Annotated in this window: 56 protein-coding genes and 1 riboswitch (1 of these 57 cut by a window edge); of the genes, 34 read left to right on the top strand and 22 right to left on the bottom strand. The window is 72.2% G+C overall.

Annotation, left to right across the window (positions count from 1 at the left end):
• The 3 genes from CRP55_RS30490 to CRP55_RS30480 all read right to left on the bottom strand — a co-directional run.
• Positions 1 to 435 carry the 5' portion of a Crp/Fnr family transcriptional regulator gene (locus tag CRP55_RS30490; protein ID WP_097324137.1) on the bottom strand. Its footprint begins 261 nt before the window's first position, so only the first 435 of its 696 coding nucleotides appear in the window; the start codon lies at positions 433 to 435; the stop codon falls past the left edge of the window.
• Between the two features lie 15 nt (positions 436 to 450).
• Entirely contained in the window at positions 451 to 936 is a 486-nt protein-coding gene (locus CRP55_RS30485; RefSeq protein WP_143235007.1) for a Pycsar system effector family protein, read from the bottom strand.
• Between the two features lie 71 nt (positions 937 to 1,007).
• Positions 1,008 to 1,694, bottom strand: a complete 687-nt coding sequence (locus CRP55_RS30480; RefSeq protein ID WP_245923487.1) for a Crp/Fnr family transcriptional regulator — start codon at positions 1,692 to 1,694, stop codon at positions 1,008 to 1,010.
• Between the two features lie 135 nt (positions 1,695 to 1,829).
• Here CRP55_RS30480 and CRP55_RS30475 point away from each other — a divergent pair, with 135 nt between their 5' ends.
• Positions 1,830 to 3,824, top strand: coding sequence for an alkaline phosphatase family protein (locus tag CRP55_RS30475; RefSeq protein WP_097324132.1), 1,995 nt, complete (start codon positions 1,830 to 1,832; stop codon positions 3,822 to 3,824).
• Between the two features lie 54 nt (positions 3,825 to 3,878).
• The gene (locus tag CRP55_RS30470) at positions 3,879 to 4,295 is read left to right on the top strand and encodes a DUF6232 family protein (protein ID WP_143235005.1); all 417 of its coding nucleotides are present in this window, start codon (positions 3,879 to 3,881) and stop codon (positions 4,293 to 4,295) included.
• A 6-nt stretch (positions 4,296 to 4,301) separates the two neighbouring features.
• Here CRP55_RS30470 and CRP55_RS30465 read toward each other — a convergent pair whose 3' ends face one another.
• Together CRP55_RS30465 and CRP55_RS30460 are read right to left on the bottom strand one after the other, a co-directional pair.
• The gene (locus CRP55_RS30465) at positions 4,302 to 5,000 is read right to left on the bottom strand and encodes an SDR family NAD(P)-dependent oxidoreductase (protein WP_097324340.1); all 699 of its coding nucleotides are present in this window, start codon (positions 4,998 to 5,000) and stop codon (positions 4,302 to 4,304) included.
• A gap of 70 nt (positions 5,001 to 5,070) precedes the next feature.
• A complete protein-coding gene (locus CRP55_RS30460) occupies positions 5,071 to 5,568 on the bottom strand; it encodes a MarR family winged helix-turn-helix transcriptional regulator (protein WP_097324127.1) in 498 nt (165 codons plus the stop codon).
• A gap of 19 nt (positions 5,569 to 5,587) precedes the next feature.
• Here CRP55_RS30460 and CRP55_RS30455 point away from each other — a divergent pair, with 19 nt between their 5' ends.
• Complete coding sequence (locus tag CRP55_RS30455; protein ID WP_097324124.1) at positions 5,588 to 6,499, top strand: DMT family transporter; 912 nt, start codon at positions 5,588 to 5,590, stop codon at positions 6,497 to 6,499.
• Here CRP55_RS30455 and CRP55_RS30450 read toward each other — a convergent pair.
• The 6 genes from CRP55_RS30450 to metX all read right to left on the bottom strand — a co-directional run bounded on the left by CRP55_RS30450 (position 6,418) and on the right by metX (position 12,083).
• Positions 6,418 to 7,131 carry a GntR family transcriptional regulator gene (locus CRP55_RS30450; RefSeq protein WP_218854737.1) on the bottom strand — a complete coding sequence of 238 codons (714 nt, stop codon included), beginning with the start codon at positions 7,129 to 7,131 and terminating at the stop codon, positions 6,418 to 6,420. The two genes, CRP55_RS30455 and CRP55_RS30450, sit on opposite strands and share 82 nt — an antisense overlap.
• A 62-nt stretch (positions 7,132 to 7,193) precedes the next feature.
• Positions 7,194 to 7,976, bottom strand: a complete 783-nt coding sequence (locus tag CRP55_RS30445) for a cyclase family protein (RefSeq protein WP_097324121.1) — start codon at positions 7,974 to 7,976, stop codon at positions 7,194 to 7,196.
• Positions 7,977 to 8,062: 86 nt separating this feature from the next.
• Positions 8,063 to 9,100: a lysylphosphatidylglycerol synthase transmembrane domain-containing protein gene (locus CRP55_RS30440; RefSeq protein WP_097324118.1), complete on the bottom strand. Its 1,038-nt coding sequence runs from the start codon at positions 9,098 to 9,100 to the stop codon at positions 8,063 to 8,065.
• Positions 9,101 to 9,157: 57 nt separating this feature from the next.
• Positions 9,158 to 9,640, bottom strand: a complete 483-nt coding sequence (locus CRP55_RS30435) for a CoA-binding protein (protein WP_097324115.1) — start codon at positions 9,638 to 9,640, stop codon at positions 9,158 to 9,160.
• The gene (locus CRP55_RS30430) at positions 9,637 to 10,929 is read right to left on the bottom strand and encodes an O-acetylhomoserine aminocarboxypropyltransferase/cysteine synthase family protein (RefSeq protein ID WP_097324112.1); all 1,293 of its coding nucleotides are present in this window, start codon (positions 10,927 to 10,929) and stop codon (positions 9,637 to 9,639) included. The genes CRP55_RS30435 and CRP55_RS30430 overlap by 4 nt, the downstream gene beginning before the upstream one ends.
• Complete coding sequence (gene metX / locus CRP55_RS30425; protein WP_245923486.1) at positions 10,926 to 12,083, bottom strand: homoserine O-acetyltransferase MetX; 1,158 nt, start codon at positions 12,081 to 12,083, stop codon at positions 10,926 to 10,928. The genes CRP55_RS30430 and metX overlap by 4 nt, the downstream gene beginning before the upstream one ends.
• Positions 12,084 to 12,185: 102 nt before the next feature.
• On the opposite strand from metX, the gene CRP55_RS30420 reads away from it, so the two are divergent.
• The 12 genes from CRP55_RS30420 to CRP55_RS30360 all read left to right on the top strand — a co-directional run bounded on the left by CRP55_RS30420 (position 12,186) and on the right by CRP55_RS30360 (position 28,467).
• Complete coding sequence (locus CRP55_RS30420; protein ID WP_097324106.1) at positions 12,186 to 12,734, top strand: OsmC family protein; 549 nt, start codon at positions 12,186 to 12,188, stop codon at positions 12,732 to 12,734.
• Complete coding sequence (locus CRP55_RS30415) at positions 12,703 to 13,962, top strand: NAD(P)-binding domain-containing protein (RefSeq protein ID WP_342751588.1); 1,260 nt, start codon at positions 12,703 to 12,705, stop codon at positions 13,960 to 13,962. The genes CRP55_RS30420 and CRP55_RS30415 overlap by 32 nt, the downstream gene beginning before the upstream one ends.
• A gap of 63 nt (positions 13,963 to 14,025) precedes the next feature.
• A complete protein-coding gene (trxA, locus tag CRP55_RS30410; protein ID WP_097324101.1) occupies positions 14,026 to 14,385 on the top strand; it encodes a thioredoxin in 360 nt (119 codons plus the stop codon).
• 4 nt (positions 14,386 to 14,389) lie between these two features.
• The gene (locus CRP55_RS30405; RefSeq protein ID WP_097324098.1) at positions 14,390 to 15,823 is read left to right on the top strand and encodes an FGGY-family carbohydrate kinase; all 1,434 of its coding nucleotides are present in this window, start codon (positions 14,390 to 14,392) and stop codon (positions 15,821 to 15,823) included.
• Between the two features lie 10 nt (positions 15,824 to 15,833).
• A complete protein-coding gene (locus tag CRP55_RS30400; RefSeq protein WP_097324095.1) occupies positions 15,834 to 17,642 on the top strand; it encodes a hypothetical protein in 1,809 nt (602 codons plus the stop codon).
• Positions 17,643 to 17,679: 37 nt separating this feature from the next.
• Positions 17,680 to 19,527: an MBL fold metallo-hydrolase gene (locus CRP55_RS30395; RefSeq protein WP_097324091.1), complete on the top strand. Its 1,848-nt coding sequence runs from the start codon at positions 17,680 to 17,682 to the stop codon at positions 19,525 to 19,527.
• Complete coding sequence (locus CRP55_RS30390; protein ID WP_097324088.1) at positions 19,517 to 20,536, top strand: LacI family DNA-binding transcriptional regulator; 1,020 nt, start codon at positions 19,517 to 19,519, stop codon at positions 20,534 to 20,536. Before CRP55_RS30395 ends, CRP55_RS30390 begins: the two co-directional genes overlap by 11 nt.
• A gap of 68 nt (positions 20,537 to 20,604) precedes the next feature.
• Positions 20,605 to 22,386: an ROK family protein gene (locus CRP55_RS54035; protein ID WP_218854736.1), complete on the top strand. Its 1,782-nt coding sequence runs from the start codon at positions 20,605 to 20,607 to the stop codon at positions 22,384 to 22,386.
• The gene (locus tag CRP55_RS30375; RefSeq protein WP_218854735.1) at positions 22,383 to 25,022 is read left to right on the top strand and encodes an alpha-mannosidase; all 2,640 of its coding nucleotides are present in this window, start codon (positions 22,383 to 22,385) and stop codon (positions 25,020 to 25,022) included. The genes CRP55_RS54035 and CRP55_RS30375 overlap by 4 nt, the downstream gene beginning before the upstream one ends.
• 229 nt (positions 25,023 to 25,251) lie before the next feature.
• Positions 25,252 to 26,628 (top strand): extracellular solute-binding protein, encoded by a 1,377-nt coding sequence (locus tag CRP55_RS30370; protein WP_097324085.1) that lies wholly within the window; start codon positions 25,252 to 25,254, stop codon positions 26,626 to 26,628.
• 4 nt (positions 26,629 to 26,632) lie between these two features.
• Complete coding sequence (locus tag CRP55_RS30365) at positions 26,633 to 27,547, top strand: carbohydrate ABC transporter permease (protein ID WP_245923485.1); 915 nt, start codon at positions 26,633 to 26,635, stop codon at positions 27,545 to 27,547.
• Complete coding sequence (locus tag CRP55_RS30360) at positions 27,547 to 28,467, top strand: carbohydrate ABC transporter permease (protein WP_097324082.1); 921 nt, start codon at positions 27,547 to 27,549, stop codon at positions 28,465 to 28,467. The genes CRP55_RS30365 and CRP55_RS30360 overlap by 1 nt, the downstream gene beginning before the upstream one ends.
• Here CRP55_RS30360 and CRP55_RS30355 read toward each other — a convergent pair.
• The 4 genes from CRP55_RS30355 to CRP55_RS30340 are packed head-to-tail and all read right to left on the bottom strand — an operon-like array spanning position 28,430 to position 30,714.
• Positions 28,430 to 29,680: an MFS transporter gene (locus CRP55_RS30355; RefSeq protein WP_097324079.1), complete on the bottom strand. Its 1,251-nt coding sequence runs from the start codon at positions 29,678 to 29,680 to the stop codon at positions 28,430 to 28,432. The genes CRP55_RS30360 and CRP55_RS30355 overlap by 38 nt on opposite strands.
• 28 nt (positions 29,681 to 29,708) lie before the next feature.
• Complete coding sequence (locus CRP55_RS30350; protein WP_097324076.1) at positions 29,709 to 30,071, bottom strand: STAS domain-containing protein; 363 nt, start codon at positions 30,069 to 30,071, stop codon at positions 29,709 to 29,711.
• On the bottom strand, positions 30,068 to 30,337 hold the full coding sequence (locus CRP55_RS30345) for a GlsB/YeaQ/YmgE family stress response membrane protein (protein WP_097324072.1): 270 nt from the start codon (positions 30,335 to 30,337) through the stop codon (positions 30,068 to 30,070). Before CRP55_RS30345 ends, CRP55_RS30350 begins: the two co-directional genes overlap by 4 nt.
• Entirely contained in the window at positions 30,334 to 30,714 is a 381-nt protein-coding gene (locus tag CRP55_RS30340; RefSeq protein WP_179855393.1) for an SPW repeat protein, read from the bottom strand. Before CRP55_RS30340 ends, CRP55_RS30345 begins: the two co-directional genes overlap by 4 nt.
• 100 nt (positions 30,715 to 30,814) lie before the next feature.
• On the opposite strand from CRP55_RS30340, the gene CRP55_RS30335 reads away from it, so the two are divergent.
• The 3 genes from CRP55_RS30335 to CRP55_RS30325 are packed head-to-tail and all read left to right on the top strand — an operon-like array spanning position 30,815 to position 33,356.
• The gene (locus CRP55_RS30335) at positions 30,815 to 31,498 is read left to right on the top strand and encodes a response regulator transcription factor (protein WP_097324066.1); all 684 of its coding nucleotides are present in this window, start codon (positions 30,815 to 30,817) and stop codon (positions 31,496 to 31,498) included.
• Entirely contained in the window at positions 31,495 to 32,820 is a 1,326-nt protein-coding gene (locus tag CRP55_RS30330) for a sensor histidine kinase (RefSeq protein ID WP_097324063.1), read from the top strand. Before CRP55_RS30335 ends, CRP55_RS30330 begins: the two co-directional genes overlap by 4 nt.
• Entirely contained in the window at positions 32,817 to 33,356 is a 540-nt protein-coding gene (locus tag CRP55_RS30325) for a GerMN domain-containing protein (protein ID WP_097324060.1), read from the top strand. Before CRP55_RS30330 ends, CRP55_RS30325 begins: the two co-directional genes overlap by 4 nt.
• Positions 33,357 to 33,526: 170 nt before the next feature.
• Here the strand turns inward: CRP55_RS30325 and CRP55_RS30320 are convergent, their stop codons facing one another.
• The 3 genes from CRP55_RS30320 to CRP55_RS30310 all read right to left on the bottom strand — a co-directional run bounded on the left by CRP55_RS30320 (position 33,527) and on the right by CRP55_RS30310 (position 35,574).
• A complete protein-coding gene (locus tag CRP55_RS30320; RefSeq protein ID WP_245923484.1) occupies positions 33,527 to 34,381 on the bottom strand; it encodes an alpha/beta fold hydrolase in 855 nt (284 codons plus the stop codon).
• 93 nt (positions 34,382 to 34,474) lie between these two features.
• A complete protein-coding gene (locus CRP55_RS30315; RefSeq protein ID WP_097324053.1) occupies positions 34,475 to 34,837 on the bottom strand; it encodes a hypothetical protein in 363 nt (120 codons plus the stop codon).
• Between the two features lie 59 nt (positions 34,838 to 34,896).
• A complete protein-coding gene (locus CRP55_RS30310) occupies positions 34,897 to 35,574 on the bottom strand; it encodes an alpha/beta hydrolase-fold protein (RefSeq protein ID WP_342751587.1) in 678 nt (225 codons plus the stop codon).
• Positions 35,575 to 35,900: 326 nt separating this feature from the next.
• Between CRP55_RS30310 and CRP55_RS30305 the strand changes: the two genes are divergently transcribed.
• From CRP55_RS30305 to CRP55_RS30255, 11 genes are all read left to right on the top strand, one after another.
• The gene (locus CRP55_RS30305; RefSeq protein ID WP_245923483.1) at positions 35,901 to 36,638 is read left to right on the top strand and encodes an alpha/beta hydrolase family protein; all 738 of its coding nucleotides are present in this window, start codon (positions 35,901 to 35,903) and stop codon (positions 36,636 to 36,638) included.
• Between the two features lie 159 nt (positions 36,639 to 36,797).
• On the top strand, positions 36,798 to 36,998 hold the full coding sequence (locus CRP55_RS30300) for a hypothetical protein (RefSeq protein WP_245923482.1): 201 nt from the start codon (positions 36,798 to 36,800) through the stop codon (positions 36,996 to 36,998).
• Positions 36,999 to 37,042: 44 nt separating this feature from the next.
• Positions 37,043 to 37,384, top strand: coding sequence for an ArsR/SmtB family transcription factor (locus CRP55_RS30295; protein WP_097324042.1), 342 nt, complete (start codon positions 37,043 to 37,045; stop codon positions 37,382 to 37,384).
• Entirely contained in the window at positions 37,381 to 37,905 is a 525-nt protein-coding gene (locus CRP55_RS30290; protein WP_097324040.1) for an SRPBCC domain-containing protein, read from the top strand. The genes CRP55_RS30295 and CRP55_RS30290 overlap by 4 nt, the downstream gene beginning before the upstream one ends.
• 58 nt (positions 37,906 to 37,963) lie before the next feature.
• Positions 37,964 to 38,476, top strand: coding sequence for a SigE family RNA polymerase sigma factor (locus CRP55_RS30285; protein ID WP_097324036.1), 513 nt, complete (start codon positions 37,964 to 37,966; stop codon positions 38,474 to 38,476).
• A complete protein-coding gene (locus CRP55_RS30280; protein ID WP_097324033.1) occupies positions 38,473 to 39,678 on the top strand; it encodes a hypothetical protein in 1,206 nt (401 codons plus the stop codon). The genes CRP55_RS30285 and CRP55_RS30280 overlap by 4 nt, the downstream gene beginning before the upstream one ends.
• Positions 39,679 to 39,738: 60 nt before the next feature.
• Positions 39,739 to 41,313: a gluconokinase gene (locus CRP55_RS30275; protein ID WP_097324031.1), complete on the top strand. Its 1,575-nt coding sequence runs from the start codon at positions 39,739 to 39,741 to the stop codon at positions 41,311 to 41,313.
• Positions 41,314 to 41,332: 19 nt separating this feature from the next.
• Positions 41,333 to 41,502: riboswitch (cobalamin riboswitch) on the top strand.
• 7 nt (positions 41,503 to 41,509) lie between these two features.
• Complete coding sequence (locus CRP55_RS30270; protein WP_245923481.1) at positions 41,510 to 43,609, top strand: VWA domain-containing protein; 2,100 nt, start codon at positions 41,510 to 41,512, stop codon at positions 43,607 to 43,609.
• Between the two features lie 88 nt (positions 43,610 to 43,697).
• Entirely contained in the window at positions 43,698 to 44,297 is a 600-nt protein-coding gene (cobO, locus tag CRP55_RS30265; RefSeq protein ID WP_097324024.1) for a cob(I)yrinic acid a,c-diamide adenosyltransferase, read from the top strand.
• Positions 44,291 to 45,643, top strand: a complete 1,353-nt coding sequence (locus CRP55_RS30260) for a cobyrinic acid a,c-diamide synthase CobB (protein ID WP_097324021.1) — start codon at positions 44,291 to 44,293, stop codon at positions 45,641 to 45,643. The genes cobO and CRP55_RS30260 overlap by 7 nt, the downstream gene beginning before the upstream one ends.
• Before the next feature lies 1 nt (position 45,644).
• The gene (locus CRP55_RS30255) at positions 45,645 to 46,088 is read left to right on the top strand and encodes a cobalamin biosynthesis protein (protein WP_097324018.1); all 444 of its coding nucleotides are present in this window, start codon (positions 45,645 to 45,647) and stop codon (positions 46,086 to 46,088) included.
• 34 nt (positions 46,089 to 46,122) lie between these two features.
• On the opposite strand, the gene CRP55_RS30250 is transcribed toward CRP55_RS30255, so the two are convergent.
• The 3 genes from CRP55_RS30250 to CRP55_RS30240 are packed head-to-tail and all read right to left on the bottom strand — an operon-like array spanning position 46,123 to position 48,558.
• Positions 46,123 to 46,992, bottom strand: a complete 870-nt coding sequence (locus CRP55_RS30250) for a PhzF family phenazine biosynthesis protein (RefSeq protein ID WP_097324323.1) — start codon at positions 46,990 to 46,992, stop codon at positions 46,123 to 46,125.
• Positions 46,970 to 47,722 (bottom strand): arylamine N-acetyltransferase family protein, encoded by a 753-nt coding sequence (locus CRP55_RS30245; RefSeq protein WP_097324014.1) that lies wholly within the window; start codon positions 47,720 to 47,722, stop codon positions 46,970 to 46,972. Before CRP55_RS30245 ends, CRP55_RS30250 begins: the two co-directional genes overlap by 23 nt.
• Positions 47,723 to 47,739: 17 nt before the next feature.
• Complete coding sequence (locus tag CRP55_RS30240) at positions 47,740 to 48,558, bottom strand: peptidoglycan-binding domain-containing protein (RefSeq protein ID WP_097324010.1); 819 nt, start codon at positions 48,556 to 48,558, stop codon at positions 47,740 to 47,742.
• Positions 48,559 to 48,704: 146 nt separating this feature from the next.
• On the opposite strand from CRP55_RS30240, the gene CRP55_RS30235 reads away from it, so the two are divergent.
• Genes CRP55_RS30235 through CRP55_RS30220 form a run of 4 tightly spaced genes read left to right on the top strand, consistent with a single transcriptional unit; the run spans position 48,705 to position 52,719 of the window.
• Complete coding sequence (locus tag CRP55_RS30235; RefSeq protein WP_097324008.1) at positions 48,705 to 50,225, top strand: hypothetical protein; 1,521 nt, start codon at positions 48,705 to 48,707, stop codon at positions 50,223 to 50,225.
• A gap of 37 nt (positions 50,226 to 50,262) precedes the next feature.
• Positions 50,263 to 51,081 (top strand): alpha/beta hydrolase fold domain-containing protein, encoded by an 819-nt coding sequence (locus CRP55_RS30230; RefSeq protein ID WP_097324005.1) that lies wholly within the window; start codon positions 50,263 to 50,265, stop codon positions 51,079 to 51,081.
• Positions 51,054 to 51,995, top strand: a complete 942-nt coding sequence (locus CRP55_RS30225; protein ID WP_097324003.1) for a sigma-70 family RNA polymerase sigma factor — start codon at positions 51,054 to 51,056, stop codon at positions 51,993 to 51,995. Before CRP55_RS30230 ends, CRP55_RS30225 begins: the two co-directional genes overlap by 28 nt.
• Positions 51,925 to 52,719 (top strand): DUF72 domain-containing protein, encoded by a 795-nt coding sequence (locus CRP55_RS30220; RefSeq protein WP_097324001.1) that lies wholly within the window; start codon positions 51,925 to 51,927, stop codon positions 52,717 to 52,719. Before CRP55_RS30225 ends, CRP55_RS30220 begins: the two co-directional genes overlap by 71 nt.
• 8 nt (positions 52,720 to 52,727) lie before the next feature.
• Here the strand turns inward: CRP55_RS30220 and ctaD are convergent, their stop codons facing one another.
• Entirely contained in the window at positions 52,728 to 54,485 is a 1,758-nt protein-coding gene (gene ctaD, locus CRP55_RS30215; protein ID WP_097323999.1) for an aa3-type cytochrome oxidase subunit I, read from the bottom strand.
• An 82-nt stretch (positions 54,486 to 54,567) separates the two neighbouring features.
• Here ctaD and CRP55_RS30210 point away from each other — a divergent pair, with 82 nt between their 5' ends.
• Positions 54,568 to 54,819 carry a DUF3040 domain-containing protein gene (locus tag CRP55_RS30210; protein ID WP_097323997.1) on the top strand — a complete coding sequence of 84 codons (252 nt, stop codon included), beginning with the start codon at positions 54,568 to 54,570 and terminating at the stop codon, positions 54,817 to 54,819.
• Positions 54,820 to 55,346: the final 527 nt, after the last annotated feature.

Below are 55,346 nucleotides of genomic sequence, written 5' to 3'. Positions count from 1 at the left end.
GGAGCCGATCTCGACCTGACGGTTGTCCGCGGCGCGCAGGCGGTCGATGAGGGTGCGGGTCAGGTGGCGGTAGGCGCTGGGAAACTCGCGCAGGTAGCGGTCGAACGAGGCGGCGGGAAGGCTGTGCGTGACGACCAGGCCGGCCGCGATCACCGAGGCCGAGCGGTGCCGGCCGTCCACATACGCCATCTCGCCCAGCACGTCGCCCGGCACGCGCACCGCGATGCGCTGGGGACGGCGGCGCCGGTCGAGCATGAAGATCTCGACGCGGCCGTGCAGCACCACGAAGACGTCGCGGCCACGGTCCTGCTGGCGCAGCACGTAGCTGCCGTTGAGGAAGTCCTTGCGCTTGCCCAGGCGGAACAGCCCGATGCGCTCCTGGTCGGACAGCCCGGCCAGGAAGGTGCCGTCGTGGTATCTCTGGCGACCTTCCACCCTTCACCTCCACGATCAGAACACGGTGAACAGGACGAGGGCCCCGGCCGAGGCCCCGAACAGGGTGCCGATCCGCACGCACCGGTACTTGAGCACCGCGAGCCGGCTGAGCCGGCACAGCTGGGTGACCAGTGCAGGCATGTTGTCGGCGGCGGTCGCCTCGAGATGGCGGCGGACCGCGCGGGGGTCGCCGATGTGGTCGATGTGCCCGAAGTAGGCCACGAGGCGGGGATCGCCGGCGCCGGCCGTGCGGGGGAGCAGGGCCAAGGCCAGGGCGGCGAACGCGGCGGCCGCACACGTGGCGGCGGCCGCGATGAGCCAGGGCTCGGTCCGGTCGGCGTTCCACCACGCCGGCACGGTGACCGTCGCCGCGCCCAGGGCGGCGACCCACTGCGTCGCTTTGGCATCGGCCCGGCGTACCTCCTCGCGCACCTCGCCGAGCAGGCGCTCGGCGAGACGCACGGCGGGCGCCGGGACGGGGGTGGAGGGGGTTGTCGTCATCATCGCTCCTGAGTCCGGGGATGCGCTGGGTTCAGCGTCCGGCGGCCGGCCTGCACACGCGCCGCCATTCGTTACCTCCCCTCTGCCGACATCGACACAGAACGCGCGAGCGAGGCCAGCAGGTCCGGCCGCCGTACGACGATGCGGCGGCGGTGGGTGGTCACGATCTGCCGTTCGCGCAGCAGCCGCATGGTGCGGGCCGCGACCTCGCGGGAGACGCCGACCGCTGAGGCCAGCTCCTTCTGCGACAGCGGCAGGTCGATCAGCACACCGTCCGCGGCCGGCACCCCGTGCCGGGTGAGCAACTCGTGCAGCATGGCGGCCAGCCGGGCGTCGCCGTTGCTCTGCCCGTGCTGGGCGCGGCGCCGGTCGGACTCCCGCAGATGAGCGCCGAGGTGGCGGATCAGCGCGCGAGCGACCGGCCAGTGGTCGCGCAGGTGGCGTTCGAAGCTCTCGGCCGGCAGGACGACCACGGTCAGCTCGGTCAGGCTGGTGACCGTGGCCATCCGGGGCTCGGCGTCCACCGCGGAGAGTTCGCCGATGACGTCGCCCGGACCGCGCACGGCGAGCAGCGCCTCCCAGCCGTGCCGGCCGGTCATCGTGATCTTGACCCAACCGGTCTCGATGACCAGCACGTGCCGGGACGGGTCGCCGTGGTGGAGCAGCGTCGTGCCGGCGCGGTGCCGCCGCCGGGCGCCGGCGGCCAGCAGGCCCGCACGTTCGTCCGGCGACAGATGTGCGAGAAACGTTCCGGGCACCGTCGGCCCCCTCAGCTCATGGCGGTGTCTCCCCGTGCTCACTTCCTACGTGGGGCCGGGCCGGAATGCATCGGTCGATCAGCTACGCATAGTGTCTGCGCCATGACTTGGAGTGTTCTTTCGTAAGATCGTCGGATGGGTCTGCGCGCGGGTGGGCGGGACGTGCGGGACGCCGTGCTGGGGCTCGTGCCGACGGCGGTGGCGCTGCTGGTGGCGGCGGCGGTGCTCGACGGGCTGGCGTTCTCGTCGTCGTGGCTGGCTCTGCTGATCGCCACGGTGCTCGGCCTCGTGGACGCGGTGGTCCTGCCCGTGCTGCGGGTGCTGGCCGGGCGGGTCGGCGCGGTCATCTCGCTGCTGCTCGGCATCGCGGCCCAGGTCGCGGTGGTGGAGGCGGCGCTGGTGGTGGTGCCCGGCGTGACCGTCTCGGGCTGGGGCACGGCCGCCTGGACGCTGCTGATCGTGTCGGTCGTGCTGGCCGTGACCCGCTGGCTGGCCGGGGTCAACGACAGCTCGTACCTGGTCGCGGACCTGATCCACCGGGGGCGGGTGCGCCGCCGCTCGCCCGCCGGGGGTGGCGGCGAGGGCGTCGTGATCGTGCAGATCGACGGGCTGCCGTTCCCGGTGCTGGAGGTGGGCACGGCGGCCGGGACGCTGCCGACCCTGTCGCGGTGGATCCGTTCCGGCTCGCACGACGCGGCGCGCTGGTGGGCCCGGGTGCCGTCGACCACGCCGGCCGGCCAGGCCGGGCTGCTGCACGGCACCAACGACGGGATCCCGGCGTTCCGCTGGTACGACAAGGAGGCGGGCCGGCTCTTCGTGGCCAACCGGCCGGCCGACGCGGCCGCCGTCGAGGCCCGGCTCTCCGACGGTAGAGGGTTGCTGGCCGAGGGCGGCGTCAGCATCTCGAACATGTTCAGCGGGGACGCGCCGACCGCGCACGTGGTGATGAGCCGGGCCGGCAGCAGCTTCGGGCTCGGGCCGGGCAAGGCCTACGTACGCTTCTTCGCCAGCCCGTTCGTGCTGGTGCGGGCGCTCGTGCGGACCATCGGGGAGATGGTCAAGGAGTTGTACCAGGGCCGGCAGCAGCGCCTGCGCGGCATCGAGCCGAGGGTCTCGAGACACGGGTCGTACGTGGCGTTGCGCGGCCTGACGAACGTGCTGCTCCGCGACCTGAACGTGGCCCTGGTGGCCGAGCACATGATGGCGGCGGCGCCGGTCATCTTCGTGGACTTCGTCGACTACGACGAGATCGCCCACCACGCCGGCGTGCTGCGGCCGGAGTCGCTGGCCGCCCTGGCCGGGCTCGACGGGGTCCTGGCCACGCTGGAACAGGTCGCGGACGCGGCGCCCCGGCCGTACCGCTTCGTGGTGCTCTCCGACCACGGCCAGAGCCAGGGCGCCACGTTCCGGCAGCTCAGCGGGCGGGCCCTGGAGGACGCGGTGCGGGAGCACACCGGCGCCGGCAAGGCGTCCACGCTGGCCGACACCCGGGACGCGGAGGCGTGGGGGCCGCTCAACGCGATGCTCACCGAACTGCTCGGCAAATCGAAGCTCGGTCCCAACCCCGGCCACGGCGCCGCGCCCGACGGCGACCGGCCCGAGCTGGTCGTGGTCGGGTCGGGCAACCTCGGGCTGGTCTGGTTCCCGCGGCGGACGGGCCGGGTGCCGATCGAGGAGCTGGGGCGGCTCTTCCCGGGGCTGATCCCTGGGCTGCTGGGCGAACCCGGAATCGGGTTCCTGGTTGTGGACAGCGCACGTGGGCCCTTGGCGGTCGGACGTGAGGGCGTACACGTGCTGGAAGAGGGTTTGATCGAAGGCACCGATCCCCTCGCGCCGTTCGGGCCCCGGGCCGCGCGGGACCTGGCGCGGGTGGCGGCGATGGACAACGCGCCTGATGTGTACGTCCACTCGACGCTGGACGAGCGCACCCGGGAAGTGCACGCCTTCGAGGAACTGGTGGGCTGTCACGGTGGCCTCGGCGGCTGGCAGAACGAGGCCGTGCTGGTGCATCCGGCCGACTGGCCGCTGGAGCTCGAGCCGGGCGAGACGATGCTCTACGGGGCCGACGCCGTCCACCGGCAACTGGTCCGCTGGCTCGCCGACTGCGGCGCCCGGAAGTCGCTTCGCTGACCGAGCGCTGCGATCAAGGGCGTGGATGCATACGCTTCGGTGGGGGTGGCCGCCGTGACGAGAATCTACTACCGGGGCCCTGATGCCGTCGTCACGAGCGACCACATCGTCTGGCTGACCGAGCCGGTGCGCTCGTTCCCGCGCCGTGAGCTGCGCGAGCTCGGCATCGTCCGCGCGGCCCCGCCGCCGGCGAGCGCCGGCGCCCGCGTGCTGGCGGGAGTCAGCGTGCTGGTCGCCGTCGTCGCGACCGGCGCGGCGGCCTACGCCGACAGCACGACGATGTGGGTCACCGCGGCGATCATCGACGTCGTCGCGGTCATCTGCGTCTGGGGCGCGCTGGGCCGGCGCACGCGCACGTGGGAGATCCACGCGAAGCATCACGGCGCCGAGGTCGTCGTCTACGCCAGCCGCGACGACCGCGTCTTCCACCAGGTGCAGCGGGCGATCCGCCGCTCCATGGAGATGGCCTGAGCGGGGTCAGGGCAGCGGTGTGCCGGTGAGGTCGGCCAGCGCTGCGAGCAGCCTGTCCTGGAAGCCGGGGTCGGCGGCGCTGGGATGGGGGTCGTGCCGCTGCTGGTGGTACCAGTAGCCGCCGGTGGTCAGGGCGGCCGGGTCGTCGCTGGTGGCCAGCCACTCCTGCGTGAGGTGGCCGAGGCGCAGGTCGTCGGGCGCGCCGGGACCGCCCATGCGGGTCGGCACCCAGCCCGGGTCGACGGCGTTGCTGAGGATGCCGGGCCGCAGGCGGGCCATCGCGAGGGCCAGGGTGGTGACGAAGAGCTTGCTGTCGGAGTACGAGCCGTCACGCAGGGCGCGGACGTCGGGGCGGCCGCCGCGATGCATGCCGCTGGTGAGGTAGATCAGACGGCCGGGGCCGTCGATGAGGGCGGTGAGGACGTACGGGGCGACGACGTTGACCGGCATGACCTGCGCGTCCCGGTAGACGCCGGCGTTGTGGATCACCACGTCGGGGCGGCCCAGGGCGTTGACCTGCTCGGCCACGGCCCGGGTCTCGCCGAGGTCGGCCAGGTCGCCGGTGACGCCGGGCAGGTGCTTGACCGCGGTCAGCCGTTCGGCGCTGCGCGCGTGGACGATGACCTCGTGACCCTCGGCGAGCAGGGTCTCGGCGGCGGCGCGGCCCAGGCCGTCGGCCGAGCCGGTGATGAAGACGCGTGCCATGGGATCAAGCTGCCACACCGGCGCCGGCGCGGGCCGGCCGAACGCTCGTCTCGCATGCCGCGCAACGGGGCTAAGGGGTCTCGAGGCGGGCCAGCCAGCGGGTCAGGATGGCCTCCAGGGCGGCGGCGTCGGCGGGGGAGAGCTCGTCGAGCAGGCGGCGCTCGTTGCGCATGTGGTCGGTGAAAGCCTGGTCGATCGAGGTGCGGCCGGCGTCGGTCAGGGCCACCACGCGGCCCCGGCCGTCGGTGGTGCTGGGGCGGCGGGTGACCAGGCCGTCGCGCTCCAGGCGGTCGATGCGCTTGGTCATGGCACCGGTGGTGACCATCGTGTGTGCGGCCAGCTCGCCGGGGGCGCGCTCGAACGGGGCACCGGCGCGGCGCAGGGCGGCCAGCACGTCGAAGTCGCCCTCGCCCAGGCCGTAGCGGCGGTAGACGACCGTGAGCTGGTCGGTGAGGTGGCCGGCGACCCGGTGCAGGCGGCCGATCACGCCCTGCGGGGTGACGTCGAGGTCGGGGCGCTCGCGGGCCCAGGCCTGCTGGATCCGGGCTACGTGGTCGGTAGCTTCCATGGAAGCTATAGTACCTTCCGTGGAAGCTACTTGGCGATGGACGGTCATCACGGCGCTCGCGCCGATCGCGTGGGGGACCACCTACTTCGTGACCCACCGGTATCTGCCGGCCGGCTATCCGCTCTACGGCGCGGTCATCCGGGCGCTGCCGGCGGGACTGTTGCTGCTGCTCGTACGCCGGAAGTTGCCGTCGGGATCGTGGTGGTGGAAGTCGCTCGTGCTGGGCACGCTCAACATGGGTGCGTTCTTCGCGCTGGTCTACCTGGCGGCGCAGACCCTGCCGACCAGCATCGCCTCGACCATCATGGCGACGTCGCCGGTGGTGCTGATGCTCTTCGCGTGGGCGGCGCTGTCGGAGCGGCCGAGGGGTGCGCATCTGGTGGGCGCGGCGGTCGGGGTGCTCGGTGTCTGCCTGATGCTGTTCACCGGGCCGGTCGCGATCGACGCGCGGGGCGTGCTGGCCTCGGTGTCGGCCATGGTCATGTCGTCGTTCGGCTACATCCTGGCCAAGAAGTGGAGCGCCGGCATCGACGTCTTCTCGCTGACCTCGTGGCAGCTGATCGCGGGCGGGACCATGCTCGTGCCGGCCGCGATGCTCCTGGAAGGAGCGCCGCCGGCGCTGGACGGGGCGGCGATGCTGGGCTTCGGGTACATCACGGTGATCGCGACGGCGGTCGCATTCGCGGCCTGGTTCACCGGGTTGCGCCATCTGAGCGCGGGCACGGTCGGGCTGGTCGGCCTGCTCAACCCGGCGACCGGGGTGCTGCTCGGCACCGCGATCGCGAACGAGGCATTGTCCGTACGGCAAATCGGGGGTCTGGTCCTTGTTTTTGCCGGTGTTCTCCTGGGTCAGCCCCTCTGGCGGTCGAGGAAGCCGGCGGCGGTGGAGTCGGGCGCGGTGAGGTCCTCGGCCATCCGGACGATCAACTGACTGACGCGCGTGTCCCGGTCGTGGGCGCTGTGGGTGAGGCTGGCCGTGCGGGCACTCGCGGCGTCGCCGGACCGGATCGCATCGAGGATCGCGGCGTGCTCGGCATAGCTGGGGCCGAACTCGCGGGCGCCGCCCGGAGTCGTCCAAGGAGCGGAAACCTTGACCTGCGCTTCGATCGTACGAAGGAGGGCCGTGATCGTCCGGTTGTGCGCGGCATTGCGTACGGCGTCGTGGAAGTGATTGAAGACGCGCCGGATCTCGGCCGGGTCGTCGGTGGCCTGCGACCGGTCGTGCAGATCCTGCAGGCGGGCGAGGTCGATCGGGGTGGCCCGGGTCGCGGCGGCGTAGGCGGCCGAGGACTCCAAAATGGCGCGGGTCTCGAAGATGTCCAGGATCTCCTGGTCACTGCGCGGGCGGACCTCGAAGCCGCGCTTGCCGGAGAGGAGCAGGCCGTCCTGCTCGAGCAGGGCGAGCGCCTCGCGTACGGGCGTACGCGAGACGTTGAACTCGTCGCTGAGCTGCTGCGGGAGGAGCGGGGAGCCGTCGCGGTAGTGGCCGTGGGTCAGGCGGTCGAGCACGGCGCGGTAGACGGTGTCGCGGGCGTTGGTCATGCGGCGCGCTCCCAGCTGCATGTGGCTGCATACAGCTGGGTAGCGTAGGCGCTTCCGCCGATATCCTCTAGGCTTGGTAGGAATTATCTCATCGCGATCACGCGCGCCTGCCCGCCCGAGCCTTCCTCGTACGGGATCAGGCCCACGAAAACGGTCGCCCCGCTGGGCGGAAGCCGGTCGAGATTGGCCAGGTTCTCGACGCCGTAACGGTCGGCCCCGGTCAGCGCGAGATGCGTCTCGAAGCTCTCCGAGACCCCCGGATCGATGCTGAGCGTGTCCACCCCGAGACTGCGGATCCGGCGGTGCCGCAGCAGCCACTCGCAGGCGTCGAGCCCGAAGCCGGGGAAGTGCAGCGTGCCCTGGGCGTCGGTGCCGCGATAGGCGTTGGGGTCGCCGGCCTTGGCGCCCCACCCCGAATACATGAGGACGGCCGCGCCGTCGGGGATACGGCCATAGCGGCGTTCGTACGCCCTCAGGTCGTCCACGGTCACGACGGTGTCGGCGTCGTGCCGCGCCCGCCGCGCGATGTCGACGACCACCGCCGGCCGGATCAGCTCATCCGGCCGCAGCTCAGGCGCCGTACGTCCACCGGCGGTGAAGTGCACGGGCGCGTCGACATGAGTGCCGATGTGCTCGACGGTGGTCCACTCCTGCATGTAGTAGCCGTCGTCGGCGATGGTCGCGACCGTCCGGAGCGCCGCCTCCTCGCCCGGCGAGAAGGCCGGAAAGGCGGGGCCCAGCGGATAGGTGAGATCGAGCAGTCCGCGTCTCCCGCTCGCCGCGGCCGGCGTGGCCACCGCAACCGAGGCGACGGCGGCCGCCCCACCGAACAAGGCCGCGCGGCGGCTCAACGTTTGCGTACACATGATTCCTGCTCCCTCGGCTCGGCTGGCATCCGTTCTCATCCTGCACAGTCGACCGCCCGCGGGAAGTCACCTTTAACGTGAAGTCGTCACACGGCGATCGGTGCGGCGGTGCGCCGGCGCATGACGAGCCAGGAGATCCAGCCCATGCCGATGATGAAGCCGAAGCTGATGATGCGGTAGAGGACGACCGCCGCGATCGCCGTCGACGTGCCGATGCCGCCGGAGACGAGACCCAGGATCAGCGCGCTGTCGATGATGCCGAGCCCGCCCGGAACGATGGTGACGGTGCCGGCGGCCATGCCGGCGCAGAAGGCGAGCAGGACCTGGGTGGCGTTGATGGGCTCGTCGCTGACCGCCCGCAGGCACAGCCACAGGCAGGCGGCGTCGAGCCCCCAGTTGAGCACGGCCGCGACCGCGGCGACGAGTCCGCGCCCGGGTGACAGCCGCGCGGCGCCGAGCTGGGCGATGAAGCCGCGGACCCCGTCCACCCCCTGCTCGGCCGGCCGGCGCCGGATGCGGTTGACGCCGGCCATCACCGCCCGCACGGCCGGGTCGGCCAGGCCGGGGTTGTCGCTGACCCGGCGGGCGCCGATGACGAGCAGCACGATGACCAGGCCGAGACCGGCGAGGCTGTACCAGTGCGGCGTGCCGTCGGAGGCGAGGGCGCCGACGGCGGTGACCACGGCCAGGGCGGTGGTGGACAGGATGCCGGACAGTGCGATGACCCAGGAGGCCACGGCGGAGGAGGCTCCGAAGCGGCGCATCTGCTGGTAGTTGAAGCTGGTGGAGAAGGCGGGGCCGCCGGGAAGGGTCTCGTTGAGCGAATGGGCGGCGTAGGCCAGGCGCAGGTTGTGCCGGATGGGCACGCGAAGGCCGGCGGAGCGCAGCAGCGTGTGCTGCATGCGGGCGTACGCGCCCATGGCCAAGAGCTCGGCCACGAGCGCGGCCAGAAGCCACCTGGGGTCCGGCGCCTTGAGCTGACTCACCGCCGACGACAACGACGGCCACCCGACGACCAGCTCCACCGCGAACAGCACGACGATCGCCGCCAGCCCCACCCGCCGCAGACGGCGACCTCGCGCCGGCCGGTCGGGGGCGCGCAGGGGCTCGGCGGAGACGGTCACCCCTTCTGTTTCGGCGCGCCGGACCCGGGCCTGACCTTTCGGGCCCTATCAGATCGCCTACTGCAATCCCGTACGGACCGCGGTGATTCTCTTGGTGTTGAAGCCGAGCCAGTTCATGCGGCCCACGTAGCGGGCGTGCTCGACCTTCAAGCAGCGGTCCATGATGACGGTCAGGCCGCCGTCGGTGGCGGTCTGTGCGCCCTCGGGGCTGATGACGCCGAACTGGCACCACAGGGTCTTGGCGCCGATCGCCACCGCGTCGGAGGCGATCGGCGGGACGGCGCTCGGGGCGCGGAAGACGTTCACCACGTCGACCGGCTCGGGGACGTCGCGCAGGCTCGGGTAGCTGGTCTCGCCCAGGATCTCGGGCTCGCGCGGGTTGACCGGGATGACCTTGTAGCCGTGCCGCTTCATGTAATAGCCGACGAAGTAGCTCGCCCGCAGCGGGTTGTTGGACAGGCCGACGATCGCGATCGTCTTGGACGTGTGCAGCACCCGCTGGATGTCTTTCACGTCCTGGTACTGCGCCAGGTCGGTCATTTCTTGAGCCCTTCGAAGGCCTGGGACAGGTCCCAGATCAGGTCGTCGACGGATTCGGTGCCCACCGACAGGCGCACCGTGCCCGGGCCGACGCCGGCCGCGGTCAGCTCGTCGTCGCTGAGCTGGCGGTGTGTGGTGCTGGCGGGGTGGATGATCAGGCTCTTGGCGTCGCCGACGTTGGCCAGGTGGGACCAGAGGGTGACGCCGCGGATCAGGTCCTGGCCGCCGTCGCGGCCGCCGGCCACGTCGAAGGAGAACACCGCTCCGGCGCCCTTGGGCAGGTATTTCTCCACCAGCGGGGCGTACTTGCTGCCGGGCAGGCCCGGGAAGCTGACGTTGGAGGCCAGCGGGTGGTCCTGCAGGAACGCCGCGACCTTCGAGGCGTTCTGCACGTGTCGCTCCATGCGCAGCGACAACGTCTCCAGGCCCTGAAGGAAGAGGAACGCGTTGAACGGCGACAGGGTGCCGCCCAGGTCGCGCAGCGTCTCGGCGCGCAGCTTCATCAGGTAGCCGTACTCGCCGAACGTCTCGTGGAACTGCAGGCCGTGATAGGCCGGCGACGGGTCGGCCACCACCGGGAACCGGCCGTTCGACCAGTTGAACGTGCCGGCCTCGACCACCACGCCGCCGATGCTGGTGCCGTGACCGCCGATGAACTTGGTCGCCGAGTGGATGACGATGTCGGCGCCCCACTCGATCGGGCGGCACAGGTAGGGCGTGGCGAACGTGTTGTCCACGATCAGCGGCAGGTCGTGCTCGTGGGCGATGGTCGCCACCGTCTCCAGGTCGAGCACGTTGCCGCCCGGGTTGCCGATGGTCTCGCCGAAGAACGCCTTGGTGTTGGCCTGCACGGCCTTGCGCCACGCGTCCGGGTCGTCCGGGTCGACCCAGGTCAGCTCCACCTTCATCTTGCGCAGCAGATGCTTGAACTGGTTGACCGTGCCGCCGTAGAGCGCCGACGACGCCACCACGTGGTCGCCCGGCTCGAGCAGGGTGAACAGGGCGCCGGCCTGGGCCGCGATGCCGCTGGAGAACGCCACCGCGCCCGAGCCGCCCTCGAGGTTGGCCACCCGCTCCTCGAAGACGGCCGTGGTCGGGTTCATGATCCGGGAGTACGTGTTGCCGTACTCCTGCAAATTGAAGTAGGCGGCCGCCGACTCCGGATCCTCGAAGACGTAGCTCGACGTCTGGAAGATCGGCACCGCGCGGGCGCCCGTGTTGGGATCGGGCCGCTGCCCGGCGTGCAGCTGCCGGGTCTCGAAACCGAACTCGTGTGCTTCCTCGATCATTCTTCTTTATCTCCGAGTAGGAATCGGCGGACGATGGGGGTCTGCCGGGCTTCCTCCAGCAGGAAGCAGTCGTGGCCGTACGGGGCGTCGATGATGTGCAGTTCCTTCTCGCCGGGCAGCGCGGCGGCGATCTCCTCCGAGGCGGCCGGCGGATAAAGCCAGTCCGACGTGAAGGCGATCAGCAGCGTGCGGGCGCGGACCCCGGCGAGAGCGTCCGCCAGGGATCCCTTGCCCCGCGCGAGGTCGAAATAGGTCAAGGCCCGCGAGAGATAGAGGTAGGTGTTCGCGTCGAACCGCTTCACGAACGACGACGCCTGATGGTCGAGGTAGCTCTCGACCTCGAACTCGGGCTGGTCGATCGTGTAGCGGACGTCGTCGGCGAACTGGAGCCGCCGGGCGAAGCGGTCCTCGAGGGCGGGCGCCGACAGATAGGTCACGTGGCCGACCATGCGGGCCACGCCCATGCCGGCGTCGGGCTTGCGGCCGGTGCCGTAGTAGTGGCCGCCCTGCCAGTCCGGGTCGCGCCGGATCGACTCGCGGGCGATGGCGTTCCAGGCGATGCCCTGCGGGTGCAGCCCGTGCGTGGAGGCGATGACCACGATCGAGTCGACCTGATCGGGGTGGTCCACCGCCCATTGGAGGGCCTGCATGCCGCCCAGCGAGCCGCCGGCGACCGAGGCGAGACGCTCGATGCCGAGCTCGTCGAGGAACGCCCGCTGGCACCGAACCATGTCGGCCACGGTGATGACGGGAAAGTCCGACCCGTACGGCTTACCGGTCTCCGGGTTTACCGACGACGGGCCCGTGCTGCCCCGGCAGCCGCCGAGCAGGTTGGTCGACACCACGAAGTAGTGGTCGGTGTCGAACGCCTTACCGGGCCCGATCATGCCGTCCCACCAGCCCAGGGCCTTGCCCTGGGAGCCGTCGCGGCTCTCCGCGGCGAAGCCGTCGCGGGTGCTCGCGGCCGGCGCCGTTGTCGAATATCCGGCAGCGTGAGCGTCTCCACTCAAGGCGTGACAGACGAGAATGACGTTGTCACGCTCGGGGGACAGGGTGCCGTACGTCTCGTACGCCACCCGGACCTCGCGCAGCTCGCGGCCGCTGTCGAGCGGCAGAGACCCTCCTAGATCAAGGAACTGTGTTTCGACTGTCAAGGGCCTCACCATGCGGGAGATGCTATCTATACGCCGTCTGCGCAGGCCAGTATGTTTGTCGGGAATCCCTATGGGCTTTGTATTGAAAGGGGCATTTAGATCATGACGGTAGTCGACAACGGCGTGAACGTGCAGGCGCTGCTCGAGGCGCGCGAGGCGCTCAAGGGCGCCCCCGAGGCCGCCCAGTTCACCTGGCGCGCCACCTCCAAGTGGGAGAAGGGCGTGCACAGCACCGCCACCGTGCAGAAGTTCTTCGGCCTCGGCCAGGAGCAGACCCACAAGAAGGAGTCGGTCTTCTCGGCCGACCACCCCGAGGTCTTCGCGGCCGAGGACAACGGCATCACCCCGATCGAATACCTGCTCGTCGGCCTGGCCAGCTGCCTCACCGCCGGCGTGGCCTCGGTCGCGCAGAACCGCGGCATCCAGGTCCGCTCGATCGAGTCGACGGTCGAGGGCGCCCACGACATCCGCGGCATCCTCGGCGCCGACAGCGACGTCCGCAACGGCTTCAACGACGTCAAGGTCACCTTCAACATCAACGCCGACGCCTCCAAGGAGGAGATCGAGGCGCTGGTCGCCCAGTCGCAGAAGCGCTCGGCGGTCTACGACGCCTTGACCAATCCCACGAACGTCACGGTCGAGGTCGCCTGAGGCGGGCCGAATCATCGAAAGCGTCACCACGGTCGTCGTCGGCGCCGGTCATGCCGGCCTGGCGGCGAGCCACTTCCTCAGCGGCCGGTCGGTCGATCACGTCGTCCTCGAGCGGGGCGAGGTGGCCAACTCGTGGCGGCGCGAGCGCTGGGACTCGCTGCGGCTGCTCACCCCGAACTGGCTGAGCCGCCTGCCCGGCCTCGACTACGACGGCCCGGACCCGGACGGCTACATGACGTCGGGCGAGGTCGCGTCCCTCGTGTCGCGCTTCGCCCGCGTCATCGACGCGCCCGTGCGGTCCCAGACGTCGGTGCTTTCCGTGCGCCCGGCCGGCGACGGCTACCACGTCGCCACCAGTCAGGGCGACCTTCAGTGCCGGTCCCTGGTCATCGCCAGCGGTGCTTGCAACATCGCCACAACCCCTTCCTTCCGTACGGCGGTGCCGGCGTCCCTGACGCAGCTGACCCCGCTCGACTACCGCGGCCCGTCCGAGCTGCCCGAGGGCGGCGTGCTCGTGGTCGGCGCCTCGGCCACCGGGGTCCAGCTCGCGGCCGAGGTGCAACGGTCGGGCCGCCCGGTCGTCCTTTCGGTGGGCGAGCACGTCCGGCTCCCGCGGCTGCACCGCGACCGCGACGTCCTGTGGTGGATGGACGCCTCCGGCGTGTGGGACCAGCGCTGGGACGAGATCGACGACCTGAACCGGGCCCGCCGGCTGCCCTCACCGCAGCTGATCGGCTCACCTGATCGCAGCACGCTCGACCTGAACACGCTGACCGGGCTGGGCGTCGAGCTGGTCGGCCGCCTGGCCGCCGTCCGCGACGGGGTGGCCCTGTTCTCGGGCGGCCTGCGCAACGTCTGCTCGCTGGCCGACCTGAAGATGAAGCGCCTGCTGGCCGGCTTCGACTCGTGGGCCGGCCTGTCTCCTTCAAAGGATTTCGAGCCGACCGCCGTGCCCGCATCGACGCGCCTCAAGCTCGACCTTCACGGCGGCGAGATCAGCACCATCGTCTGGGCCACCGGTTTTCGCCCCGACTACAGCTGGCTCGACGTCCCGGTCGTCGACGAGAAGGGCCGCCTGCGCCACGAGGGCGGCGTGGCCGGCGCCCCCGGCCTCTACGCCCTGGGCCTGCCCATGCTCCGCCGCCGCCGCTCGTCGTTCATCAACGGCATCGAGGACGACGCCCGGGCCGTCGTCGACCACCTGGCCAAGGAGCTGACCGACCGCTGAAAGTGTGGGAATTTCCTTGGCGGGGCCGTCGTTCCGCCGGTGCGCCACGAAAGGGGACCACACATGAGTACGGTGAACCTGACCAAAGAGAACTTCCAGCAGACGGTGACCACCGACGGCATCGTGCTGGTCGACTGGTGGGCCGACTGGTGCGCTCCCTGCCGCAGCTTCGCGCCGGTCTACGAGAAGGCCAGCACCGAACACCCGGACATCACCTTCGCCAAGGTGGACACCGAGGCCGAGGAGCGCCTGTCGGCCATCGCCGGCATCTCCTCGATCCCGACGCTGATGGTCTTCCGTGACGGGGTGATGGTCTTCTCCGAGCCCGGTGCCCTGCCCGGCGCCGCGCTGGAGAAGGTCATCACGGCGGTCCAGGAGCTCGACATGGACGAGGTCCGGGCCAAGCTCGGCGCCGCTTCATAAGGCCGTGCCATACGCGCTCGGCATCGACATCGGGACCACCAACACCAAGGTGGCGCTCGTCGACGCCGGCGGGCAGGCGCCGAGGGTGCCGGCGGTCGCGTCGGCGCCCACGCCGGAGCCGGGAGAGCTGAAGGGCACGCTGGCCGGGCTGATCGGGCGGGTGCTGGACGGACGCGCCGCTCCGGACGCGGTCGGCATCGCCTCGATGGCCGAGACCGGGGTGCCGCTGGACGCTTCCGGGGAGCCGCTGGGGCCGTGGCTGCGGTGGCACGAGCCGGAAGCGGGCGCGGCGGCGGACGCCCTGGCCCGGCGGCTCGGGCGGGAACAGCTGATCGGGGCCACCGGTGTGCGGCCCAGCGCCAAGGTGCCGCTGGCCAAGCTGGCCTGGTTGCGCGCGCACCGGCCTTCGGAGTGGGAGGCGATGGCGGCGTGGTCGGGCGCGGCCGACCTGGCCTGTCTCCAGCTCACCGGGCGGCTCGCCACTGATCACACCCTCGCCGGGCGCACCATGGCCTACCGCCTGCCGGCGGCGGGGGAGCCGCTCGCCGGGACCTTCGACGCCGATCTGCTCGCCGAGGTCGGCCTGCGTCCCGCGCAACTCCCGGCCGTCGCCGCCCCCGGCGAGATCGCGGGCGTGGTGCGCGACGCCGCGTTCGTGGCCTGCGGGCTGAGGGCGGGAACGCCGGTCGTGGTGGCGGGACACGATCATCAGGTCGGCGCGTACGCGTGCGGGGTGCGCGCGCCGGGCGACGTCGCCGACTCGGTGGGCACGGCCGAGGCCGTCATGACGGTGGCCGGCGCTCACCCGGATCCCGTCGCCGCCGGCCGGGCCGGGATGAGCGCCGTGGTCACCGTCGAGGGCGTCCACCGGGCTCTGCTCGCCGGCTCGGCCAGCGCCGGCGCCGCGATCGCCTGGTGGCGGGAGCACGAGGCGGCGGGCGCGGACCCCTTCGCCGCGGTCCCGGCGCTCGGGAACGAGCCGACCGGTGTCATCGTGCTGCCCTATCTCGCGGGCCGGCAGACTCCCGCCCCCGATCCCGGTGCGCGGCTGCGGGTCGTGGGCCGGCGGCCGGAGCACCGCTCCGCTCTGCTGGCCAAGGCCCTGCTGGAAGGGCTCAGCCTGCACACGCGGTGGATGCTGGCCGAGCAGCTCCGGCTCGCCGCCGAGCCGGTGTCCCCGGCGGTCTTCCTCTTCGGCGGGCCGGTCGCGGCCAACCCTTCCTGGGTACGCGTCAAGGCCCGCACCCTTCCCGGCGGCCTGCGCCTGGTGTCCGAGCCGGAGACGGTCGCCAGCGGAGCGGCGCTCCTCGCCCTGGCCCGCGCCGGCCACCGGAGCCTGCCGGCTGTGCCGTCCGAGCCCGTGCCGGGCGGGGGTGCCGTCTACGACGCCATGTTCGAGCGTTTCGTCGGCGCGGCCGGCGGCCGGTCGGGGAGCTGAGCGCCGGACCATGCGGATCACCGAGGGCGACGGCACCTGGACCGTCACCGCCGCCGAATACGTGCTGCACGTGCGTGTGCCGGAGCTGGTCGCGGTGCTGGCCGACCCGGACGGGCGGATCTGGTCACGGCTGAGCCTGCTCGCCTCGGTGGACCGGGCGGACGCGCCGGACGACTCGTACGGCCGGCCCCGGGTCACCCTGCGCACCGAACCCCTCGACGCCGCCGCGGGGCCTCGCGTGGCCGAGTTCGACGTCGCCATGGCGTCGCCGGCCTGGGAGGCCAAGAGCGTCCTGTTCCGCTGCTTCGAGGACAGGGTCGAGGTGCGGGCCCGGGTCCGCGGCTCCGGCCCGCTCGGCGAGGTCCGGCTGCTCGGCGGGCGGGCGACGCTGCCCGACGGCGCCTGCGGCGTGTTCCGGTCCTCGATCGAGTTCACCACCCTCTTCGTGCCCACGCCGGCCGAGCCGGTGCGGGCCGAGCGCCCCGCGGACAGCGCGGCCTCGCTCGGCATCGTCGGTGACGCCTGCGCCGGGCGGCTGAACGCCGTCTTCTCGCCGCCGCCCCTGTGCCTGGTGTTCCAGCGGCCGGGCGGCGGCGTGCTGAGCGCGGGACTGGCCGGCGACGTGCGGGATCTGCGGTTCCCGGCGCTGCGCTACGACCCGCTCGACGGCGGCTTCCTCCTGGTGGCCGACTACGAAGGGCGGACGAGGGCCGGCGGGGTCTTCGAGACGCCGCGCGTGGTGCTGCGCCGCGCCGCCGGCCCGTGGCAGGCCCTGCAGCGCCACCGGGAGGACGTCGCCCCGGCCCGGGACCCGGGCGAGCGGCCCGCGTGGTGGCGGGAGCCGATCTTCTGCGGCTGGGGTGCCCAGTGCGCCGCCGCGCCGATTCCCGGGCAGCCCACCTCGCACCCCTATCACCTGCGGGATCTGGGCCCGGCGGTGGTGCCGGCCGGCGTGACCACGGCGTTCGAGATGTCGCGGCGGGACCGCTACGACGGATGGCTGGCGCGGCTCGCGCGGCACGGTGTCGTCCCGGGCACGGTCGTGGTCGACGATCGGTGGCAGCTCGCGTACGGCACCGGCGAACCGGATGGGAGCCGCTGGCCCGGCCTGCGCGAGTGGATCGCCGAGCGGCACGCGGCCGGTCAGCGGGTGCTGCTCTGGTGGAAGGCCTGGGATCCGGCCGGCCTGCCGGCGGACGAGTGTGTCACCGACCCGGCCGGCACACCCGTCGCGGCCGATCCGGGCAGTCCGGCCTATCGGGACCGGCTGGCCGGGATCGTCCGGCGGCTGCTGGGGCCGGACGGGCTGGACGCGGACGGCTTCAAGATCGACTTCACCCAGCGGGCGCCGTCCGGCCGGGCCCTGCGCCGGCCGGGCGCGCCGCCCGGCGCGCCGTGGGGGATCGCGCTGCTGCACCTGATGCTCGCGACGATCCACCGCGCGGCCAAGAGCGCCAAGCCGGGCGCGCTGGTGGTCACCCACGCTCCGCATCCGGGGTTCGGCGACGTCAGCGACATGATCAGGCTCAACGACATCCTCGAACGCGACCCGGCCGGGGCGGAGGTGCCCGCCGTCGATCAGCTGGCCTTCCGGCATGCGGTGGTGAGAGCCTGCCTCCCGGACCACTTGATCGACACCGACCAGTGGCCGATCGCCGATCGCGCCCAGTGGCGCGCCTACGTCGAGGCGCAGGCGCGGCTGGGCGTGCCGGCCCTGTACTACGCCGAGCGCCTCGACCGTTCCGGCGAGGCGCTCACCGGTGACGACCTCCGGCTCGTGGCGCGCACCTGGGAGTCGTACCGCGCGAATCCACTGTAGAGACGGCGCCCTTTTGTGGAATCGATACCATATCGGCATGCCCTTCGCCGAGATCGCACCCGGCGTCTTCCGGGTCGCCGACACCTGCAACGTCTACGTGATCGCCGATCCCGGTGGCAGCCGGACCGCCGTGGCGATCGACTTCGGGTCCGGGCGGGCCTTCGAGCACCTGGCCGCCATGGGCGTCGACCGGATCACCGACGTGCTGATGACCCACCACCATCGCGACCAGGCCCAGGGCCTGCGGTGGGCCGCGGCCGAGGGGGTGCGGCTGCACGTGCCGCCGGCCGAGCGCGAACTGTTCGACGACGTCGAGGAGATGTGGCAGGGCCGCACCCTGCGCAACGACTACAACCTCCGGCAGGACAAGTTCTCCCTGCTCGAGAGCGTGCCCGTGCACGACGTGGTGCCCGAGCACCGCCGCCGCGCCTACGCGGGCACGACCGTCGAGGTGCACCCGACGCCGGGACACACGACCGGGTCGGTGACGTACGTGATCGAGCGGGCCGGGCAGCGGATCGCCTTCACCGGCGACCTCATCTACGCGCCCGGCAAGGTGTGGTCGCTGGCCGCGACCCAGTGGTCGTACGTGGAGAACGAGGGCCCGGCCATGACGGTGCTGAGCTGCCTCACCCTCGTACAGCAGGAACTCGATCTGCTCCTGCCGTCGCACGGCGAGCCGATCGGCGAACCGGCCGCGGCGCTGACGCTGCTGGCCGGGCGGATGAACCGCTATGTGGACTCGCGCCGCCCGTACCCCTGGGACCTGACCGACTGGCTGGACAGTCCCTTCCTCGAGCTGACCCGCCACCTGCTGCAGAACCGCACCGGGAGCGCGTGCAGCTACGTGCTGATCTCGGAGACCGGGGCGGCGCTGCTGATCGATTACGGCTACGACATGCAGACCGGTCTGCCGCCCGGCGGCGACCGGGCCTCCCGCCGGCCCTGGCTGGGCTCGCTGCCGGCGCTGCGCCGGCGCTACGGCGTGACGTCGATCGAGGTGGCGCTGCCGACCCATTACCACGACGATCACGTGGCCGGCCTGAACCTGCTGCGCGACGTGGAGGGGACACAGGTGTGGGCGCCCGAGCACGTCGCCGACATCCTCGAGGCGCCGATGGACCAGGATCTTCCCTGTACGTGGTTCGACCCGATCCCGGTCGACCGGCGGCTCCCGCTCGGCGGCACGGTCCGCTGGCGCGAGTACGAGATCACGGTGCACGACCTGCCGGGGCACACGCTCTACCAGGCGGCCTACGAGTTCGTCGTGGACGGCGTGAAGGTGCTGGCCACGGGTGATCAGCAGGTGGGCATGGGCGCCGCCGGTGGACCGCGGGAGGTGCTGAACTACCAGTACCGCAACCGTTTCCGGCTCGGCGACTACCAGGCCTGCGCACGGCTCTACCGGGCGGTCGCGCCCCAGCTGATGATCTTCGGGCACTGGCCGGCGCGCTGGGTCGACGAGGAGTACTTCGCGCTGGTCGCCGGCGAGGCCGCCGAGCAGGACCGGCTGCACCGCGAGCTGCTGCCGCTGGCGGAGCTCGACGCCGGCCCGGACGGGGTGATGGCCAGGATTGCGCCCTATTACACGCGAGCGGAGACTGGTGCCGTCGTGCGCCTGCGCGTGCAGGTGATCAACCCCCTGGACGCCGTGCGGAAGGCCGTGATCAGAATGGTGCTGCCGGTAGGGTGGGTGGCCGTGCCGGACGTGGCGACGATCTCCCTTCCCCCGCTGGGCCGCGAGGAGGCGGTGATCGAGGTGACGACCGGCCCGCCGCGGCGCCGGGCCCGGCTGGCCGCCGACGTCAGCATCGGCCCCCTTCACCTGGGTCAGCACACCGAGGCGATCGTGGACGTGAGGGAGCGAGGGCGACGTGACGGCTGAGGGAGTGGCGCGCCGGGCCACCATCCGGGAGGTGGCCGAGGCGGCCGGTGTCTCCCGGTCGACCGCGTCGCGGGCGCTGACCGGCCACGGCTACGTCGCGCCGCAGGTGCGCGACCGGGTCCGCGCGGTCGCCCACGACCTCGGCTACGTGCCCGACGCGACCGCCCGCCACCTGCGCCGGCAGGCCAGCCAGTCGATCGGTGTGCTGCTGTCCGACCTGAACAACCCGTTCTACGCCGGGCTGGCCGCCGGCATCAGCCAGCAGGCCCGCAAGCGGCGGTACACGATGATGCTGGCCGACGACGGCGGCTCGAGCGGGCTGGAGGCCGAGGCGGCCGAGACGTTCGTGGCGCTGCGGGTCGCCGGCGTCATCGTCACCCCGGTCTCGGCCGAGCTCGGCGCCTATCTGAGCCGGCAGCGGATCCCGGTGGTCGAGGTCGACCGGCAGTTCTCGGCCGGCGCCTGCGACGCCGTGCTGGTCGACAACGGCAGCGCCGCTCAGCGGGTCACCCAGCGGCTGATCGAGATCGGTCATCGGCGCATCGCGCTGGTCATCGACGAGATGCACTGGACGACCGGGCGGGACAGGCTCGCCGGCTACCGGTCCGCCTTCGCCGCGGCCGGGCTGCCGCTGGACGAGTCGCTGGTGGTGACGGCGGGCTGGGACGTCGAGGCGGCGCGGGTCGAGATCCGCGCGCTGCTGACCCGCCCCGATCCGCCGACCGCGGTCTTCGCGGCCAACAACGTGCTGGCCGAGGCGGCGTTCCGCACGGCCGCGGAGCTGGGGCTGGCGGTGCCCGGCCGGCTCAGCCTGGTGTCGTTCGACGACGTTCCGTGGATGAGCATGGTGACGCCCGGGGTGACCGCGGTGCGGCAGGACACGGTGGCGCTGGGCGAGGCCGCGGTGTCCCAGCTCATGGAACGAATTCAGTCACCGCTCGCGCCCGTGCGCACGGTCCTGCTGTCCGCGTCCCTCGTGGAGCGAGGGTCCACCGCCCCGCCGTCCTGACTCTTGACCGGTACCGGCCACTCCTCTTACGCTCGCCGATGTGGGATCGATCCCATAGGGAGGCCCCGTTGAGCGCGCCCGACCCGCTGGCCCCGTTCCCCGGCGACGCCGGCCCGGTGCTGGCCCTCGACATCGGCGGCACGAAACTGGCCGCAGCCGTGATCACCCCCGACGGCGCCGCGTCCGGCCTGGTGACCGCGCCGACCCCGCACACCGGCGACTGGCGGGCGGCCACCGGCCGGCTCTTCGCCCTCGGCCGCGAGGCCCTCCGCCGCGCCGCACCCGAACTCGCTGGGGAAGCGGGCGAGGGGTGGGCCGTCCGGGAACCGGGCGGGCGGAAAACCGCTGGAGATCCGGGCGGGAGCGCGAGTTGGGCCGTCCGAGAACCGGGCGGGCGCAAAACCGCCGGAGATCCGGGCGTGGGCGCGGGGTGGGTCGTCCGGGAACCGGATCCGGGCGTGGGCGCGGGGCGGGCCGTCCGGGGAGCGGGTCTGGGTGGGATCCGGGCCGTGGGCCTCGCGTGTGGTGGGCCGCTGGACGCCGCGTCCGGGACGGTGATGAGCCCGCCGCACCTGCCCGGCTGGACGCGGGTGCCGATCGGGCCGCTGGCGGCCGAGGCGTTCGGTGTGCCGTTCGCCCTGGAGAACGACGCCACCGCGGCCGCCGTGGCCGAATACCGGTTCGGCGCCGGGCGGGGCACGGGCACCATGCTCTACCTGACCGTCTCGACCGGGATCGGCGGGGGCGCGATCGTCGGCGGGCGGCTGCACCGGGGCGCGGCCGGCAACGGCGGCGAGTTCGGGCACATCATCGTCCGCCGCGGCGGGCGGCTCTGCGCCTGCGGGCGCCGGGGCTGCGTGGAGGCGTACGCCTCGGGAAGCGCGATAGCGCAACGCGCCGCCGAGGCCTGCGGGCGGGCGATGACCGCGGCCGACGTGACCGCGGCCGTCGCCGCGGGAGACCCGGCCGCCGCCGCGGTCTGGGCCGAGACGGCCGACCTGCTGGGCGCCGCCGTGGCCGACCTGGTGAACGTCTTCGAACCCGACCTGGTCGTGCTGGGCGGCGGCGTCACCCGCTGCGGCGACATGCTCCTCGGCCCGGTCCGCGAGGTCGTCGCCCGCGAGGCCATGCCGCCGGCCGCCCGCGCCGCCCGCGTCGAGCCGGCCGCCCTCGGCGACCGCGTGGGCGTGATCGGCGCCGGGGTCGTCGCGCTGGCCCTGCCCCTGGAGGATTCCCCGGCCACCGGGACGACCGGATCGGAGCGTGCGATGGCGCACTGGATGGAGAGCCACCTGGACGAGCACGTCGCGGTGGCGTCGGCGCTGGGCGCGCTCACGGCGGAGATCCGGGCGGCCGGCGAGCTGGTCTGCCGTCGCCTGGCCGGCGGCGGGACCGTCTACACCCTCGGCAACGGCGGCAGCGCGGCCGACGCGCAGCACCTGACCGGGGAACTGGTCGGCCACTTCAAGCGTCACCGGCGGCCGCTGCCGGCGGTCACCCTCAGCGCCGACCCGAGCGTGCTGACCTGCGTGGCCAACGACTACGCGTACGCCGACGTCTTCGCACGGCAGATCGAGGCGCTGGCGCGCCCGCAGGACGTCGTCGTCGCCTTCACCACCTCGGGGCGGTCGCCCAACGTGACCTCGGCGCTCGCCGCCGGTCGGGCCCGCGGGGCTCTCACCTTGCTGTTCGCCGGTGGGGACGGGGGCCCGGCGACCGTACACGCGGACCGGGTCCTGCTCGTGCCCTCCAAGAGCAGCCAGCGGATCCAGGAGATGCACACCCTGATGCTGCACATGATCAGCGAGATGGTGGACGCGTGGGCGGCCGGCGAGGAGCCGGCGCCGTGACCGCGCCCATGGCCAACGCGCCGAACGGCGACCAGCCGCCGGGCGCCGGTGCCGGGGACCGTCCCGGCGCGGCCCCCGACCGGACGCTGCACATGGTGGGCAACGCCCATCTCGACCCGGTGTGGCTGTGGCCGTGGCAGGAGGGCTATCAGGAGGCCCGGGCCACGTTCTGGTCGGCCGTGCACCGCATGGACGAATATCCGGACTTCGTCTTCACCTGCAACCAGGTCGTGCTGCTGTCCTGGGTGGAGGAGTCGGACCCCGAGCTGTTCGCCCGCATCCGGGCCCGCGTCGCCGAGGGCCGCTGGCAGTTGACCGGCGGCTGGTGGGTCGAGCCCGACTGCAATCTGCCGGCCGGTGAGTCCTTCGTCCGCCAGGGCCTGTACGGGCAGCGCTACCTGCGCGAGAAGTTCGGTGTCACGGCGACCGTCGGCATGAACGTCGACCCGTTCGGCCACCACGGCATGCTGCCGCAGATCCTTCTCGGGCAGGGCCTGAGCTCGTACGTCTTCATGCGGCCGGGCCCGCACGAGACCAGCCTGACCGGCACGGCGTTCTGGTGGGAGTCGGCCGACGGCTCCCGTGTGCTCGGCTATCGCATCCCGTACGAGTACTGCAGCCCGCCCGGCGAGGTCGGCGCCCAGGTCGACAAGTCCCTGGGCGCGGGCGATCCCCGGCTGGGCGACCTGATGGTCTTCTTCGGTGTCGGCAACCACGGCGGCGGGCCGACCCGGGCCAACATCGAGTCCATCCACCGGTACGACCGGATGGGCTCGTTCGGGCGCATGGTCATCTCCTCGCCGGGCCGCTATCTCGACGAGCTGGCCAAGCGCCTGGGCGACGACGCGCTGCCGGTGTGGCGGGGCGACCTCCAGATGCACGCGCCGGGCTGCTACTCGGCGCACTCCGGCATCAAGATGTGGCAGCGCCGGGCGCAGGCGGCGATCCTGTCCGCCGAGCGGTGGGCCGTCGCCGGGTCGGCGCTGTTCGGGCTCGGCGACCCGCGTGACGACCTGACCCGGGCCTGGCGGCAGATCCTGTTCAACCAGTTCCACGACGTGCTGCCCGGCTCGGCCGTCGAGACGGCGTACGACGACGCCCGCGACCAGCTCGGCGAGGCCGTCGCGATCGCCAAGCGGATCATCGCCCGGACCCACAACGTCATCGCCCGGCAGGTGGACATCCCGCTCGAGGAGGGCACCCAGCCGGTGCTGGTCTTCAACCCGCATCCGTGGGAGGTCACGGCGCACGTCGAGCTGCAGTACGGGGCCCAGCCGGCCGGCGTGCACCTGGACGGCGCCGTGTCGCAGCCGATCCAGCCGGTGGCGACCACCGACGACCTGGCCCGCGGAGCGGTCGTCTTCGAGGCGTCGGTGCCGGCGCTGGGCTACCGGCTCTTCCGGTTGCGGCCGGGCACCGTCGCCACGCCGACCGCCCTGCGGGCCGGCGACACCTTCCTCGAGAACGACCTGCTGCGGGCCCGCTTCGACCCGGCGACGGGCTGGCTGTCGTCGCTGCTGGACAAGCGGACCGGCGCCGACCTGCTGGCCGGGGCGCGTGGGCCGCACACCGCGATCTGCCAGGATCCGACCGACACCTGGGGCCATCACGTCCGGTCGTACCGCTGGCCGGGCGTGGCGATGAGCACCACCCGGATCGTGCTGCGCGAGTCCGGCCCGCTGCGGGCCCGGTTGCGCGTGGAGCGCGCCTGGAACCGGTCGGTGCTGGTGGAGGAGTTCCTGCTGGGCCACGACGCCGACCACCTGGAGGTGCGGGTCACCCTCGACTGGCGCGAGCCGGCCCACCAGCTCAAGTTGTGCTTCCCGACGTCGCTGGCCCGGCCCACGGCCACCTACGAGATCCCGTTCGGGGCCGTGCAGCGGCCGGTCGACGGGGCGGAGAACCCGGCGCAGTCCTGGGTCGACGTCAGCGACGGCCGGGCCGGGCTGGCGGTGGTCAGCAACGCCAAGCACGGCTACGACGTCTCACCCGCGGAACCACCGGGCACGGGGGCGAGCATCGGCATGACGGCGGTGCGCAGCCCGGTCTACTCGTGGCACGATCCGCGCGAGCTCGACCCGGACGGCTTCTACTCCTATCAGGACCAGGGGCTCCAGTCGTTCCGCTATCTGCTCGTCCCGCACGCGGGCGACTGGCGGGAAGCGGGGCTGGCCCGCCGGGCGGCCGAGTTGGGCTCACCGGTGCGGGCCATGCTGGAGACTTTTCACCGGGGCGCTTTGCCCCGCGCGCAGAGCTATCTGTCGGACGGCGGCGGCCCGGTGATGGTGACGGCGGTCAAGGCGTACGAGGACGGGGGCGCCCTGATCGTGCGGGCCGTCGAGACCATCGGGCGGCCGCACCGGGCGACCCTGGAGATCCCCCTGCTGGGCCGCTCGGTCACGGCCGATTTCGGCCCGTACCAGATCCGCACGTTCCGCGTACCGTTCGACGGCGGCGATCCCACCGAGACCGACCTGATCGAGTGGGACCGGCCGGACGCACCGCGGGTCGTCTCCGCGCCCTTCCCGGCCGCTCCCGCCGGGCGCCGGCACGCCGAGCCCGACCACGACGCCTCCGACGCCACCTCCCCGGCCGAGCGGATGGCCCCGGGACAGCGGGGCCGAGTTCAGCTGTGAGCTCCGGCGTTCTCACGCGGCGCGTTTAACCCCCGCCCGGACGGGGATCCGCATGGTGGTTCCCACGTTGCATGTGGAAACGTTGTCACATGCCGGCAAGAGCCGCTGATGCGCTCCAAAATCCGCTCTGAAGTGCAGTGATACACAACGGTAATATTCACGGGTTGTGTGCTGCATCACTCTGGTCTAGCGTCCGAGCTGGGATGGATCCCACATCGGGGAGGCCACTATGGAGAGAAGGCGAGCGGCCATAGTGGCCGCCGGAGTCGCCATCGCGCTCGGGCTGGCCGCGGCCGGTTGCGAGTCGGGCAGCGGTGACGAGGGTGGCGGCTCAGACGCCGTGTCGTTCGACGCGAACGTCTCCGGGGCGCTCAGCGCCTGGGCCTTCGACAACGCCGACGACGTCGGGCAGGCCCGCATCGACTACGCGGCCCAGCAGCTGCAGGGCGTCAGCATCAAGATGGACCAGACCGGCTTCGACGCGCAGAAGTTCACCGCCCGGCTGGCCGGTGGCGACGTGCCCGACGTGGTGCAGATGGACCGGGAGTACGTGCCGACCTACGCCGCTCAGGGGCTGATCCTGCCGCTGGAGAAATGCTTCACGGCCCACAACGTCGACCCCAAGCAGCGCTGGTATCCCAACGTGGTGGGCGACGTGACGTACAAGAGCCAGGTCTGGGCCGTTCCGCAGTTCTACCAGCCGCCGGCGATCATCCTGAACACCACGGTCATGGACGCCGCCGGGGTGAAGCCCGAGGACATCGACACCTCCAAGCCCGACGTGCTGCTCGCCGCCGTCCAGAAGATGTACAAGGCCAGCGGTGGCGTGCCGGCCGTGCTCGGCTTCAACCCGCAGGCCACCGGGCAGACCTATCTGTGGTTCATCAGCCAGGGCGGCAAGCTCGTCGGCGACAGCGGCGCGCCCACGCTCGACGACCCGAGCAACGTCTATCCGCTCGAGCTGCTCAAGAGGATCGTCGACGCGCAGGGCGGCTTCGCCAAGTACAAGAGCTTCACCGACGCGTTCGACACGTTCGGCGACAACAACCAGTTCGTCAAGAACCAGGTCGGCGCCGAGGTGGACGCCCAGTGGTACCCGAACGTGCTCTCGCCGTACAAAGACAAGATCAAGATCGGCGCGGTGCCGTTCAAGGGCAAGGACGGCCAGCCCGTGACAGTGGCCTACGGCGGGTCCTTCGTCATCCCGGCCAAGGCCAAGAACCTCAGCGCCGCCTGCAAATGGGTGCTGGCGCTGACCGACGACGGGTCGTGGGACGCGGCGGCGACGGCCCGCGCGGCCACCATCGCCAAGGAGAAGTCGATAAACACCGGGCTGTTCACCGGCTCGCCCGGCCCCGACAAGGCGATCCGCGACAAGTACGTCAAGCCGAGCGGCAACGCCGGGTTCGACCAGGTGATCAGCACGTACTACGACGTGGTCGCCACCGGCAAGAGCGCGGGCGCCTCACCGGCCGGTCAGCAGCTCAAACAGGAGCTGACCAACGCCATCACCGCCGCGCTGCTCGGCCAGAAGCCGCCGCAGAAGGCGCTGGCCGACGCGCAGACGGCGACCATGAACGCCTATCGCTCGATCGCGGGCAGCTGACCCGGTGGAGGCCCTGAAGGCCCGCAAGTACAACCGCCGGGAGGCGATCGCCGGCTACCTGTTCATCTCGCCCTGGATCGCCGGGTTCCTGATCTTCACGCTGGGCGCGATGATCTACAGCCTGGCCATCTCGTTCAGCCACTTCAACCTGGCCACCAACAAGATGCGGCCGGGTGGGCTGGACAACTACCGGGCCCTGCTCGACGACCCGCGCGTCGCCGGATCGCTGAAGAACACCCTGTTCTTCGCGGTCCTGGCGGTGCCGTTGGAGGTCATGCTCGCGCTGTTCCTGGCGATTCTGCTCAATCGCGTGGGCCGGGGCGCGGGCTTCTTCCGTACGGTCTACTACCTGCCCAAGATGACCCCCGCCGTGGCCACCGCGTCGGTGTTCCTGCTGCTGCTCAACGGCAACACCGGCGCCATCAACTCGGCCCTGCGGTCGATCGGCGTCGAGGGCCCGCAGTGGCTGGTCGACCCGGCCTGGGTGCGGCCGTCGATCGTGCTCATGGCGCTGTGGGGCGTCAGCGGCACCATGGTCATCTTTCTGGCGGCGCTGAAGAACGTGCCCCGCGACCTGTACGAGGTGGCGTCGCTGGACGGCGCGGGCCCGGTCCGGCAGTTCTTCACCATCACCCTGCCGATGATCTCCGGCGCGGTCTTCTTCAACGTCATCATCCTGACGATCGCCGCGTTCCAGGTGTTCGACCAGGCCTACCTGCTGTTCTGGCGCGACCAGACCAACGTCGCCCCCGAGTCGTCGCTGTTCTACGCGGTCTACCTGTTCCAGCAGGCGTTCCGCCAGTTCAACTTCGGCTTCGCGGCGGCCATGGCCTGGCTGCTCTTCGTCATCCTGCTGATCCTCACGGCGATCCAGGTGCGGATCGGCAACCGGTTCGTCTACTACGAGGGGGAGCGCTGATGGCGACGACCGCGCCACCCGCGGCGGTGTCCCAGGCCGGCCCGTCCACCCCGCCGCCGGAGCCGCGGCGGCCACGGCGCCGCTGGCCGGTGGGGCAGATCGTGCTGACGCTGCTGCTGATCGGCTTCGCGCTGCTGTTCCTCTACCCGCTGGTGTGGCTGGTGGCGGCCAGCCTGAAACCGTCCGGGCAGGTCTTCGACAACGCGCTGATCCCGCACACGTGGCGCTTCGACAACTACGTCGAGGTCTGGGACCAGCTCCCGCTCCTGCACTGGATCTTCAACAGCGTGGCGATCGCGTTCCTGGCGGCGGCGCTGGTGTCGGTGTCGAGCTCGGTCGTCGCCTTCGGGTTCGCCTACTTCCGCTTCCCGGGCCGCAGCGTCCTGTTCGGGCTGGTGCTGGCCACCATGATGCTGCCGGCCTCGGTCACGATGATCCCGACGTACCTGATCTGGAAGCAGACCGGGCTGCTCGGCACGTGGGTGCCGCTGTTCGGGGCGAACCTGTTCGGCTCGGCGTTCTACATCTTCCTGCAGCGGCAGTTCTTCCTCGGGCTGCCGCGGGAGCTGTTCGAGGCGGCCCGGATCGACGGGTCGAGCTACTGGCAGATGTTCTGGCGCATCGCTATGCCGCTGTCGATCCCGTCGTTCATCATCGTGTTCCTGTTCGAGTTCCAGGCGGCCTGGAATAACTTCCAGGGCGCGCTGATCTACCTGAACGCCGGCTCGGTCGAGGGCTTCACGGCGCCGCTCGGCGTGGCGTATGCGATGACGAAATACAGCCCGACGGCGGGCGGCCAGGCCGACTATCAGTACGTGATGGTCGCGTCCCTGCTCGTCACCCTGCCCATGCTGCTGTTGTTCAGCTTCGGCCAGCGCTATTTCATCGAGGGCGTGGCCACTCAGGGCCGGAAGGGCTGACCTCCCGGGCCCGGCGCAGCGGCGACAGGATCAGGAAGACCGGCGCGAGGGTGAGGCCGGCCGCGATGACCCACAGGGTGGTGCGGACGCTGGACAGACCGGCCAGCGCGCCGCCGAGCAGGCCGCCCACGGGCAGCAGGCCCATCACGAGGAAGCGCATGGTGGCGTTGACCCGGCCCAGGATCGCCGCCGGCACCACGGCCTGGCGGTAGCTGAGCTGGGTGATCGCGTACACCAGCTGACCGGCCCCGCCCACGCAGATGCCGGCGGCGAAGAAGGCGAGCCGCCAGCCCGGGCCGGTCAACGGGATGAGCAGGTTGAACGGACTGGTGACGGTCACCGACACCCAGATGATCCGCGCCGACCCGAGCCACCTCGCGAGCCGGGTCGCGACCGCCGCGGCCACCAGCGCCGCCGCCGAGCCGATCGAGAAGAGCAGGCCCGCGGTGGCGGCGCTGACCCCCACGGTCTCGACCAGGAAGAAGACGTTCAGCGCGTTCGCGGCCACGAACAGCAGGTTGGACAGGGCGCTCGTGGCCGCGACGGCCCGCAGCACCGGATCGGCCAGCACGAAGCGGATCCCCTCGCGCATCTGACCCACCATCGGCCGCCGCCGCGCCGCATGCGCCGCGGCCGGCTCGGGTGTCCGCACGCGCCAGAGGAGCAGGGCGCTCACCAGGAAGCTCAGCGCGTCGGCGAGCAGCGCGGTGGCGGCGCCGGCCACCTGCACCAGGGCTCCGCCCAGGCTCGGGCCCGCGATCTGGCCCGAGGCCCGGATCGCCTCCACCGTCGAGTTGCCCTGCACGAGGTGGCGGGTGGGGACGATCGAGGGCAGGTAGGTCTGGTAGCCGATCTCGAAGACGACCCTCATCAGGCTCATCACCGCGGAGACCGCCAGCAGCAGGCCGAAGCTCAGCCCGCCGGCCGCGGCCGCGACGGTCACCACGGTCAGCGCCACCGCCCGTACGACGTCGGTGAGGATCAGCACCGGCCGCCGCCGGCGCCGGTCCAGCAGGACGCCGGCGGGCAGGCCGGCGACCAGGAAGGCCCCGTTCTGCACGGCCACCAGCACGCCCAGCTGCCACGGTGTGGCGTCCAGCAGCAGCACCGCCGTCAACGGGAAGGCGAGCGCGCTCACCTCGGCGCCGAGCTGGGTGACGGTCTGCCCGGCGGTGACGAGCCGGAAATCCCGGTCGTGCCACAGCGCAGGCATCCACCGGCGGTTCCCCCGGCGGCCGGGATCAAACGGTGGAGGCCTCGCCGAGGGCCGTGGCGCGGTCGGGGTAGCTGACGAACGCGCGATCGAGCCGCATCGTGTGCAGGACCGTCTGCACGAACGGCGACGGGGCGATCAGGGCGAACGCCGCGTCGTGCTGGCGAGCCTCCTGGCGGGCGCGGACCAGCAGGCCCAGCGCGGCCGAGTCGATGAACTTCACCGCCTGCAGGTCGACCAGCACGCGGGGGTGGGCCGCGGCCGCCGCCATCAGGTCGTCGCGCAGGTGGTCGGCCAGCGTGGCGTCCAGGTCGGTCAGCGGGGTGACGACCGCGGTGTCGCCCAGGGTGCGCACGTAGTAGGAAGGGCCGTGGGCCGGTGGTGTCGTCATCGGGAGTAGCCCCTGTCCGCCGTTCCCGCCACCAGGGCCACGCCGGCGGCGGCGAAGACGACCTGGAGGAAGACCTCCACCGCCGAGACGCCGGACGTGTCGACGCCGGCGAAGCGGGCCACGACCGTGGCGAGGACGGCCGCTCCGACGGCCACGGCGACGGGGACCCAGAACGGGACGCCCCGGGTCGCGGGGACCAGCCAGCGGGCGCCGGCGCCCAGGGCGGCGCCGACGAGCAGGGCGGTCACGAGACTGCTGACGGTCATGACCTCACCTTGGCGCGGGAAGTCGGCGGAACCTTCCCGGTCGTATGACGGACTGATGACAACATGGCGGCCGCGCTGACGCCGGAGAACATCACGACCAGGACGCCGACGATGACGTTGTTCCAGGCCACCCCCGGGTGATGGCCGTAGCCCAGCACGAACGGGGCCGCCACCAGCCAGGCGCCGAGCAGAGTCAGCACCACGGCGAGCGCGGCCGTCCGGCGCGGCCGGAGCAGCCGCAGCAGGCCGAGGACGGCGACGGCCACGCCCGTCACCACGTCGCTCGTCGCCGCGTACGACGAGAGGTCGGGGGCGAACAGGGGCGTCAGCGCGATCCACACCCCGGCCAGAACCGTGAAAACGCTGGTCGCTGTCATGAGATCCACGATGACCGGGGTTTTTGACGGTTCCATGACAAGGTCACGGATCCTTGGGTACGAACGTGCCGCCCCCGCGCCGACCGGGCATCATTCGGTTATGACCTCCGTGCTGCTGATCGAGGACGACGACCGGATCCGGCTGTCGCTGAGCCTGGCCCTGGAGGACGAGGGATACACGGCGCACGCCGTCGCCACCGCCGAGGACGGGCTGGCCGAGCAGCGCCGGGTCGCGGCCGAGACCGTGCTGGTCGACCTGATGCTGCCGGGCATGGACGGGTTCGAGTGCATCCGGCGGCTGCGCCGCGACGACGACGTGCCGATCGTCGTGATCAGCGCCCGGGACGACACCCACGACATCGTGGCCGCGCTCGAGGCGGGCGCCGACGACTATCTGGTCAAGCCGGTGGCGGTCAAGGAGCTGGCCGCGCGGCTGCGGGCGCTGCGCCGGCGGGGGCGGGCGGCCACCACCACGGCGCCGGCCGTGCGGACGCTCGCCTTCGGCGACCTGGAGCTGAAACCCGAGGCCGGAGAGGTACGCCTGCACGGGGCCGAGGTCCGGGTGACGCGCACCGAGTTCCGGCTGCTGTGCGAGCTGGCCGACCATCCGGGCCAGGTGCTGTCCCGCCAGCAGCTGCTCCAGCGCGTCTGGGAGTACGAGGTCGGCGACGAGCGCCTGGTCGACGTGCACGTCGGCCGGCTCCGTCACAAGATCGAGGATGTGCCCGGCGCCCCGCGCCACCTGGTGACCGTGCGCGGGCTCGGCTACAAGCTGCAGCCGTGAGACGGGCCGGTCTGCGCACCCGGGTCAGCGCCGCGTTCGCCGTCGGGGCGCTCGCGCTGTCCGTCTGTGTGACCGTGGTGTCGTACGAGCTGACCCGGAGCACTTTGTTCCGCGAGCGGGAGCGCACCGCCGTGCGGGCCACCTACTTCGACGCCGCGCTGGTCGACGCGAGCCTCAAGGGCGGCGCCACGAACGTGGCCGACGTGCTGGGCTCGCTCGACGCCGGCGGCGACCGCTACGTGATGGTGCAGCGGGCCGGCCGCTGGTATTCGCGGACCGCCGACACCGACGCCCACGCGGCCGTGCCGGCACAGTTGCAGGAGATGGCGGCCGGGGGCGAGGCGGCGGCACAGCGCATCCGCCGCGACGGCGTGCCGGCCCTGGTCATCGCGGTGCCGCTCGACGCCGACACCGTGTTCTACGAGATCGTCGCCCAGCGCGAGCTGGAGCGGACCCTCCAGGTGCTGGCGCTGGTCCTGGCCGCCGTCGCGATCATGATGGCGGCCGGTGGGGCGGCGGTCGGCTGGTACGTCACCCGGCACGCGCTGCGGCCCCTCGGCGCGGTGGCCGACGCGGCCCGGGGCATCGCCGACGGCGACCTGGAGACCCGGCTCGATCCGGAGACCGAGCCCGACCTGGCCGCGCTGGCCGCGTCGTTCAACCACATGGCCGACGAGCTGGACCGGCGGATGCGGCGCGACCGGCGGTTCGCGGCCGACGTCAGCCACGAGCTGCGCTCGCCGTTGCAGACCCTGGCCGCGGCGGTCAGCGTGGTCGACCGGCGCAAGGACGGGCTCGACGAGCGGTCGGCGGCCGCGGTCGGGCTCATCGTGGCCGAGGTCAACCGGTTCCAGGAGCTGGTCGGCGACCTGCTGGAGCTGGCCCGCAGCGACCAGCCGGTGAGCCGGGAGCCGACGGACATCGTGGCCCTGGCCGAGCGGGTCGTGCGGGCGCACGGGCTCGACCCGGCGATCGTCGAGGGCGACGACCCGGGCGAGTGGCGGGTGGACGCGCGGCGGGTGGAGCAGGCGCTGGGCAACCTGATCGAGAACGCGGTGCGGTACGGCGGTGGGCCCACCGCCGTACGAGTGGGGAAGGGTTTTCTGGAAGTGGACGATGCCGGGCCGGGCGTGCCGGAGGAGCTGCGGGCGTCGATCTTCGATCGTTTCGTGCGGGGGCCGGCGGCCGGGGCGCGGGGTGCCGGGGACGGCACCGGGCTGGGACTGGCCATCGTGGCCGAGCACGCGGCGGCGCACGGCGGGTCGGCCTCGGTGGGTGAGCGGCCCGGCGGGGGCGCCCGATTCCGCGTGGAGTTGCCGTGAGACGCGTGCCTATCCTGCTCGTTCTGCTGCTGACAGCCTGCGGGGTGCCGGCGGAGGACTCGCCGCACCCGGTCGAGTTGCCGCGGGCGCCGTTGAACGGCTCGGGGGCGGCGGCGGTGACCCCGGCCGGTGAGGTCGCGCATGTGCTGTGCCTGGTGCGTGACGAGCGGCTCGTGCAGTCGGTGCGGCGGGCGCCGTCCTATCCGGGCGTGCAGCAGCAGATGAACGAGCTGATCACCGGTCCGACGCCGGCCGAGAGCTCGACCGGACTGTCGACGGCGCTGGCCGGGCTGACGGTGACGGCGACGGCCGGGCCGGGCTCGCGGGTCACGGTCGAGGTGTCCCGGGCCGAGGGGCGCAAGGACGACATTTTGGCGTACGGGCAGATGGTGTGCACCCTGACCGCGCGCCCCGACGTCGCCGCGGTGTCGTTCACCCGGGAAGGGCGCAGCCTGGAGGTGCCCCGCGCCGACGGCACGCTCACCGAGGGGCCGCTGAGATCCTCCGACTACGCCGCCCTGGTCGCGCCGGCCTAGGAGCGCCCTGTCGGTCGTGCTGGGCCACGTCACGGCCGGCAGGACCGTTCGCGCCCGGGCGCCCGCATCGGTACGCCCGGGCGCGAACCGGAGTGGGGTTCCGTCCCGCCGACCATGCTTCGCCGCGCAGATGACCGTTGCCGCGCCGCCACATGACAGTTGTGTGACGCTTACGCCGGCTGGGTGCGGCGGCCGGCCTGGTCGATGATCTCGTCGATCACCTGGTTCCACACCGCGGCGGGCGGGAACTCGTGGCCGACGCCCTCGAGCCAGACGAGCCGCGAGCCGGGGATCTCGGCCCGCAGGGCCCGGGCGTGGGCACCGGGCAGGAACTTGTCGAGGGTGCCGTGCAGGATCAGCGTGGGCACGGTGATCTCGCCGAGACGGCTGCGCACGGGCGGGCCGCCGGCGCAGCAGTAGTGGTTGGTCTGCGACGCGGCCATGTCCTGCGTCCGGTCGAAGACCCGCTCGGCCAGCCTGCGCAGCTGGGGCTCCTCGGCCGTGAACGGGCCGCCCAGCCGGCGGGCCGTGGTCACGATGCTCCGGACCGAGGCGCGACGGTCGGACCAGTCGTCCTCTTCGTCCTGGGTCCCGTCGCCGGTGTCGCCCAGGGGCAGGTCGTCGTCGCCGGGGCCGGGGGAGCTCGACATGAGAACCAGCGACAGGACACGGTGGGGGCGCTCGACCGCGAGGCGCTGGGCGATCAGGCCGCCCATCGACAGACCGACGAGATGAGCTCGATGGACGCCGAGAGCGTCGAGCACGCCCAGCGCGTCATGAGCCAGGTCCACATCGGAGTACGGCGGGGCGCCCACCGGGTACGACGTCGAGCGCCCGGTGTCGCGATGGTCGTAGCGGATGACGAACCGGCCCCCGGCCGCGAGGCGGCGGCAGAACTCGTCCTCCCACCAGTCCATCGAACTCGCGGCGCCGGCGATGAGCAGCAGGGCGGGATCGCCCGGCTCGCCGAACGTCTCCACACACAGCTCGATGCCGTCGACCGGCATCATCGTCTCGGTCACCACTCGCCCATTGTCGGGCATCGGACTTCACGGGCAGGTTAATTCCGGTGGTCCTTTTTCGGTGTCCGGGCCTGAACGGCCCGGACACCGTCCTGCTCAGCGGCCGGCGGTCACCGCGGCGGTGCGGGCCTGGGCCCGGACGACCCGCAGGGAGACGCCGGTGAGCGCGATGGCGATCACGAAGAGTGAGAGGTGAAGCCACGGGCTGGCGATCGGCACGAAGCCGATGATCGCCACGGGGATCTGCACGACCGCGATCAGGCCGGCCAGCCACCAGCGGTTTCCGCCGCTCCACAGCAGGGCGGTCCAGATCGGCGCCGACACCACGACCAGCGTCAACGCGTCGAGCAGGGCGTGCAGGTAGGTGTTGTGCACGGCGTTGTGGGCGAAGGCCTGCGCGGGCGAGGCGATCCACAGACCGGCGAGAACGAGGGCGAGTACGGCGGCGGCACGACGCATGGGGGTCCTCCAGCGTGTTGAGACCGTTGCTCTGAGTCATTTACGGTACGGACGGCGCGTCAGCCCCGTAAAGCCCCGGCGACGAAGTCAAAACCTTCGGGTATGCACCGCGACCAATATCCGAAATTGTGCCGGCCCGGTCCCGTGCTCAGCCGCGCGGCACGTTCGGGCAGCTCAGCGGCGAGATCCTCGACGTCGTCGAGAAGGCCGTCCTGCTCGCCGCACCACAATCCGACCGGTGTGCCACGAAGATGACTGACTGACGTGAATACCTCATCTCCTTTTCGCACGGCCGGGGAGAAGGCGGCGACCGCCCTCGCGAAACCGGGATAGGCCTCGGCCAGCAGGAGGGATCCGTAGCCGCCCATCGACCAGCCCCACAGGGCGATGCGGGTCGTGTCGAAGCCGCGCTGGGCGCACCAGCGGGGAAGCTCCTCGTGGACCATGCGCTGCGGGTCGTCGCCCTTGTCGGGGCGCCAGAACAGGCGGTCGCCGGTGGCGCCGGCCAGGACGAACGGGGGTGCGCCGCGCCGTACGGCATCGGTCAGGAAACGGCCCAGGCCGAGACCCGGGAAGTCGGCGGCGGTCTTGGAGCCGCCGTGCAGGATCAGGCAGACGGGCAGGCCGCGGCCGTCGCCGTGGCCGGCGGGCACGGCGGTGTAGAAGTCGACCAGGCGCCCGCGGGCCCGCGAGTCGCGCCGGATCAGCCGCTCGTCACCGACGGGTGCGTGCGGCACCAGCGGCTCCGGATCACCCGATCGGCTGCGGTACCCGGCCAATCCGGCAACTGCGGCGACTGTCGCCCCTATGCCTACGAATGTTCGTCGTCTCATCGCCACCCACAACGGTGATCGCCCTCGTTGCGTCACGTTCATAGGCTCGCCATGTGCGCAGCGTTCCCCCTCCCCGCCAAATCCTTCGGCGCGGACCGCTGCCTTCTCCCTTCGCGCGGCGCCGCCGATCCCGCGCCCTCGTCGAGCGGGCCGTTGCGTCCCCTCCCTCTCCCCACCCCCGCTTTGGGCCGCGGCGTCTTCGGCGGGCGGGCGCGGCGTTGGTCGCGCTGGTGTTGCTGCTGAGCGGGTTCGGGCCGGCCCGGGCCGCCACCGCCTCCGTGCGGGTGATGACGCGGGCGCTCGTGCTGACGCGGGGCGCCGACCGGCCTCTGCCGACGACGGTCTGGTATCCCTCGCCGCTTGCCGGGCGGCATCCGCTGATCCTGTTCAGTCATGGGCTGGGCGGGATGCCGTCCGACTTCGCGTCGCTGATCGCCGGGTGGGCCGAGGCCGGGTACGTGGTGGCCGCGCCCGCTTACCCGCACACGAACCGCCGGGTCCGCGTCGTGCGGGCGGACGTGCGATCGCAGCCGGCGGACGCCCGCTACGTGGCCGACGAGGTGCGGCGCCTCTCTGCCGTGCCCGGCGATGCCTTCTTCGGGCACCTCGACCCGGTGCGGTGGGCCGCCGTCGGCTTCTCGGCCGGCGGCACGACGACGCTCGGCCTCTTCGGCCCGGGGCACGACCCGGGGCTGCGGGCGGGCGTCTCGGTGGCCGGCCGGGAGGCGCCGTCCGGATTCGGTGGCCGCCCCGCTCCGTTGCTCTTCGTGCACGGCTCCCGTGACCGGGTGGTGCCGGTGGCGGCCGCCCGCAACGCTTTCGGTGCCGATCCGTGGCCCAAGCGCTTCGTCACCGTCCGTGGTGCCGGTCACGGGGAGTATCTGCGGCCCGGTAACGACGCGTACGCCCGGATCTCCGGTCTGATTCTGGCCTTCCTGGCTGCTCAGCTGCCCGTGTCGCCGAGTTGAGGCTTTTCGGGGAGAGCCGTACGCTCGGCTGATCAACCCCGACCGAACGGACGGGTGAACACTCCCTGTAATGTTGCCTAGGCTGCGTTGGTGCATTTAACTCACGTCGCAGTGGCCGCAGTAGTGACTCTGAGTGTTGCCGGTGTTTCTTACACAGCGTTGAACCCAGAAGTCCTGAAGCGGAACACGCAAGCCGTGGCCGACCGGGCCACGTGCCGGACCGTGGACGCCGCGATCGTCGCCTATGCCGGCGTCAACGGCGCGAGCCCGGCGTCGATCGCCGAGGTCGCCGACTACGTGAAGGGCGACATCTCCGCCTACCGCATCGTGAAGGGCCAGGCCGCCGGCCCCGGCTGCTGACGTCTCGCTTGTGCATGCCCCGAAGGTTATATAACCTTCGGGGCATGGACGCCTTTGCGGCGATCGCCGAGCCGACCCGGCGGCGGATCGTGGAAGCGCTCCGGTTGCGCGAGTGCACCGTCTCCGACCTCGTCGGCCTGCTCGCCATGAGCCAGCCGGCCGTCTCCAAGCATCTCCGGGTGCTGCGGGAGGCCGGTGTGGTCGCCGTGCGCACCCGGGCCCAGCAGCGCATCTATCGCCTCGACCCCGAGCCCTTTCGCGCGCTCGACGCCTGGCTTGCGCCCTATCGCAGTCTCTGGACTGATCACCTGGCGGCGCTGGAGCGGCACCTGGACACGCTGCCTCCCGGCGTCGCCCACTCCGACGACATCGAGGAGGAGCAATGAGCGAGGAATTCGGCGCCCCGGCGGGAGGGGCGGAGCTCGCCCCAGGCGCGGACGAGCGGTGGACGCTGGTGTTCGTGCGGGAGTTCCGGCAGGCCCCGGTGGTCGTGTGGGGTGCGCTCACCGAGCCGGAGCAGCTTGATCAGTGGGCGCCCTTCGTCCCCGTACGCAACCTCGGGTCTTTGGGTGAAACGACCTTGACCATGGTGGACGGTGCGACGCGGGAGCAGACCCCCGCGGTGGTGACGCGGGCCGAGGCTCCGTCGGTTCTGGAGTATTCGTGGGGCGAGGATCTGCTGCGGTGGGAGCTCGAGGAAACCGCGGGCGGAACGCGGCTGATCCTGCGGCATACTCTGTCGCACCCCGGGACGGAGGCCATGGTGGCGGCCGGGTGGCACCTGTGCGCCGAGGTGCTGCGGCGGCTGCTGGACGGGCGGCCGGTCGGGGTGATCCGCGGCGCCGATGCGATGGATCACGGCTTCGAGGAGCTGCGGGTGGCGTACGCCAAACTATTCGGGATCTAGGTGCAACGCCGGGCCCGCCCCGCTTGTCGTGAATGGTGACGACGGCGGAAGGACGGCGATGGCATCAGGCCCACGCGCGGGCTTCGACGATTTCGTGCGCACCCGATCGACGGGCCTGCTGCGGATCGCCTACCTGCTGACCGGCGACCGGCACGCGGCCGAGGACCTTTTACAAGAGGTTCTCGAGCAGATGTACGTGCGGTGGCGGCGCATCGAAGGCATGCCCGAGGCCTATGCGCGCCGCGCGCTGGTCAACCGGTCGGTCAACCGCTGGCGCCGCCGTGCCCTGCGCGCGGAGATCTCGATCGAGGGTCATCTGGAGGCCCGCGTCGAGCGCGACCACGGCGACGACGTGGTGGTTCGCGAAGCCGTGCTGGTCGCCCTGCGCGACCTGCCGCCCCGGCAGAGGGCCGCCGTGGTTCTGCGCTATCTCGCCGACCTGCCCGTGCACGAGGTGTCGGCGGCGCTGGGCTGCGCGGAGGGGACGGTCCGCAGCAACGCCGCCCGCGGTCTGGACAGGCTCCGCGAGGTGCTCGGTTCGGCTGTTGTTCCGGATGGAGGAGAACGATGAGCGATACCGACATCCGGCAGGCCCTGGCCCGGGCCACCGACCACCTCGAGGCCCCACCCGACCTGCTCGGCCGGGTTCGCAGCGGCGGGCGGCGGCGGGTCGTGCGGCGCCGCACCCTTCTGGCCGGCGGGCTGGCCGCCGGAGCCGCGGGTCTGGCCTTCGCCACCCGGCTGCAGCGGGCCCCCGCGATCACCACGGCCACCCGGGGTGACCTGGCCGGCGACCTCGCGCTGCTCGAACGCGTGCGGAAGGCCTGGCGGGAGATGGCCGGCCCGGGCGAGGCCCGGATCCACTGGGCCGGGTCCACCCCGGCCGGCCCGGTGGCGCTCGTGGCCCAGCGGATCCAGCCCGCCTTCGACGCGCTCGGGTTCGTCGACTCCGACGGGGACGAGCTCCGGACCACCGGCAGCACCTTCCACGTCCCGTACGGCACCGTGCCGCCGGGCGCCATGCTCGCCGGACCCGGCCGCGACGTGCTCGTCGTCGCGACCGCGGGACGCTCGATCGAGTTCTCGCCCGACTACCGCTTCGACGGCCACGGGCAGGTCCGGCGCAGCTTCGCGCCGCTGACGGCCGACGCCGACGGCATGGCGATCCGGCGGTTCGAGGCGGCCGACGGCGTCGTGCGGATCGCCCTGCGCCAGCAGGCCGAGGATCCGTCGGTGCCGCTGGCCAACCTGCACGATGTCGTCGACACCAGCGTGGCCGACAACCAGATCCCCGAGCTCATCGAGCGTGACATGCCCGGCTGGAAGACCACGGGCGAGGGGTGGGAGGTCCTCAACCTGCCTCGCTACGCGGATCCGAGCGGCTACCACGCCTGGACGGGCCCCACCCAGTGGCGCCTGCGCGCCGTCACCCCGGACGGGCGCCGCCTCGTCGTGCAGACCCTGGCCATGGACGGCACCGCCCGGGTCTTCTGGATGCACGGCAAGGCCACCGAGACGCCCACACCCCACTACCTGGGCCTGCTCGAGGAGGGCCTGGCCACCGAGACGCCCGAAGGTCTGAGCATTCTGCACGCCCGCCTGCCGCAGCGCCTCGGCGTGGCGGTGGCCGCGCTCGACTGCGGGATGCGGTACCGGGCCCGCGGTGGCGCCTGGCAGTCGGTGACCGGTCCGGCCGAGCTCCTTCCGGACGCCGCCACCGAGCTCGAGGTCACGCCGTCGCGGGGGCAGCGGGTCGTGATGCCTCTGCCATGAGAGACCGGGCGGTGGGCACTAGGTTGGGAGGCAGTAGGGCGCTCGAGCTGGAGGCTGCGCATGGACGTCGTGATCGGGATCGACACCGGTACCACCGCTACGAAAGGGGTGGCGGCCGGGCCCGACGGGCAGTTGCGCGCGCTGGTCAGCGTTCACTATCCGCTCTCCGTGCCGGGGCCGGGGCGGGCCGAGCTCGACCCGGCCCACCTGCGCGACGCGGCGGTCAAGGCGCTCGTCGACGTGGCCGCCGCCTGCCACGAGCAGGGCGACCGGGTCATCGCGGTCAGCCTCAGCGCCTTCCTGCACGCGCTCGTGCCCATGGACGGCGACGGCGCGCCGCTCGGGCCGCTGGTCACGTGGGCCGACGGCCGGGCCGGCAAGCAGTGCGACGACATCATCGAGGCCGGGCTCGGCAAGAAGCTCCAGGCGCGCACCGGCACGCCCGTGCACCCGATGTCGCCGCTGACCAAGCTGGCCTGGTGGCGCGAGAACGACCCGGAGACGCTGCGCGGCACGCCACGGTGGGGCGGCGTCAAGGAGCTGGTGCTGGCGGCGGTGGCCGACGAGCCGTACCTGCTCGACCTGTCGGTGGCCTCCGGCACGGGGCTGTACGACATCCACGAGCGCCGGTGGGATCCCGAGGCGCTCGAGATCGGCGGGGTCCGGGCCGAGCAGCTGGCCGAGGTGGTGAGCACCACCCAGCGGCTGCGGCTGAGCGCCGAGGTCGCCCGGGCGGCCGGGCTCGACCCGGCGACGCCGCTGATCATCGGCGCCGCCGACGGCCCGCTGGCCAACCTCGGGGTCGGCGCCACCCCGGCCGGGGTCGCGGCGATCTCCCTCGGCACCAGCGGCGCCCTGCGCACCGTGGTCGACCGGCCCACGGCCGACAAGGCGGGGCGGCTGTTCTGCTACGCGCTCACCGACGACCGGTGGGTGATCGGCGGGGCCGTCAACAACGCCGGATCGGTCGTGCGCTGGGCCGGGGAGAGCTTCGCGGCCGGCTTCGAACGGCCCGGCGCCGAGGGCGAGGACGCCGACGAGCGCGACGCCGCCCTGCTCATCGAGGCGCAAGGGGTCGCGCCGGGCAGCGACGGGCTGCTCTGCCTGCCCTACCTGCTGGGGGAGCGGGCGCCGTGGTGGCGGTCCGGTCTGCGCGGCGCCTATCTGGGGCTCCGGCGCGAGCACGGCCGGGCCCACCTGGTGCGGGCCGCGGTCGAGGGGGTCTGCCAGCAGCTCGCGCTGGTGCGCGACTCGTTCACGGCCGAGGGCATCCCGGTCACCGAGGTGCGGGCCACCGGCGGGGCGGTCGCCTCCGACCTGTGGGTGGGGGTGCTGGCGGCGGCCCTCGACCTGCCGGTGTCGGTGGCCGACACCCCGGAGGGCACGGCGCTGGGCGCCTGCCTGCTGGCCCGGCACGCGCTGGGTGAGCTGCCCGACCTCGACCACGCGGCCGCGCTCATCCCGATCGGCGAGCCGACCGTTCCCGACCCGGAGAACGCCGAGCTCTACGCCCGGCTGCGGCCGCTCATCGAGACGTCCGCCCTGGCCGTGCTCGACGTGGTCAAGGAACTCGACAAGCTGGCGCCCCAGCCGATCCCGGACACCGAAAAAGCGGTGAGCGACACCCCGCGTTGACGGCACGGCGAGCCGTAGGAAAGCATGGCTCGCGAGCGGTAGCGGAGGAACCCGGTGGAAATCCGGGACGGTCCCGCCACTGTGACCGGGGAGCGATCCGCCGAGAAGCCACGGCCGGCCAGGCCGGAAGGCGTGCGGGGAGCGCTGATCCGGGAGTCAGGAGACTCCGGCCGCTCGTGTCGCTCATCGTGCGGGCGTGGACACCCGCACAGAAGGGATCCGCGTGACGCCGTACCCGTTCTCGGCCGTTGTCGGCCTGGCCGACCTTCGCCTCGCCCTGCTTCTCACGGCCGTGTCGCCCGCCGTCGGCGGCGTGCTGGTCCGGGGGGAGAAGGGCACCGCCAAGAGCACGATCGTGCGAGCCCTGGCCGCGCTGCTGCCGGACGTGGCAGTCGTGCGCGGCTGCCGGTTCGCCTGCGACCCGGCGGCGCCCGACCCCGCATGCCCCGACGGGCCGCACGCGCCGGACAGTCCCCACTTCCGCCGGCCGGCCACGCTGGTCGAGCTGCCGGTCGGCGCGACGGAAGACCGCGTGGTGGGCACGCTGGACATTCAGCGGGCGCTGGCCGACGGGGTCAAGGCGTACGAGCCGGGGCTGCTCGCCGCGGCCCATCGGGGCGTGCTCTACGTCGACGAGGTCAACCTGCTCCCCGACCACCTGGTCGACCTGCTGCTCGACGCGGCGGCGATGGGCCGGGCGCACGTCGAGCGCGACGGGGTGTCGGTCAAGCACGCGGCCCGGTTCCTGCTGGTCGGCACCATGAACCCGGAGGAGGGCGAGCCCCGCCCGCAGCTCGTCGACCGGTTCGGCCTGGTGGTGACGGTGGCGGCGCCCCGCGACGCGACCGACCGGGCCGAGGTGGTGCGGCGGCGCCTGGCGTACGAGGCGGACCCGGACGGCTTCGCGGCCCGCTTCGAAGGCGACGAGCGGGAGCTGGCCGCGAGGATCGCGGCGGCCCGCGAGCGGCTGCCGCACGTGGCGCTGCCCGACCACGAGCTCGACCGGATCGCCCGGGTCTGCCTGGCCTACGGCGTCGACGGCATGCGCGCGGACATCGTGGTGGCCCGCTGCGCGGTCGCCCTGGCCGCCTGGCACGGCCGCGACGTGGTGACGGCGGACGACGTCCGGGACGCGGCCCGCCTCGCCCTGCCGCACCGCCGCCGCAAGGACCCGCTCGACCCGCCCGGCACCGACGAGGAGAAGCTCGACGAGGCCCTGGCCGAAGCGGAAGCCCAGCAGCAGGAGGCCGACCGCGCCGCTCAGCAGCAGCCCGGCGACGACACCGACCCCGACGACGACCCGCCCCCACCGGGCGGCGGCCCCGGCGACGGAGGGCCGGGCCCCGACGACCGCGGCCCGGCGCCGCAGCAGAACGGCGGTGGCACCGGTCCGGCGCCGCAGCAGGAGCAAGCCCCGAATCCGCCGGGCGACGGCCAGGGACAGACCGCGGCGGCGGCCGCCGCACCCACCGGCGCCGCTTATCGCACCAGGAATCTGAGCATCGCCCGCCGCGGCACCGGCGGGCACACCGGGAAGCGCTCGCCGGCCTACGCCCGGCGCGGCCGCGTCGTCGGCTCCCGGGTGCCCCAGGGCAAGCTCGCCGGCGCTCCCCACCTGCCCGCGACCCTGCGCGCCGCCCTGCACCGGCGCGGCACGCAGCAGGGCGGAGCGGGCAGTGACCTGGGTGGTGGCGCGATGGCGCGGGCGGCCGGTCGTGGTCAGACCGTGCATCCCCGGGATCTGCGCGAAGCGGTGCACGTCGGGCGGGAAGCGAACCTCGTGCTTTTCGTGGTGGACGCCTCCGGGTCGATGGCGGCGCGCAAGCGTATGACCATCGTCAAGACGGCGGTGCTGTCGTTGCTGCGCGACGCCTATCAGCGGCGGGACCGGATCGGGATGATCACGTTTCGGGGGCATGAGGCCGAGCAGGTGCTGCCGCCCACGTCGAGCCACGAGGTCGGTGTCATGCGGCTGGCGAGTCTGCGGACCGGGGGCCGTACGCCGCTGGCGGCCGGGCTCCGCACCGCCGCGGCGACCATCGCCACCGAGCGCCGCCGCGACCCGCGCCGCCGGCCGCTGCTGATCGTCGTCACCGACGGGCGCGCGACCAGCGGGCCCGACCCGGTCACGGTCGCGCCCGCGCTGGCCGGAGTCTCCACTGTGGTCGTCGACTGCGAGAGCGGGCCGATCCGCCTCAACCTGGCCGGACGCCTGGCCAGCGCGCTCGGCGCCGACCTCATGCCGTTGGACGCCCTCGAGGTGAACGGCGCCGCCACCCCGAGGCGAGCGGCGTGACGCCGCCGAACCCGCTCGATTCCACGGCCGCGATCGGGCGGCAGACCAGGGCCGTGCTGGACGCGTACGGAAGAAAGAGGTTTGCCTGATGCCGCAAGGGAAAGTGGCCAGCGTGCCCGACGACGGGCTGACGACGCGGCAGCGGCGGCGGCAAGCTGTGCTCGCTGTGCACACGGGGCACGGCAAAGGGAAGTCGACGGCTGCCTTCGGGATGGCGCTGCGGGCCTGGAGTGCCGGATGGCCGGTCGGGGTGTTCCAGTTCGTCAAGTCGGAGAAATGGCGGGTCGGTGAGGAGGCGGCGCTCAAAGCGCTCGGCACCACCGGCGGCGCGCCGGTCACCTGGCACAAGATGGGCGAAGGGTGGTCGTGGATCCAGCGGGCCGGCACCGAGCGCGACCACGCGGCCGAGGCGGCCGAAGGATGGGCGCAGATCAAGCGTGACCTGGCGGCGGAGACGCACAAGTTCTACGTGCTCGACGAGTTCACGTACCCGCTGAAATGGGGTTGGGTCGACGTCGGCGACGTCGTGGCCACGCTGACCGAGCGGCCCGGCACCCAGCATGTGGTGATCACCGGGCGGGACGCGCCGCAGGCGCTGCTGGACGCGGCCGACCTGGTCACCGAGATGACGAAGATCAAGCATCCGATGGACGCGGGGCGCAAGGGACAGCAGGGCATCGAATGGTGAGCATTCCCCGCGTCGTGATCGGCGCGCCGGCCTCCGGGCACGGCAAGACCACGGTGGCGACCGGGCTGCTGGCGGCGTTCGCGCGGCGCGGCGTGCCGGTGGCGCCGTTCAAGGTCGGGCCCGACTACATCGACCCGGGCTATCACGCGCTGGCCGCGGGCCGTCCCGGCCGCAACCTCGACCCGGTGCTGGTCGGGGAGGACCGGATCGGGCCGCTGTTCGCGCACGGCAGCCAGGGCGCTGAGCTGGCCGTCGTCGAAGGCGTGATGGGCCTCTACGACGGCCGGACCGGCGCCGGCGAGACCGGTTCGACGGCGCAGGTCGCGAAGCTCCTCGAAGCGCCGGTGATCCTGGTGGTCGACGCGGCGGCGCAGGGGCGGTCGATCGCGGCGCTCGTGCACGGGTTCCGCAGCTTCGGCACGGTGCGGCTGGCCGGGGTGATCCTCAACCGGGTCGGCTCCGACCGGCACGAGTCGATCCTGCGGGAGGCCTGCGAGGAGGTCGGCACGCCGGTTCTGGGTGCGTTGCGCCGTGCCGACGCGGTCGCGGCGCCCTCCCGCCACCTCGGTCTGGTGCCGGCGGCCGAGCGGCGGGCCGAGGCGCGGGCTTCGGTCGACGCGCTGGCCTCGCTGGTCGCCGCGTCGGTCGACCTCGACGAGGTGGCCGCGATCGCCGCTTCGGCGCCTCCGCTCGCGGTGCAGCCGTGGGATCCGGCGTCGGCTTCGCCTTCCGCCGGCCGTCAGGTGGTCGCGCTTGCGGGTGGTCCGGCTTTCTCATTTGCGTACGCCGAGACGGCCGAACTCCTGGCCGGGGCGGGCGCCGAGGTCGTGACGGTCGACCCCCTGCGCGACGAGAAGCTGCCGGAGGGCACACGGGCGCTGGTCGTCGGCGGCGGGTTCCCCGAGGTGTACGCGGCCGAGCTGTCGGCGAACGAGCCCCTGCGGGCGTCGGTGCGGGCCCTGGCCGCGGCCGGCGGCCCGATCGTGGCCGAATGCGCCGGCCTGCTCTGGCTGTGCCGCAGCCTCGACGGTGCCGAGATGTGCGGCGTGATCGACGCCGAGGCGGCCATGACCCCGTCGCTGACGTTGGGCTATCGCGACGCGGTGGCCCTGGCCGACAGCCCACTGGCTCCGGCCGGCACCCGGGTGACCGGCCACGAGTTCCACCGCACGGCGGTACACCCCCGCTCGGGCCTGCTGCTGTCCCCGGCGGCGGGCGCGGCCTGGCAGTGGCGGGGCGCCGACCCGGAGGGCTTCGCCACCCCGTCGGTCCACGCGTCCTACCTGCACCTGCACTGGGCCGGCAACCCCGGCATCGCCGACCGCCTCGTCAGCTCCCTCGCCTAGCATGGCCGGTCGCCCGGCGGGGAACCACGGCGCGGCCGGTCAACTGGTGCTCGGCGTCGGTGCTCGACGCGACACCGGCTCGGCGATCGTCCGGGCGGCCGTCGATGAGGTTCTTGCCTCGGCCGGGCTGGGTGCCGCCGCGGTCGGCATTCTGGCCACCCTGGATCGCCGGGCCGGGGATCCGGGCGTCCAGCGATTGGTCCTTGACTTCGGCTGGCGTCTGGTCGCCCTGTCATCGTCCGAATTGGCCGCCCAGGAGGTTCCGAATCCGAGCCGGGCGGTAGCCTCCGGCGTCGGCACGCCGAGCGTCGCCGAGGCCGCCGCCCTCCTCGCCGCCGGCCCGGGAAGCGTGCTGATCGTGCCCAAGACGGTCTTCCCGTCGGTCACCGTCGCGATCGCCGAAGTCCGTAGCAGGAGTGGCCGCACCATCCCCGGTACGCGCTGAATGACCTGGCATCAGCCGACCCATTCTCACAGGCTCAGGCCAGGTGCAGCTCGCCCTGGGCGACGATCAGGCCCGAGCCTGACAAGCGCACGCGGTCGGCTGTCACGTCCACCCGGATGCGGCTGGGGCGGCCCAAGCGGTGGCCCTGCTCGATGAAGACGGGCTCGCCGGCCGGCGCGCGGCCCCAGCCCACGAGGGCCGCGGCCAGCGGGCCCGCGGCTGTTCCCGTGGCCGGGTCCTCGGCGATGCCGACGGTCGGGTTGAAGAAGCGGGTGTACGCGGCGGCGTCGTCGCCTTCGGTCGTGTAGAGGTAGCAGCCCTCGCCGCCGGCCTCGGCCAGCAGCGCGGCCAGGTCGCGGTCCCGGGACACGGCCGCGTCGACCGCCTCCCGGCCGGACAGCGGGACCAGCAAATGACCGACGCCCGTGGACACCACCTGCGCGGGGGCCACCTGCTCCGGGGTGAGGCTCAGCGCGTCCGCCAAGCGGGCCGTGTCGGTGAATTCCTTGCCGTACGACGGAGCGCCCTGGTCCATGACCACCCGGACCCGGCCGGTGGCGTCGCGCAGGATCTCCACGTCGAGCACCTCGGCGCCGATGCGCTGGCGCATCGTCACGGCCGGCTCGTCGCCGGTGAGGCCCTGGTCGGCCAGCCACAGCCAGGCGCCGAGGGCGTTGTGGCCGGCCCCGTCGACCTCGGCCCCGGCGGGGGTGAACGAGCGCAGCCGCCAGTCGACGCCCTCCTCGCCGGGTCTGAGCAGGAACGTCGTCTCGGACTGGTTGAACTCGCGGGCGATCGCCCGCATCTGCGGCACGGTGAGGTCGTCGGCGCCCGGGACGAGGGCCAGCGGGTTGCCGGTCAGGGGGCGGTCCGCGAAGACGTCAACGAAGAAGAAGCGCGTCATGGCCACCATTATCAAGGTCGATGTCTATCCCGAAGTGCTCTCGATAGGCGGCCACGAGTGACTCGTCGGTGTCCAGGGTGGTCTCCGTGCGCGTCTCGCCCTTGGTGCGGATGAGCGTGCGCCCGCTGATCGAGATCCGCCCGTCGCCGTCGAGGCGGGAGCAGACCGGGCCGCGGGTGAAGTGCGAGTCGGGTGAGGTCGACTGCCACCAGCAGGTCGGCCCGAAGTCCTCCAGCGACCGCGGCCGTGTTTCGAGCCGGTACTGCGGCACGCCGTCGCGGAACACGTCCAGGTCTCCGTCCGGGGCGGCGGCCACCAGGAACTGCCCTGAGGGCTCGCCGAGCCGCAGCGGATAGGCGCTGTGCCGCCCGAAGCCGACGTCGGCGATCCACGGCTCCTGACCGTCGCCGGCGTCGGCCAGCAGCGCCAGATGGTCGAAGGGCGGGCCGAGCGACTCCGGCGTCCGGTACACGCGGGCCCCGGCCCGCACCACCTTGTGGCCGAGCGCCTCCAGCAGAAGCGCGAACAGGCCGTTGAGCTCGTAGCAGAAGCCGCCCCGGCGCCGCCGGACGATCTTGTCGAACAGGTCGTCCGGCGACAGCGAGATCGGCTCGCCCAGGTGAATGCTCAGGTTCTCGAACGGCACGGTCTCCTGGTGTGCGCGGTGCATGTCATGCAGGGAGGCCGTTCGGTCGACACCGATCCGGTCCAGGTAGGCGTCCACATCCATCCGGACAGCATCGGCTCTCAGCGGGGCAACGTCCACAGCAGCCGCCAGGTGACCGGGCCGGCGATGCCGTCGACGGCGATCTTGGCGAAGCGCTGGAAGGCCTTCACGCGGTCCTCGGTGGCGGGGCCGAACTCGCCGTCGACGCCGAGGCGGGGGAAGCCGCGCTCGTTGAGGCGAGTCTGCAGGGTCTTCACCGCCGAGCCGCGGGATCCGCGCCTCAGCGTGCCGGGGAAGGCCGGGAACGAAGCCTGGGCGATCCCCCAGGGCCGTGTCGACTCCTCGGCCGCCGAGTTCTGCAGGATGGACACGTGGATGTGCTGGGTGTGCGGGTTCGGGCCGCTGTACCGGTGGGCCCGGAACCCGCGGTCGCGGGTGTAGATCACGCGGTTGAAGATGACGTAGTTGCAGGCCGGGTGCCTCTTGGCCGCCTCGACCAGCGTCATCGGGCTGATGCCGTCCTTGTCCGTGTCGATGGCGTTCACGGAGGAGCGGCCGTTGGGGTTGTGGTCCGACGCGGTCTTCTCGTGATCCTTGTCCCCGATGGAACCGTCGGACTTCCGGTCGCGGTTCGGCCATCTCTGGTCGATCTCGGCACGGAGCCGAGCCAGCGACCGGGCGAGATGCCAGGGCCTGACCCGCAGGGCCGGGCCGGCCGGCGCGGCGAGATCGGCGTCCGGGATCCGCACCATGCGTGCTTCGTCCTCGGTCGAGGCGTCGGAGTCGTCCGGAGCGAAGGCGGTCCGCGACTCCGCCTCGGTGAGCTCGGGCCCGATCAACAACTCGGCGTTGTCGTCCTCGGCCGTCGTGGTGACATCGATTCCCTGGTCTGTAGTCATGGAAGCGAGAGTCGGGCGCTCGCCGCACGGTCACGCCGAATTCGGACGACATCGGCCGGGACAGGTCGGGTCTGCGACATGGTGACGCCGCCGGCGAGCGCCGTGGCTAGCCTGAGGTCGGGCGACGGGCGAAACGGAGTGAGCGGATGTCGCTGTCGTACGGATACGCCGAACTGCCCGATCCGGCCCGGGCGGGCGACCTCGACGGCCTGGTCGGGCAGCTGCGCGCGCTGAAGGTCTGGGCCGGTGACCCCTCGTACGCGACGATCATGGACCGGGTGAACGCGGACTGGGCCGCGGCCGGCCGCCCGGCGAGCGAGCTGGCGATCCGGTCCACTGTCGCGCACTGCTTCCAGCCCGGCCGCCGCCGGCTGAACACCGGTCTGGTCGTCGCGATCGTCGGGGCGCTGCACCCGGACACCGGATATGTCGCGCAGTGGCGGCAAACCCTGCGGGTGATCGGCGGCGAGACCCGGGCCGCGTCGCAGGTGCGCGTCCAGGACAGCCTGCCGCTCTCCCCGGCCGCCTTCATCGGCCGGACCGCCGAGCTGGAGCACCTCGGGGCCGTCCTCGCCGGCGGCACGGCGGCGACCGTGACGATCGAAGGCATGGCCGGGGTCGGCAAGACGGAGCTGGCCCTGCACGCCGGGCGTCTGGCCGACCGGCGGATGCCGTTCGACCGGGTGCTCTTCGTCGACCTGCGCGGCTTCCACAGCGACCCGGCCCAGCCGCCGGCCGATCCGGGCGCCGTCCTCGACGGCTTCCTGCGCCTGCTCGATGTGCCCGGCCACCGGATCCCGCACGGTCTCGCGGCCCGGGTGGCCCTCTACCGCCGGCGCCTGTACGGCGCCCGCGTCCTCGTCGTCCTGGACAACGCGGCCGGCGCCGATCAGGTCCGCCCGCTCGTGCCGGGCACCCCGGGCAGCCTGTCCCTGGTCACCAGCCGGCGCCACCTGGGCCTGAGCGCGGCGGCCGGCCTGACCGTCGGCGTGTTCTCCCCCCAGGAGGCGGTCGACCACCTGACCGCGGCCCTGCCCGGCGCCGATCGGCCCACCGCGCGCCGCATCGCCCGCGGCTGCGGCCACCTTCCGCTCGCCCTCGGCCTGATCGCCGGTCACATCCGCGGCACGCCGGGCTGGACCCTGTCCGAGCACGCCGACCGGCTCGGCGAACGCCTGCACGACCACCGCCTCGACTCCGGCGTCGAGCTCGCCCTGTCCCTGTCCTACCAGCACCTGCCCGGGGACCGGCAACGGCTGATGCGCCTGCTAGCGCTGCACCCGGGCCACGACTTCGACGCCTACGCGGCCGCCGCGCTGACCGGCACCGACCCCGGCGCCGCCGAGGCCGGCCTGGCCCACCTGCACGGCGACCACCTGCTCCAGTCGACCGGGCCGGGCCGGTACACGTTCCACGACCTCGTCCGGGCCTACGCCGTCGCTCAGGCGCGCGACCACGATCCGCCCGGGGAGCGCCGGACCGCGCTGACCCGGATGTTCGACCACTACCTGGCCACCACCGCGGCCGCCATGAACACCCTGGAGCACCGGCGGCGCCCACGGACCCTCCCGCCCGGCGTCCCGGTGCCCGACCTGACCAGTCCCGGCGACGCCATCGCCTGGCTGGAACACACCAACCGCTTCGCCCGCACCCTGTTCGCGGCCTGACCGATTCCTTTCGGGCCGCGCGGCGGTCGGTACTCACATGGATGCCATAAAAGAGATGTACGCCCGCTGGGCGGCCGGGGACATGGGCGCCGACGACCAGTGGGGTGACGTGACGGCCGAGCCGCGCGGCGTGGACTACACCGAGGTGACGGCGGGCGGGGTGCCGGCGATGTGGCTCAGCCCGCACGGCGCCGATCCCGGCCCGGTCATCGTCGCCTTCCACGGCGGCGGCTTCGTCGGCGGGTCGCTCTACACCCACCGCAAGCTGTACGGGCACCTGGCGAAGGCCGCGGGCGTCCGGGTGCTGCTGGCCACCTATCGGCTCGCCCCGGCCTTCCGGTTCCCGGCCCAGGTGGAGGACGCGGTCACGGCGTACCGGTGGGCGGCCCGGCGTGCCGGGTCAGTGGCGCTGGCCGGTGACTCCTGCGGTGGTGGCCTGGCCGTGCAGGTCGCCCGGCGCGAGCCCGGCGTGGCCGCGCTTCTGCTGCTGTCACCGTGGATCGACATGGATCCGGCGCAGACCGCCACCTCGTACGGGGAAACCGATCTCTTCTTCACCCGGCCCCTGGTGCGAGGACTGATCCGGCAGTATCTGCCGGACGGGATGAGCGGTCTGGATCCCGAGGTCAACGCGTTCCACGCCGACCTGAGCGCGCTGCCGCCGGCCTACATCCAGTGCGGCGGCGACGAGAGCGGCCGGGGTGACAGCGAGCGCCTGGCCGAGCAGACTGGCGCTCGGCTGGACGTGTTCGACGGGCAGCCGCACACGTTCCAGATGGCCGCCGGGCGTGCGCCGGTGGCCGACGAGGCGATCGGGAGGCTGGCCGCATGGGTGCGCCCGCAGCTGGGTCTCTGACCGGCGCCTTCGAAGCCGAACGCCGTGGGCTGCTCGCGCACGCCTACCGCATGCTCGGCGGTCATCACGAAGCAGAAGACATGGTGCAGGAGACTTACGTACGGGCGTTGCGCGGCTGGGCTTCATTTCAAGAGCGTTCGTCCGTACGCACATGGCTGTACCGGATCGCGACCAACGTGTGCCTGACCGCGATCGAGAACCGGGCGCGGCCCGCGCTCGTGCCCGTGCTCGAACCGTTCCCGTCCGACCCGGCCGATCTGGTGACCGCGCGGGAGAGCGTGCGGCTGGCCTTCGTGGCCGGGCTCCAACACCTCGCTCCACGGCAGCGGGCCGTCCTCCTGCTGCGGGAGGTGCTGACCTTCTCGGCGGCCGAGACCGGCGAGGCGCTGGGCATGACGGTGCCGGCCGTGAAGAGTGCCCTGCAACGGGCGCGGGCCCGGCTGGCCGAGGTGGCCCCGGCCCGTGACGACGTGCTGGACGCGTCCTCGCCGCGTGCCCGGGAGCTGCTCGCCGCGTACATGGCCGCGTGGGAGGCGTCCGACGCCGATGCCTTCCGTGAGGTGCTGCGGGCGGACGCGGCGATCGATCCGGTGGGGGCGCCGGGCTCGTACGCGGCCGGCCGGGAGGCCTGCCTGGCCTTCGCCGGGCCGTCGATGGGCGTGCCGGGGGAGTGGCGGATGACGGCGACCGAGGCCAACGGGCAGCCGGCCGCCCTGGCGTGGTTCCGCGGCGAGCCGTACGGCATAGCGGTGTTGACCGTCGCCGAGGACGGCATCGTGGTCGTCACGCTCTTCGCGATAGATTTCCGCGGTGGATGGGAAACGGCTGCACGTGGGGTGCGCCATGTGGACGCACAAGGCGTGGGAGTTCTCGGCGTCTCAGGAGCGGTTGAAGGCGTACGCGGAATGGTGTGACGCCGTGGAGGGCAACACGACCTTCTACGCGACGCCGAGCCGGGAGACCGTCGCGGGATGGGCCCGGCAGACCCCGCCGGATTTCCGGTTCGTCCTCAAACTGCCGAAGCCGGTCACCCATGAGCACCGGCTCGGGCGCGGGGGCGAGGAGGATCTGGCCCGATTCCTCCACGCGATCGAGCCGTTGGGGAACCGGGTCCATGCGCTGTGGGTTCAGCTCCCGGGATCGTTCGGGCCGGGCGATCTCGAGGTGCTGGCTTCGTTCCTCGGACGAATGCCTCAGGCGTACAGCTATGCCGTCGAAGTCCGACATTCCGGTTTTTTCGACGACCCTCGTGGGCTCGAGAGTGTGCTGGAGAAGGCGGGCGCCGAATGGGTGCCGTTCGACACGACGGTGATGTTCGCGAGCCCGCCGACCAGCGACATGGAGCGGGACGCGTGGATGAAGAAGCCGCGGATGCCGCGGCGGATGCGGGCGCTGACCGCGCGGCCGATCGTGCGCTATCTCGGGCGCGACGACACGGCCCGCACGGTCGAGGGCTGGCAGCCGTGGGTGGAGACCGTGTCGGAGTGGCTGAAGGAGGGGCGGTCGCCGACCTTCTTCGTGCACACCCCGGACAACGTGGACGCACCCGCGCTGGCCCGCCGCTTCCACGACGAGGTGCGCCAGCGGACGACGGGCCTGGCGGCACTGCCCGAGCCGGTGCCGACGACGCTCTTCTAGGCGTCTTTTTAGACGTCCTTCGAGGCGTCCGGATCTTCCTGGTACCGGGCGCCGCCGGACGACTCCTCGGTCAGCGGGCGGGCGCCGCCCTCGGGCGGGCCGGCCTCCGACTGGCTGCCCGCCGCAAGCTCGGGGAACTTGGCGTCGAAGGCCGGGCGCTCCGAGCGGATGCGCGGCATGCGATCGAAGTTGCGCAGCGGCGGCGGTGACGACGTGGCCCACTCCAGGCTGTTGCCGTGACCCCACGGGTCGTCGACAGTCACCAGCTGGCCGACCTTGTACGACTTCCAGCAGTTGTAGATGAACGGCAGCGTGGCCAGGCCGAGCACGAACGACCCGATCGTGGAGAACGTGTTCAGGAAGGTGAACCCGTCGCTGGGCAGGTAGTCGGCGTAGCGACGGGGCATGCCCTCGGTGCCCAGCCAGTGCTGCACCAGGAACGTGCTGTGGAAGCCGATGAAGGTCAGCCAGAAGTGGACCTTGCCGAGGCGTTCGTCGAGCATCCGCCCGAACATCTTCGGGAACCAGAAGTAGATGCCGGCGAAGACGGCGAACACGATCGTGCCGAACAGCACGTAGTGGAAGTGCGCGACGACGAAGTACGAGTCGGAGACGTGGAAGTCGATCGGCGGTGAGGCCAGCAGCACGCCGGACAGGCCACCGAACAGGAAGGTGATCAGGAAGCCGATGGCGAACATCATCGGCGTCTCGAAGCTGATCTGGCCGCGCCACATCGTGCCGATCCACACGAAGAACTTCATGCCGGTGGGCACGGCGATCAGGAAGCTGAGGAGGCTGAAGAACGGCAGTAGGACCTGGCCGGTGACGAACATGTGGTGCGCCCACACCGACATCGACAGGGCGGCGATCAGCAGGGTGGCCGAGACCAGGCCCTTGTAGCCGAACACGGGCTTGCGGCTGAAGACCGGGATGACCTCGGTGATGATGCCGAAGAACGGCAGCGCCACGATGTACACCTCGGGGTGGCCGAAGAACCAGAACAGGTGCTGCCAGAGCATGGGGCCGTTGGTGTTGACGTCGTAGACGTGTGCGTCGAGGACGCGGTCGGCGGTGAGCGCGAACAGCGCGGCGGCCAGGAACGGGAAGACCATGATGACCAGCAGGCTGGTGACCAGGATGTTCCACGTCATGATCGGCATGCGGAACATCGTCATGCCGGGCGCGCGCAAGGTCAGGATCGTCGTGATCATGTTGACGCCGCCCAGGATCGTGCCCAGACCCGAAAGGGCCAGGCCGACCGCCCACATGTTGCCGCCGATGCCGGGGGAGTGCAGCGAGTCGCTCAGCGGCGTGTACGCGAACCAGCCGAAGTCGGCCGCGCCGCCGGGCAGGACGAAACCCGAGATGGTCAGCGTGCCGCCGAACAGGAACAGCCAATAGGCGAACGCGTTCAGCCGGGGAAAGGCGACGTCGGGGGCACCGATCTGGATCGGCACCACGAAGTTGGCGAAGGCGAACACGATCGGCGTCGCGAAGAACAGCAGCATCACCGTGCCGTGCATGGTGAACAGCTGGTTGTACTGCTCCGGGGAGAGGAACTGCATGCCCGGCCGGGCCAGCTCGGCCCGCATCAGCAGCGCCATCAGCCCGCCCACCATGAAGAAGGCGAAGGCGGTGACCAGATACATGATCCCGATCTGTTTGGCGTCCGTCGTGCGGATCGTGCGGGCGAAAGCCGAGCCGCGGAAGGTGCGCCGCACCGGGTAGGGCCGGGTGACGATCGGCTTGGGCGCGACGGACGTCATGGGGAGTTCCCCCCTCGTGGGATCGATGCTTTGCTCAGAGTAGGACCGCCCACCCCCGGCGGTCCATCGGGATGGTGCATCGATGCTTGACGATCATGACCGTCGTGCCCTGGACGACATCGAACGGCACCTGGCGAGCGAAGATCCGGCGCTGAGCGCCCACTTGGCCCCGCCGAAGACACGGCGGTTCCCCACCGTCTTCTTCCTCTGCGCATGCCTCTACATCTGCGCGCCCCTGTCCAAGCTCCTGTTCGGCTGGCCCGGCCTGGAGGCGGTGGCCGCCACCTTCACCCTCGCGGTCCTGGCGGTGCTCATCCACCGCCGGCGTGGTTAACTTCAAAGGCCGCAGGGGTACGACTTCACGCCCGGCCGCGGGAGCAGTCGGATCCGCCCGCATCGACGATGATCAGCAGCCGGGTGGCGCGTGAGTAGTCCCGCCAGCCCTGGGCCAGACGCCGGTCCGCACGGTCGTCCCGCTCACTCCAGCCGCCGGGGCGACCGCTCGCACGCGGCCCTGGCCGATGAGCAGCGACGGGTGTCGGTGTAGCGCCGCGTCATCGCGCCGAGGAACACGACCATCTGCGAGCACAGGTGCGCATCTCTCGTCCTCGGCGTAGAGCGGGATCATCCCGCGCCCAGTGGCTCACCCAGACCGTCTCGGCAGTGAGCGGCCGCAGCGCCGCGACGTGCGCCACCGCGCCCCGGTCGATCTCGGCCTGGTGGTAGCCACCGGCGAATCACTCCGCTGGGAGCACGTCCGGGAGTATCTCCCGCGAGCCCAAGGCGCCCAGATGAGTTCCTCTTGCTTCCCACAGCAGCACGGCATGCGTCCAAGAAGAGATCATTCACCACTCAGAACCC

This window comes from Paractinoplanes atraurantiacus (assembly GCF_900215205.1).
Classification (GTDB): domain Bacteria; phylum Actinomycetota; class Actinomycetes; order Mycobacteriales; family Micromonosporaceae; genus Actinoplanes; species Actinoplanes atraurantiacus.
This window is presented reverse-complemented; position numbering and strand designations above follow the sequence as displayed.

Excerpts from the sequence above, each read along its gene's own strand:
- CRP55_RS30485 (WP_143235007.1), bottom strand. The coding sequence starts at position 936 with ATGACGACAACCCCCTCCACCCCCGTCCCGGCGCCCGCCGTGCGTCTC.
- CRP55_RS30475 (WP_097324132.1), top strand. The coding sequence starts at position 1,830 with ATGGGTCTGCGCGCGGGTGGGCGGGACGTGCGGGACGCCGTGCTGGGG.
- CRP55_RS30465 (WP_097324340.1), bottom strand. The coding sequence starts at position 5,000 with ATGGCACGCGTCTTCATCACCGGCTCGGCCGACGGCCTGGGCCGCGCC.
- CRP55_RS30460 (WP_097324127.1), bottom strand. The coding sequence starts at position 5,568 with ATGGAAGCTACCGACCACGTAGCCCGGATCCAGCAGGCCTGGGCCCGC.
- CRP55_RS30450 (WP_218854737.1), bottom strand. The coding sequence starts at position 7,131 with ATGCAGCTGGGAGCGCGCCGCATGACCAACGCCCGCGACACCGTCTAC.
- CRP55_RS30445 (WP_097324121.1), bottom strand. The coding sequence starts at position 7,976 with ATGTGTACGCAAACGTTGAGCCGCCGCGCGGCCTTGTTCGGTGGGGCG.
- CRP55_RS30435 (WP_097324115.1), bottom strand. The coding sequence starts at position 9,640 with ATGACCGACCTGGCGCAGTACCAGGACGTGAAAGACATCCAGCGGGTG.
- CRP55_RS30430 (WP_097324112.1), bottom strand. The coding sequence starts at position 10,929 with ATGATCGAGGAAGCACACGAGTTCGGTTTCGAGACCCGGCAGCTGCAC.
- CRP55_RS30420 (WP_097324106.1), top strand. The coding sequence starts at position 12,186 with ATGACGGTAGTCGACAACGGCGTGAACGTGCAGGCGCTGCTCGAGGCG.
- trxA (WP_097324101.1), top strand. The coding sequence starts at position 14,026 with ATGAGTACGGTGAACCTGACCAAAGAGAACTTCCAGCAGACGGTGACC.
- CRP55_RS30400 (WP_097324095.1), top strand. The coding sequence starts at position 15,834 with ATGCGGATCACCGAGGGCGACGGCACCTGGACCGTCACCGCCGCCGAA.
- CRP55_RS30395 (WP_097324091.1), top strand. The coding sequence starts at position 17,680 with ATGCCCTTCGCCGAGATCGCACCCGGCGTCTTCCGGGTCGCCGACACC.
- CRP55_RS30370 (WP_097324085.1), top strand. The coding sequence starts at position 25,252 with ATGGAGAGAAGGCGAGCGGCCATAGTGGCCGCCGGAGTCGCCATCGCG.
- CRP55_RS30360 (WP_097324082.1), top strand. The coding sequence starts at position 27,547 with ATGGCGACGACCGCGCCACCCGCGGCGGTGTCCCAGGCCGGCCCGTCC.
- CRP55_RS30355 (WP_097324079.1), bottom strand. The coding sequence starts at position 29,680 with ATGCCTGCGCTGTGGCACGACCGGGATTTCCGGCTCGTCACCGCCGGG.
- CRP55_RS30350 (WP_097324076.1), bottom strand. The coding sequence starts at position 30,071 with ATGACGACACCACCGGCCCACGGCCCTTCCTACTACGTGCGCACCCTG.
- CRP55_RS30345 (WP_097324072.1), bottom strand. The coding sequence starts at position 30,337 with ATGACCGTCAGCAGTCTCGTGACCGCCCTGCTCGTCGGCGCCGCCCTG.
- CRP55_RS30340 (WP_179855393.1), bottom strand. The coding sequence starts at position 30,714 with ATGACAGCGACCAGCGTTTTCACGGTTCTGGCCGGGGTGTGGATCGCG.
- CRP55_RS30335 (WP_097324066.1), top strand. The coding sequence starts at position 30,815 with ATGACCTCCGTGCTGCTGATCGAGGACGACGACCGGATCCGGCTGTCG.
- CRP55_RS30315 (WP_097324053.1), bottom strand. The coding sequence starts at position 34,837 with ATGCGTCGTGCCGCCGCCGTACTCGCCCTCGTTCTCGCCGGTCTGTGG.
- CRP55_RS30295 (WP_097324042.1), top strand. The coding sequence starts at position 37,043 with ATGGACGCCTTTGCGGCGATCGCCGAGCCGACCCGGCGGCGGATCGTG.
- CRP55_RS30290 (WP_097324040.1), top strand. The coding sequence starts at position 37,381 with ATGAGCGAGGAATTCGGCGCCCCGGCGGGAGGGGCGGAGCTCGCCCCA.
- CRP55_RS30285 (WP_097324036.1), top strand. The coding sequence starts at position 37,964 with ATGGCATCAGGCCCACGCGCGGGCTTCGACGATTTCGTGCGCACCCGA.
- CRP55_RS30280 (WP_097324033.1), top strand. The coding sequence starts at position 38,473 with ATGAGCGATACCGACATCCGGCAGGCCCTGGCCCGGGCCACCGACCAC.
- CRP55_RS30275 (WP_097324031.1), top strand. The coding sequence starts at position 39,739 with ATGGACGTCGTGATCGGGATCGACACCGGTACCACCGCTACGAAAGGG.
- cobO (WP_097324024.1), top strand. The coding sequence starts at position 43,698 with ATGCCGCAAGGGAAAGTGGCCAGCGTGCCCGACGACGGGCTGACGACG.
- CRP55_RS30260 (WP_097324021.1), top strand. The coding sequence starts at position 44,291 with ATGGTGAGCATTCCCCGCGTCGTGATCGGCGCGCCGGCCTCCGGGCAC.
- CRP55_RS30255 (WP_097324018.1), top strand. The coding sequence starts at position 45,645 with ATGGCCGGTCGCCCGGCGGGGAACCACGGCGCGGCCGGTCAACTGGTG.
- CRP55_RS30250 (WP_097324323.1), bottom strand. The coding sequence starts at position 46,992 with ATGACGCGCTTCTTCTTCGTTGACGTCTTCGCGGACCGCCCCCTGACC.
- CRP55_RS30245 (WP_097324014.1), bottom strand. The coding sequence starts at position 47,722 with ATGGATGTGGACGCCTACCTGGACCGGATCGGTGTCGACCGAACGGCC.
- CRP55_RS30240 (WP_097324010.1), bottom strand. The coding sequence starts at position 48,558 with ATGACTACAGACCAGGGAATCGATGTCACCACGACGGCCGAGGACGAC.
- CRP55_RS30235 (WP_097324008.1), top strand. The coding sequence starts at position 48,705 with ATGTCGCTGTCGTACGGATACGCCGAACTGCCCGATCCGGCCCGGGCG.
- CRP55_RS30230 (WP_097324005.1), top strand. The coding sequence starts at position 50,263 with ATGGATGCCATAAAAGAGATGTACGCCCGCTGGGCGGCCGGGGACATG.
- CRP55_RS30225 (WP_097324003.1), top strand. The coding sequence starts at position 51,054 with ATGGGTGCGCCCGCAGCTGGGTCTCTGACCGGCGCCTTCGAAGCCGAA.
- CRP55_RS30220 (WP_097324001.1), top strand. The coding sequence starts at position 51,925 with ATGTGGACGCACAAGGCGTGGGAGTTCTCGGCGTCTCAGGAGCGGTTG.
- ctaD (WP_097323999.1), bottom strand. The coding sequence starts at position 54,485 with ATGACGTCCGTCGCGCCCAAGCCGATCGTCACCCGGCCCTACCCGGTG.
- CRP55_RS30210 (WP_097323997.1), top strand. The coding sequence starts at position 54,568 with ATGCTTGACGATCATGACCGTCGTGCCCTGGACGACATCGAACGGCAC.